This window comes from Streptomyces sp. 7R007, assembly GCF_054850255.1.
Genome location: NZ_JBTWMV010000020.1, coordinates 1 through 54,992 on the forward strand (window position 1 = coordinate 1; position 54,992 = coordinate 54,992).

The 54,992-nt window shown below is 72.6% G+C and carries 53 protein-coding genes and 6 tRNA genes (1 of these 59 running past the window's edge); 21 read left to right on the forward strand and 38 right to left on the reverse strand.

Features of this window, described 5'->3' with window-relative positions:
• Positions 1-45: 45 nt before the first annotated feature.
• Positions 46-117: transfer RNA gene (locus ACYF6T_RS25025), tRNA-Val, on the reverse strand.
• 58 nt (positions 118-175) lie between these two features.
• Complete coding sequence (locus tag ACYF6T_RS25030) at positions 176-628, reverse strand: TIGR02611 family protein (RefSeq protein WP_461699117.1); 453 nt, start codon at positions 626-628, stop codon at positions 176-178.
• A 191-nt stretch (positions 629-819) separates the two neighbouring features.
• On the opposite strand from ACYF6T_RS25030, the gene ACYF6T_RS25035 reads away from it, so the two are divergent.
• Together ACYF6T_RS25035 and ACYF6T_RS25040 are read left to right on the forward strand one after the other, a co-directional pair.
• Entirely contained in the window at positions 820-1,233 is a 414-nt protein-coding gene (locus ACYF6T_RS25035) for an SsgA family sporulation/cell division regulator (RefSeq protein WP_004002642.1), read from the forward strand.
• A 228-nt stretch (positions 1,234-1,461) separates the two neighbouring features.
• Complete coding sequence (locus tag ACYF6T_RS25040) at positions 1,462-2,022, forward strand: CGNR zinc finger domain-containing protein (protein ID WP_461699123.1); 561 nt, start codon at positions 1,462-1,464, stop codon at positions 2,020-2,022.
• Between the two features lie 71 nt (positions 2,023-2,093).
• Here ACYF6T_RS25040 and ACYF6T_RS25045 read toward each other — a convergent pair whose 3' ends face one another.
• Positions 2,094-2,246, reverse strand: coding sequence for a hypothetical protein (locus tag ACYF6T_RS25045; protein WP_461699124.1), 153 nt, complete (start codon positions 2,244-2,246; stop codon positions 2,094-2,096).
• Positions 2,247-2,449: 203 nt separating this feature from the next.
• Positions 2,450-2,893, reverse strand: coding sequence for a hypothetical protein (locus ACYF6T_RS25050; RefSeq protein WP_461699125.1), 444 nt, complete (start codon positions 2,891-2,893; stop codon positions 2,450-2,452).
• 1,080 nt (positions 2,894-3,973) lie between these two features.
• Here ACYF6T_RS25050 and ACYF6T_RS25055 point away from each other — a divergent pair.
• Entirely contained in the window at positions 3,974-4,501 is a 528-nt protein-coding gene (locus ACYF6T_RS25055) for a DsbA family protein (RefSeq protein WP_461699126.1), read from the forward strand.
• Here ACYF6T_RS25055 and ACYF6T_RS25060 read toward each other — a convergent pair.
• From ACYF6T_RS25060 to ACYF6T_RS25070, 3 genes are all read right to left on the reverse strand, one after another.
• Positions 4,498-5,322 (reverse strand): GNAT family N-acetyltransferase, encoded by an 825-nt coding sequence (locus ACYF6T_RS25060; RefSeq protein ID WP_461699127.1) that lies wholly within the window; start codon positions 5,320-5,322, stop codon positions 4,498-4,500. The genes ACYF6T_RS25055 and ACYF6T_RS25060 overlap by 4 nt on opposite strands.
• A 73-nt stretch (positions 5,323-5,395) precedes the next feature.
• Positions 5,396-6,217 (reverse strand): aminotransferase class IV, encoded by an 822-nt coding sequence (locus ACYF6T_RS25065; RefSeq protein WP_461699128.1) that lies wholly within the window; start codon positions 6,215-6,217, stop codon positions 5,396-5,398.
• The gene (locus ACYF6T_RS25070; protein WP_461699130.1) at positions 6,214-7,263 is read right to left on the reverse strand and encodes a chorismate-binding protein; all 1,050 of its coding nucleotides are present in this window, start codon (positions 7,261-7,263) and stop codon (positions 6,214-6,216) included. Before ACYF6T_RS25070 ends, ACYF6T_RS25065 begins: the two co-directional genes overlap by 4 nt.
• A gap of 178 nt (positions 7,264-7,441) precedes the next feature.
• Between ACYF6T_RS25070 and ACYF6T_RS25075 the strand changes: the two genes are divergently transcribed.
• The 5 genes from ACYF6T_RS25075 to ACYF6T_RS25095 all read left to right on the forward strand — a co-directional run bounded on the left by ACYF6T_RS25075 (position 7,442) and on the right by ACYF6T_RS25095 (position 7,903).
• Positions 7,442-7,514 (forward strand) — tRNA-Gly (locus ACYF6T_RS25075).
• 39 nt (positions 7,515-7,553) lie between these two features.
• Positions 7,554-7,627: transfer RNA gene (locus ACYF6T_RS25080), tRNA-Cys, on the forward strand.
• Position 7,628: 1 nt separating this feature from the next.
• Positions 7,629-7,700, forward strand: a tRNA-Val gene (locus ACYF6T_RS25085).
• A 38-nt stretch (positions 7,701-7,738) separates the two neighbouring features.
• A tRNA-Val gene (locus tag ACYF6T_RS25090) sits at positions 7,739-7,810 on the forward strand.
• A gap of 21 nt (positions 7,811-7,831) precedes the next feature.
• Positions 7,832-7,903: transfer RNA gene (locus ACYF6T_RS25095), tRNA-Val, on the forward strand.
• 49 nt (positions 7,904-7,952) lie between these two features.
• On the opposite strand, the gene ACYF6T_RS25100 is transcribed toward ACYF6T_RS25095, so the two are convergent.
• From ACYF6T_RS25100 to ACYF6T_RS25115, 4 genes are all read right to left on the reverse strand, one after another.
• Positions 7,953-8,258 (reverse strand): TFIIB-type zinc ribbon-containing protein, encoded by a 306-nt coding sequence (locus ACYF6T_RS25100; protein ID WP_461699131.1) that lies wholly within the window; start codon positions 8,256-8,258, stop codon positions 7,953-7,955.
• Positions 8,259-8,338: 80 nt separating this feature from the next.
• Entirely contained in the window at positions 8,339-9,328 is a 990-nt protein-coding gene (locus ACYF6T_RS25105; protein WP_461699290.1) for a phosphotransferase, read from the reverse strand.
• Between the two features lie 1,117 nt (positions 9,329-10,445).
• On the reverse strand, positions 10,446-10,640 hold the full coding sequence (locus tag ACYF6T_RS25110) for a hypothetical protein (RefSeq protein ID WP_461699133.1): 195 nt from the start codon (positions 10,638-10,640) through the stop codon (positions 10,446-10,448).
• A 198-nt stretch (positions 10,641-10,838) separates the two neighbouring features.
• On the reverse strand, positions 10,839-11,114 hold the full coding sequence (locus tag ACYF6T_RS25115; protein ID WP_461699134.1) for a hypothetical protein: 276 nt from the start codon (positions 11,112-11,114) through the stop codon (positions 10,839-10,841).
• 196 nt (positions 11,115-11,310) lie between these two features.
• Between ACYF6T_RS25115 and ACYF6T_RS25120 the strand changes: the two genes are divergently transcribed.
• On the forward strand, positions 11,311-12,858 hold the full coding sequence (locus ACYF6T_RS25120) for a serine/threonine-protein kinase (protein ID WP_461699291.1): 1,548 nt from the start codon (positions 11,311-11,313) through the stop codon (positions 12,856-12,858).
• Here the strand turns inward: ACYF6T_RS25120 and ACYF6T_RS25125 are convergent.
• The 9 genes from ACYF6T_RS25125 to ACYF6T_RS25165 all read right to left on the reverse strand — a co-directional run bounded on the left by ACYF6T_RS25125 (position 12,855) and on the right by ACYF6T_RS25165 (position 24,684).
• Complete coding sequence (locus tag ACYF6T_RS25125) at positions 12,855-13,262, reverse strand: NUDIX domain-containing protein (RefSeq protein ID WP_461699135.1); 408 nt, start codon at positions 13,260-13,262, stop codon at positions 12,855-12,857. The genes ACYF6T_RS25120 and ACYF6T_RS25125 overlap by 4 nt on opposite strands.
• Positions 13,259-14,077, reverse strand: a complete 819-nt coding sequence (locus ACYF6T_RS25130; protein ID WP_461699137.1) for a TrmH family RNA methyltransferase — start codon at positions 14,075-14,077, stop codon at positions 13,259-13,261. The genes ACYF6T_RS25125 and ACYF6T_RS25130 overlap by 4 nt, the downstream gene beginning before the upstream one ends.
• Before the next feature lie 64 nt (positions 14,078-14,141).
• Positions 14,142-15,374 (reverse strand): uroporphyrinogen-III C-methyltransferase, encoded by a 1,233-nt coding sequence (cobA, locus tag ACYF6T_RS25135; protein WP_461699138.1) that lies wholly within the window; start codon positions 15,372-15,374, stop codon positions 14,142-14,144.
• A gap of 140 nt (positions 15,375-15,514) precedes the next feature.
• Positions 15,515-19,534 (reverse strand): nicotinate-nucleotide--dimethylbenzimidazole phosphoribosyltransferase, encoded by a 4,020-nt coding sequence (gene cobT / locus ACYF6T_RS25140; RefSeq protein WP_461699139.1) that lies wholly within the window; start codon positions 19,532-19,534, stop codon positions 15,515-15,517.
• 389 nt (positions 19,535-19,923) lie between these two features.
• Positions 19,924-21,135 carry a precorrin-6y C5,15-methyltransferase (decarboxylating) subunit CbiE gene (cbiE, locus tag ACYF6T_RS25145; protein ID WP_461699140.1) on the reverse strand — a complete coding sequence of 404 codons (1,212 nt, stop codon included), beginning with the start codon at positions 21,133-21,135 and terminating at the stop codon, positions 19,924-19,926.
• A gap of 94 nt (positions 21,136-21,229) precedes the next feature.
• Complete coding sequence (locus tag ACYF6T_RS25150) at positions 21,230-21,868, reverse strand: GNAT family N-acetyltransferase (RefSeq protein ID WP_461699141.1); 639 nt, start codon at positions 21,866-21,868, stop codon at positions 21,230-21,232.
• 153 nt (positions 21,869-22,021) lie between these two features.
• Entirely contained in the window at positions 22,022-22,855 is an 834-nt protein-coding gene (locus ACYF6T_RS25155) for a MetQ/NlpA family ABC transporter substrate-binding protein (protein ID WP_461699142.1), read from the reverse strand.
• 66 nt (positions 22,856-22,921) lie between these two features.
• Entirely contained in the window at positions 22,922-23,647 is a 726-nt protein-coding gene (locus tag ACYF6T_RS25160; protein WP_461699144.1) for a methionine ABC transporter permease, read from the reverse strand.
• Positions 23,644-24,684, reverse strand: a complete 1,041-nt coding sequence (locus tag ACYF6T_RS25165) for a methionine ABC transporter ATP-binding protein (RefSeq protein ID WP_461699146.1) — start codon at positions 24,682-24,684, stop codon at positions 23,644-23,646. Before ACYF6T_RS25165 ends, ACYF6T_RS25160 begins: the two co-directional genes overlap by 4 nt.
• A 387-nt stretch (positions 24,685-25,071) precedes the next feature.
• On the opposite strand from ACYF6T_RS25165, the gene ACYF6T_RS25170 reads away from it, so the two are divergent.
• Entirely contained in the window at positions 25,072-25,431 is a 360-nt protein-coding gene (locus ACYF6T_RS25170) for a hypothetical protein (protein WP_461699147.1), read from the forward strand.
• Complete coding sequence (locus ACYF6T_RS25175) at positions 25,412-25,861, forward strand: hypothetical protein (protein WP_461699148.1); 450 nt, start codon at positions 25,412-25,414, stop codon at positions 25,859-25,861. Before ACYF6T_RS25170 ends, ACYF6T_RS25175 begins: the two co-directional genes overlap by 20 nt.
• On the opposite strand, the gene ACYF6T_RS25180 is transcribed toward ACYF6T_RS25175, so the two are convergent.
• The 3 genes from ACYF6T_RS25180 to ACYF6T_RS25190 all read right to left on the reverse strand — a co-directional run bounded on the left by ACYF6T_RS25180 (position 25,851) and on the right by ACYF6T_RS25190 (position 28,138).
• Positions 25,851-26,348, reverse strand: a complete 498-nt coding sequence (locus ACYF6T_RS25180) for a GNAT family N-acetyltransferase (protein WP_461699150.1) — start codon at positions 26,346-26,348, stop codon at positions 25,851-25,853. The two genes, ACYF6T_RS25175 and ACYF6T_RS25180, sit on opposite strands and share 11 nt — an antisense overlap.
• A 45-nt stretch (positions 26,349-26,393) precedes the next feature.
• Positions 26,394-26,894 carry an RNA polymerase sigma factor gene (locus tag ACYF6T_RS25185; protein ID WP_461699151.1) on the reverse strand — a complete coding sequence of 167 codons (501 nt, stop codon included), beginning with the start codon at positions 26,892-26,894 and terminating at the stop codon, positions 26,394-26,396.
• A 74-nt stretch (positions 26,895-26,968) separates the two neighbouring features.
• The gene (locus tag ACYF6T_RS25190; protein ID WP_461699152.1) at positions 26,969-28,138 is read right to left on the reverse strand and encodes a glycerophosphodiester phosphodiesterase; all 1,170 of its coding nucleotides are present in this window, start codon (positions 28,136-28,138) and stop codon (positions 26,969-26,971) included.
• A gap of 315 nt (positions 28,139-28,453) precedes the next feature.
• Between ACYF6T_RS25190 and ACYF6T_RS25195 the strand changes: the two genes are divergently transcribed.
• On the forward strand, positions 28,454-29,125 hold the full coding sequence (locus ACYF6T_RS25195) for a lysophospholipid acyltransferase family protein (protein WP_461699153.1): 672 nt from the start codon (positions 28,454-28,456) through the stop codon (positions 29,123-29,125).
• Between the two features lie 28 nt (positions 29,126-29,153).
• On the opposite strand, the gene ACYF6T_RS25200 is transcribed toward ACYF6T_RS25195, so the two are convergent.
• The 4 genes from ACYF6T_RS25200 to argH form a co-directional block, all read right to left on the reverse strand.
• Entirely contained in the window at positions 29,154-30,677 is a 1,524-nt protein-coding gene (locus ACYF6T_RS25200; protein WP_461699155.1) for an MFS transporter, read from the reverse strand.
• On the reverse strand, positions 30,674-31,225 hold the full coding sequence (locus tag ACYF6T_RS25205) for a TetR/AcrR family transcriptional regulator (RefSeq protein ID WP_461699156.1): 552 nt from the start codon (positions 31,223-31,225) through the stop codon (positions 30,674-30,676). The genes ACYF6T_RS25200 and ACYF6T_RS25205 overlap by 4 nt, the downstream gene beginning before the upstream one ends.
• Before the next feature lie 81 nt (positions 31,226-31,306).
• Positions 31,307-32,278 carry an aldo/keto reductase gene (locus ACYF6T_RS25210; RefSeq protein ID WP_461699157.1) on the reverse strand — a complete coding sequence of 324 codons (972 nt, stop codon included), beginning with the start codon at positions 32,276-32,278 and terminating at the stop codon, positions 31,307-31,309.
• Positions 32,279-32,407: 129 nt separating this feature from the next.
• Entirely contained in the window at positions 32,408-33,832 is a 1,425-nt protein-coding gene (argH, locus tag ACYF6T_RS25215) for an argininosuccinate lyase (RefSeq protein ID WP_461699158.1), read from the reverse strand.
• A gap of 219 nt (positions 33,833-34,051) precedes the next feature.
• Between argH and ACYF6T_RS25220 the strand changes: the two genes are divergently transcribed.
• The 3 genes from ACYF6T_RS25220 (at position 34,052) to ACYF6T_RS25230 (ending at position 36,342) form a co-directional block, all read left to right on the forward strand.
• Positions 34,052-34,924 (forward strand): hypothetical protein, encoded by an 873-nt coding sequence (locus ACYF6T_RS25220; protein ID WP_461699160.1) that lies wholly within the window; start codon positions 34,052-34,054, stop codon positions 34,922-34,924.
• 125 nt (positions 34,925-35,049) lie between these two features.
• The gene (locus ACYF6T_RS25225) at positions 35,050-35,637 is read left to right on the forward strand and encodes a pyridoxamine 5'-phosphate oxidase family protein (protein ID WP_461699161.1); all 588 of its coding nucleotides are present in this window, start codon (positions 35,050-35,052) and stop codon (positions 35,635-35,637) included.
• A gap of 3 nt (positions 35,638-35,640) precedes the next feature.
• The gene (locus tag ACYF6T_RS25230; RefSeq protein WP_461699163.1) at positions 35,641-36,342 is read left to right on the forward strand and encodes a L,D-transpeptidase family protein; all 702 of its coding nucleotides are present in this window, start codon (positions 35,641-35,643) and stop codon (positions 36,340-36,342) included.
• On the opposite strand, the gene ACYF6T_RS25235 is transcribed toward ACYF6T_RS25230, so the two are convergent.
• Together ACYF6T_RS25235 and ACYF6T_RS25240 are read right to left on the reverse strand one after the other, a co-directional pair.
• Entirely contained in the window at positions 36,329-37,804 is a 1,476-nt protein-coding gene (locus tag ACYF6T_RS25235; RefSeq protein ID WP_461699164.1) for a sensor histidine kinase, read from the reverse strand. The two genes, ACYF6T_RS25230 and ACYF6T_RS25235, sit on opposite strands and share 14 nt — an antisense overlap.
• The gene (locus ACYF6T_RS25240; protein ID WP_461699165.1) at positions 37,801-38,541 is read right to left on the reverse strand and encodes a response regulator transcription factor; all 741 of its coding nucleotides are present in this window, start codon (positions 38,539-38,541) and stop codon (positions 37,801-37,803) included. The genes ACYF6T_RS25235 and ACYF6T_RS25240 overlap by 4 nt, the downstream gene beginning before the upstream one ends.
• Positions 38,542-38,692: 151 nt before the next feature.
• Here ACYF6T_RS25240 and ACYF6T_RS25245 point away from each other — a divergent pair, with 151 nt between their 5' ends.
• The 5 genes from ACYF6T_RS25245 (at position 38,693) to ACYF6T_RS25265 (ending at position 43,638) form a co-directional block, all read left to right on the forward strand.
• Positions 38,693-40,045: a ferredoxin reductase family protein gene (locus ACYF6T_RS25245; RefSeq protein WP_461699166.1), complete on the forward strand. Its 1,353-nt coding sequence runs from the start codon at positions 38,693-38,695 to the stop codon at positions 40,043-40,045.
• A 10-nt stretch (positions 40,046-40,055) separates the two neighbouring features.
• On the forward strand, positions 40,056-40,559 hold the full coding sequence (locus tag ACYF6T_RS25250; RefSeq protein ID WP_461699168.1) for an FMN-binding protein: 504 nt from the start codon (positions 40,056-40,058) through the stop codon (positions 40,557-40,559).
• Between the two features lie 74 nt (positions 40,560-40,633).
• Positions 40,634-42,016, forward strand: a complete 1,383-nt coding sequence (locus tag ACYF6T_RS25255) for a ferredoxin reductase family protein (protein WP_461699169.1) — start codon at positions 40,634-40,636, stop codon at positions 42,014-42,016.
• Positions 42,017-42,044: 28 nt separating this feature from the next.
• A complete protein-coding gene (locus tag ACYF6T_RS25260) occupies positions 42,045-42,842 on the forward strand; it encodes an FMN-binding protein (protein ID WP_461699170.1) in 798 nt (265 codons plus the stop codon).
• A 55-nt stretch (positions 42,843-42,897) separates the two neighbouring features.
• Positions 42,898-43,638, forward strand: coding sequence for an FAD:protein FMN transferase (locus ACYF6T_RS25265; RefSeq protein WP_461699172.1), 741 nt, complete (start codon positions 42,898-42,900; stop codon positions 43,636-43,638).
• A 7-nt stretch (positions 43,639-43,645) separates the two neighbouring features.
• Here ACYF6T_RS25265 and ACYF6T_RS25270 read toward each other — a convergent pair whose 3' ends face one another.
• The 8 genes from ACYF6T_RS25270 to ACYF6T_RS25305 form a co-directional block, all read right to left on the reverse strand.
• On the reverse strand, positions 43,646-44,182 hold the full coding sequence (locus ACYF6T_RS25270) for an arginine repressor (RefSeq protein WP_461699174.1): 537 nt from the start codon (positions 44,180-44,182) through the stop codon (positions 43,646-43,648).
• A gap of 7 nt (positions 44,183-44,189) precedes the next feature.
• Complete coding sequence (locus ACYF6T_RS25275; RefSeq protein WP_461699175.1) at positions 44,190-45,389, reverse strand: acetylornithine transaminase; 1,200 nt, start codon at positions 45,387-45,389, stop codon at positions 44,190-44,192.
• On the reverse strand, positions 45,386-46,294 hold the full coding sequence (gene argB / locus ACYF6T_RS25280) for an acetylglutamate kinase (protein WP_461699177.1): 909 nt from the start codon (positions 46,292-46,294) through the stop codon (positions 45,386-45,388). Before argB ends, ACYF6T_RS25275 begins: the two co-directional genes overlap by 4 nt.
• On the reverse strand, positions 46,291-47,442 hold the full coding sequence (argJ, locus tag ACYF6T_RS25285) for a bifunctional glutamate N-acetyltransferase/amino-acid acetyltransferase ArgJ (protein WP_461699178.1): 1,152 nt from the start codon (positions 47,440-47,442) through the stop codon (positions 46,291-46,293). The genes argB and argJ overlap by 4 nt, the downstream gene beginning before the upstream one ends.
• Positions 47,439-48,467: an N-acetyl-gamma-glutamyl-phosphate reductase gene (gene argC / locus ACYF6T_RS25290; RefSeq protein WP_461699179.1), complete on the reverse strand. Its 1,029-nt coding sequence runs from the start codon at positions 48,465-48,467 to the stop codon at positions 47,439-47,441. Before argC ends, argJ begins: the two co-directional genes overlap by 4 nt.
• 45 nt (positions 48,468-48,512) lie before the next feature.
• The gene (locus tag ACYF6T_RS25295; RefSeq protein WP_461699181.1) at positions 48,513-51,113 is read right to left on the reverse strand and encodes a YfhO family protein; all 2,601 of its coding nucleotides are present in this window, start codon (positions 51,111-51,113) and stop codon (positions 48,513-48,515) included.
• Between the two features lie 188 nt (positions 51,114-51,301).
• Positions 51,302-51,751 carry a hypothetical protein gene (locus ACYF6T_RS25300; RefSeq protein WP_461699182.1) on the reverse strand — a complete coding sequence of 150 codons (450 nt, stop codon included), beginning with the start codon at positions 51,749-51,751 and terminating at the stop codon, positions 51,302-51,304.
• A gap of 53 nt (positions 51,752-51,804) precedes the next feature.
• On the reverse strand, positions 51,805-53,004 hold the full coding sequence (locus ACYF6T_RS25305) for a DUF6745 domain-containing protein (protein ID WP_461699184.1): 1,200 nt from the start codon (positions 53,002-53,004) through the stop codon (positions 51,805-51,807).
• Between the two features lie 169 nt (positions 53,005-53,173).
• On the opposite strand from ACYF6T_RS25305, the gene ACYF6T_RS25310 reads away from it, so the two are divergent.
• Positions 53,174-53,626 carry a carboxymuconolactone decarboxylase family protein gene (locus tag ACYF6T_RS25310; protein ID WP_461699185.1) on the forward strand — a complete coding sequence of 151 codons (453 nt, stop codon included), beginning with the start codon at positions 53,174-53,176 and terminating at the stop codon, positions 53,624-53,626.
• Here ACYF6T_RS25310 and ACYF6T_RS25315 read toward each other — a convergent pair.
• Positions 53,613-54,992: the 3' portion of an alpha-L-arabinofuranosidase C-terminal domain-containing protein gene (locus ACYF6T_RS25315; RefSeq protein WP_461699186.1), read on the reverse strand. 1,107 nt of this gene lie beyond the right edge of the window; 1,380 of the gene's 2,487 nt are visible here — the last part of the coding sequence; its start codon lies off the right edge, out of view; the stop codon is at positions 53,613-53,615. The two genes, ACYF6T_RS25310 and ACYF6T_RS25315, sit on opposite strands and share 14 nt — an antisense overlap.

Below are 54,992 nucleotides of genomic sequence, written 5' to 3' on the forward strand. Positions count from 1 at the left end.
CTCCACGACGACGGTGCTGTGATGCAGGTGGGCCGCCGTTCCGGGTGGGCGATACTGGGTTCGAACCAGTGACCTCTTCGGTGTGAACGAAGCGCTCTCCCACTGAGCTAATCGCCCGGGCGCTAGAAGAACATTACCCCATGTCAGCGGGTGCCCCCGCACCCGTGGCGGCGGATCACTGGTCCTTGATCTTCCAGGGCATCACGACGCCGAACTTCCACAGATAGACGCCGACCAGGACGCCGACGACCACCAGGCCGATCACCGTCAGCGTGATGTTGCGCCGCCGCACCTTGGGGTCGAGGGCCTTCTGGGCCGCCTCGGTGACCTTGCGCTTGGTCCAGCGCAGCACCAGCTGGGCCCAGACGAACTCGGTCGCCCAGATGGCCATGCCGGCGAAGATGACCACCCAGCCGGGCCCGGGCAGCGGCAGCATGATCACGCCCAGGGCCACCACCCCGAGGCCGATCACGAAGACCCCGACCTGCCAGCTCAGATGCAGCATGCGGCGCGCCTTGACGAATTCGGGCGCCCGGGAACCGAGCCCCTGCTCGTCCTGCTCCCCGTCCGTTCTCGCTCCGTCCGGCGCCACCGCGACCTCGCCCGGTTCGTCACTCCCCGTATTCATACGACCAAACCCTACCGGAGAGAAACCGGTCACCGTAATGGCCGTACCGCCCGAAGAGGTTCTCGGCCGGAAGAGTTACGTAAAGGCACGCAAAACACTCAGAGGGGTTTACAACGGCACCGTAGGTGGCATGTCGATTTCGCCGACGTGCGAATCCCCGAGCGCACACTGAGCGAAAGGCCCTGGCGCTTATGAACACCACGGTCAGCTGCGAGCTGCACCTGCGCCTCGTTGTGTCGAGCGAGTCCTCCCTGCCTGTCCCCGCAGGCCTGCGGTACGACACGGCCGACCCCTACGCCGTGCACGCGACCTTCCACACCGGAGCCGAGGAGACCGTCGAGTGGGTGTTCGCCCGCGACCTCCTCGCGGAAGGCCTCCACCGGCCCACCGGCACCGGCGACGTCCGAGTCTGGCCGTCGCGCAGCCACGGTCAGGGCGTCGTCTGCATCGCCCTGAGCTCTCCGGAGGGCGAGGCCCTGCTGGAGGCCCCGGCGCGGGCTCTGGAGTCCTTCCTGAAGCGGACGGACGCCGCCGTGCCTCCCGGCACGGAACACCGCCACTTCGACCTCGATCAGGAGCTCTCGCACATCCTGGCGGAAAGCTAGGGGCGGGGCGCCCACCAAGCCGCCCGGCGCCGTCGACTCGGGGAGACGGCTCGGGCCGGAACAACCGCATAGGGCAGACTCCGGCGCCGCCGCCGCGACTCGTTCGCGGGGCGGCGCCGGAGCGCGTCCGGCCGGGCCGCACCGGGCCGGTCCCGCACCCGCCGGAGCGATTACCATCGGCCAGCATCAGGCGGGCGTGCGCCCGACCCCCAGGCCAGGGAGCGAAACGTGCTGATCACCCACGACACCCGGTGCGCCCTCGACGCCGTGGTCGATCTGGTGAACACCGCACCGGAGGACGACGAGACACCGGACGGGCTGCCCGACGTCCCGGCTCTCACGGATTTCGTACGAAAGCACGAGATCAGCGACGTGGGGACGCTCTCGGAGTTCGACCTCTCGGCGGTGCGCAAGATCCGCGGCCGCTTCGCCTCGGTCTTCGCGGCGCCCGATCCCAGGACGGCCGCCGGACTGATCAACGAGCTGATCGCCGCCGCGGGCACCACGCCCCGGCTCACGGACCACGACGGCTACGACTGGCATGTGCACTACTTCGCCCCCGGCGCCTCCGTCGCCGATCACCTGGCGGCCGACTGCGGGATGGCGCTGGCGTTCTTCGTGGTGGCCGGCGAGCAGGAGCGGCTGCGGCGCTGCGAGGCTCCCGACTGCCGGCACGCGTTCGTGGATCTGTCCCGCAACCGCTCACGCCGGTACTGCGACAGCCGGACCTGCGGGAACCGTCTGCACGTGGCCGCGTACCGGGCCCGGCGCAAGGAGGCGGCCGGCTGACGGGCGTCCGGCCGGACGGCGGTGTGTCGACGTGGGCCCCGGCGGGTGGCGCCGGGGACCACGGGTACGGCTCAGAGCAGCAGCAGATCGTGCAGCGCAGCCATGAGCAGCAGACACCCGATCACCGCAAGGAAGATCATCAGCGGTGGCTGGGAAAGGGCGAAGAGGCATCCGCGCGGCTCGTCCTGCGGCGGCGCGGCATCGCTTGGTTCCGTGTCCAGCATCTCGCGGCGATGATGACGTACGGGACACACTCCGCGCGATCAACACGCCCGGAATGAGCGGTAGTTCGCCGAATTCCGCGATGTCCTTTTCGGGTTGTGATCGTTTTAGGGCACGGTGCTGATCCACTGTGTCGTTTCAGTCATCCTCATGCATGGGTCACACGACCTGCCGCTTCATCGGGCTGCCGCCGTGAGCCGCCGCTTCATATGCCGTGCTTCTTGAGGATGGCCTCGATGTCGCTGAAGTCGTCCGCGGAGTCGGTGCGCGCCGGGCTCGCCTGGCGCGTGGGGGCTCGCGTCCCCTGTCCCAGGGAGGGCGCCGAGGCCTGCGGGGCGACGGCCTCGCGCCGCTGCGCCGCCTTGGCCGCCCTGCGCTCCTTGCGGGTGCCGCCGCGGCGCCGCTCCACGGCGCGGGTGGAGGCGAACAGCAGCCAGGAGACGCCGAGTACGACGAAACCGGCCCAGGCGGTCATGCTGAAGGCGGTGTCGGCCACCCACTGCACGACACCGGTCATCACCAGGCCGATGGGCACGAGGGAGTAGGCGGCGATGCGGGCCGCGGCGAGGAAACGCTTGCGGTACGCCGTCACCACCGCGATGCCCAGGCCGGCCGCGGAGACGGCGGAACACACGGTCTCGGCAATCATCCGGTCCTCCAGGCGGGCTCGGTCGGGCAGGGCTGCTGCACTCGGCGCGCGGACTGCCGCGTCCCCTCCATCCTGCACCGCCCGAACCCCGGCGGGCCATGCCTTGAGCGGACATCAGGGGCATCTCCGGGTCGTCTCCTCCGCAAGTGCCGGTTCGCTCCCCGCCACCGCCCCCTCCGGCGCCACGCCACTGGCCGCTCCGGCACCGCGTCACGGACCGACCGGCCACCACGCCACAGGCCGGCCGGACACCCGTCGGCTGACCAGGCCCCGTCCCGCCACGGACCGGTCTGGCACTTCCCCCGCTGCCCGGTCCAGCGCCCCGCTGGCCGCTCGGGCGCCTCACTGGCCGGTCCGGCGCCCCACTGGCCGGTCCGGCGCCCCACTGGCCGGTCCGGCGCGCAGCCAGCCAGGTCCCCTTCCCCGCCAGCCACCTCCGGTGCTGCCCGCCAGCCGGGCCCGGCCCCTCCAGCGACCGATCCGACACTCACCCGCGGACGGGTCCGACATTCCCCTCAGCGACCGACCCGGAGCCCGTCGGCCAGTCCGGCACGCCGCCAGCCGCCTGCAGTGCCTGCCCGCCGACCGGGCCCCGTCCTCCCACGGGCGCCGATCCGGCACTCCCCCGCCAGTCAGGCCCAGTCCCCGGCAGCCGGGCCCGTCCCGCCACGGGTACCGATCCGGCACCCCCCGCCCGCCGATCCGGCACTCCCCGCCGGCCGGTCCGGCCAGCCGCCACCGGCCGGTCGGGACCTCGCCACCGATCGGTCGCGGACCCCGCCACCTGCCGATCGGAGACCTCGCCGCCCGCCGGTCCATGCCCCGCCGCCCGCCGGTCCAGTACCCCGTCCCCCGCCCGTACGAGATCCCGTCCCCCGCCGGTCCGGGAGCCCGCCCCGATCCAGTACCCCACCCCCGCCGGTCCGGGAGCCCGCCCCGATCCAGTACCCCACCCCCGCCCGTACGGAAGCCCACCCCCGCCCGGTCGGGAGCCCACCCCCGCCCGGTCGGCATCATGACCGCCGGGTCGGTGTTTCCGCTGGTTGGGTCGTGGTGCCGTGGGCTGGGAGACTGGGGTCTATGAACGACTCCTCCCCTGCACGTCCCGCCGCGCCCGTTCTCGACGTCTGGTGCGAACTCCAGTGCCCCGACTGCCGTAGCGCCCTGGACGACCTGCGCGCCCTGCGGGAACGCTACGGCGACCGGCTGGAGCTGCGGCTGCGGCACTTCCCGCTGGAGAAGCACAAGCACGCCTTCGCCGCCGCGCAGGCCGCCGAGGAGGCCCTGGAGCAGGGGCGCGGATGGGAGTACGTGGAGGCCGTGCTCGGCCGGGTGGAGGAACTGGACCGTAAGGGAGAACCCTTCCTGGTCGAGGTCGCCCGGGAACTCGGGCTGGACGCCGAGGAGTTCGACACCGCGCTGATCGACGGCCGGCACATCCTGATCGTCGACGCCGACCAGGCCGAGGGCAAGGCGATCGGCGTGACCGGCACGCCGACGTACGTCATCGACGGGGAGCGACTGGACGGCGGCAAGAGCCAGGAGGGGCTGCGGGAGCGGATCGAGGAGATCGCGGACCGGCTGCTGGCCGGGCAGCGGCCGGCCTAGAGCAGCGGCTTGTACAGGACGTACCGCGTCGTCTCGTAGCCGAGCGACTCGTAGAGCCGTTCGGCCGGGGTGTTGCCGGCGAACACGTTGAGGCCGAGGACGTGTTTGCCGGCGGCGATCGCCTGGGCCTCCGCGTGCAGCATGAGCGTCCGGCCGTGGCCGCGCCCGCGGTGCGCCTCGTCGGTCTCGACCTTGTACACGAAGGCACTGTCCTCCCGGAGGGCCACCCACAGCGTGCCCACCCGCGTTCCTTCGTGCTCGACCACGCTGAACAGCATGTTCCCGGTGTCCATGGCATGCGGCAGCAGGGTGTCGAGGTCCCTGCGGGACTTCGCGTGCGCCAGCTCCTCGGGCATGCCCCGCTCGATCCAGACGAGGGGGTACGTCCGCGACTCCTGCGCGTACCACTCCTCGTACTCCGCCTGGGTCATGGCCCGGCCCCGGCTGCCCGCCGGCAGCGCGGGCGGGGTGTCGCCCAGCCGTTTCTCCATGCCGCGGTTGCGCAGGACGTAGCCGAGCGCCCGGACGAGCCGCAGCGCCGCCTCCGCCCCGCCGGGAACGCCCACCTCGATCTGCCGGCACCCCCAGCCGCGCGCCACCTCCTCGGCGGCGAGCGCGGCCACCGTGCCGCGCCCCCTGCGGCGGTCCGGCTCGTCGATGCGCAGGTCGTGGATGCAGGCCACCGTCTCGCCGAACTGGGGCGAGGTGCCGAGGTGGACGGTGCCGACGGGCCGGCTGTTCACGCACACCCGGTAGTGACGCGACAGCGTCCCGTCGGCGGCGCGCTGGAGCGGCTCGGTCGGCCGCAGGGTCGTGGTCATCAGGGGTGTTCTACCCGCCGGAAGAGCCCGCGTCAGCAGGATTTTCCCGGCCCCACGGAGCCAGGTCGTTCCCTCACGGGTCCAGGTCGTTCTCGGCCCGCTCCTCGAAGACGCGCATCGCCTTCGCGGTCACCGGGCCCGGCGTCGCCGCCAGTTCGCGGTCGTCGACGCGGTGCACGGCCTGGATGTCGCGCAGGGTGGAGGTGAGGAAGACCTCGTCCGCCCGCTCCAGCACGTCCAGCGGCAGGTCGGTCTCCTTGGCGCCGGTCCACTCGATCGTCAACGCGCGCGTGATGCCCGCGAGGCAGCCGGAGGCGAGCGGCGGGGTGTGGATCTCGCCGTCGAGGACGACGAAGACGTTGGAGCCGGTGCCCTCGCAGAGTTGTCCGACCGTGTTGGCGAACAGGGCCTCGGAGGCGCCGTGTTGGTGGGCGCGGGCGAGCGCGACCACGTTCTCGGCGTACGAGGTCGTCTTCAGGCCGGTCAGTGCGCCCCGCTCGTTGCGCGTCCAGGGCACGGTGATCACGGCCGTGGTGTCGGGGCGGCGGGTGGTCTCGCCGAGGGCGACGACGAGGGTGGGGCCGTGCTCGCCGCGGTCCGAGCCCAGGGGGCCGTGGCCGCCGGTGTAGGTGATGCGCAGCCGGCCGAGCGGCATCGGGTTGGCCGCGAGGACGGCGGCGCAGGCGCGGCGGACCTCGTCGTGGTCGGGGTCGGGCAGGCCGAGGCCGCGCGCGGAGCGGGTCAGCCGGTCGAGGTGCCGGGTGAGCGCGAACGCGCGGCCGTCCGTCGCCTTGACCGTCTCGAAGATGCCGTCGCCGACCGTCAGCCCGTGGTCGAAGACGGAGACACGGGCGGACTCCATGTCCTGCAGCCCGCCGTCGAGCCAGATCTTCACGTGAGTACCTCTCCAGCCGCGTTGTCCTCGTACGTCCCCGACGCTACCGCGAGCAGCCGGGCCGCCTTCAGCTCGGTCTCCCGCCACTCCCCCTCGGGGTCCGAGCCCCAGGTGACGCCGGCACCGGTGCCGAAGCGCAGCACGCCGTCCGCGCGGTCGATCCAGAACGTACGGATGCCGACGGCCAGCTCGCCCACGCCCCGGTCGGCGTCGACCCATCCGATGCCCCCGCAGTACGGCCCGCGGGGCGCGGTCTCCAGGGCGTCGATGATCCGCAGGGCGCTCGACTTGGGGGCGCCGGTGACCGAGCCGGGCGGGAAGGCGGCGCCGAGCAGCGCGGGCCAGCCGGCGTCGGCGCGCAGCTCGCCCCGGACCGTCGACACGAGGTGGACGAGGCCCGGGTGCTTCTCCACGGCGCACAGGTCGGGGACGGTGACGGTGCCCGTGGCGCAGACCCGGCCGATGTCGTTGCGCACCAGGTCGACGATCATCACGTTCTCGGCGTGGTCCTTCTCCAGGAGGTCCGCCTCGGTGCGCCCGGTGCCCTTGATCGGCCCCGACTCGACGACCCGCCCGTCCCGGCGCAGGAACAGCTCCGGGGAGGCGGTGGCGATCTCCACGCCGTGCGCGGGCAGCCGGATCGTTCCTGCATACGGCGCCGGGTTGCCGCGGGCCAGCAGGGCGGTCAGGGCGTCCACGTCGGCGTCGGGCGCGACGGGCGCCGACAGGACACGGCAGAGGTTGGCCTGGTAGACCTCGCCGGCCGCGATGTGCTCCCGGATCCGGCGTACGCCCGCGGTGTACGCGGCGTGGTCGAGGGACGACGTCCAGTCCCCGGCCGCGGGCCCCCGCCACGCCCCCGGCACCGGAGCGGGCACCGGCTCCTGGCGTACGTCGGCGAAGCGCGCGCAGGTCAGGCGGCCCTCGAAGTCGGCGCACACGGCCCAGAAACCGGCCGAGTCCAGGGCCGCGGGATCGCTGGTGACGTCGAGGAGCCCGGTGGCGGCGCGGTCGCCGAAGCGGGCGAGAGGAGGGAGGTCGAGCACGTCGTCGAGTCTATGGCGGGTGTCGTCCGGGTGGCCCGGCCGTGTCCCCGCGGAGGCCCTGGCCACGCGCGTGCGCGGGTGCAACGCAGCACGCTGCACAAACGCGTTTTTGTACTGGCCCCGGAATCCGCTAGAGTTCAACACGTCGCCGGGACGCGTGAGCGGACCGAAACGACAGGCGGACGTAGCTCAGTTGGTAGAGCGCAACCTTGCCAAGGTTGAGGTCGCGAGTTCGAGCCTCGTCGTCCGCTCGAAGGAACAAGGGGATCATCCCGACCCCCTGCGCTCCTGGTGGAGTGGCCGAGAGGCGAGGCAACGGCCTGCAAAGCCGTCTACACGGGTTCAAATCCCGTCTCCACCTCCAAGGACGATTAGCTCAGCGGGAGAGCGCTTCCCTGACACGGAAGAGGTCACTGGTTCAATCCCAGTATCGTCCACTGGATCTTCGGATCCGTTCTGGATCTTCGGATCCCTCGCGCGATTAGCTCAGCGGGAGAGCGCTTCCCTGACACGGAAGAGGTCACTGGTTCAATCCCAGTATCGCGCACGCGTCACCTGTGGTACCCGAGGACGATTAGCTCAGCGGGAGAGCGCTTCCCTGACACGGAAGAGGTCACTGGTTCAATCCCAGTATCGTCCACACACCGAAGCCCCCGGCCCTGCGGCCGGGGGCTTCTCCGTGGTTCCGGTCAGCTGGAGAAGAGCATGTGACCGAAGCTCTTGTGGCGGTGGTGACCGCCGTGGTGGCCGCCGCCGTAGTGACCGCCGTGGCCGCCGCCGTGCGGGGCGCCCCAGGCGGGGGCGGGCGGGGCCGGATACGCCTGCGGGGCGGGCGGGGGCGGCGGTCCGGGCTGGGACCACTGGGCCTCCAGGCGGGTCAGGGCCTCGAGCTCACCGTAGTCGAGAAAGATCCCGCGGCAGCCGCTGCACTGCTCGATCTGGACGCCGTTGCGGTTGTACGTGTGCATCGGCGCGTGGCACTTCGGACACTGCATGGTCGGCTCAACTCCTCGCCGGTCGGTCCTGCTTCGTGTTTCGCCAGGACAGACTCCGTCTGGCTGCGGTCGGTTGCACCCTACTGGTCGTGGGGCGGGGTCAACTCCGGCGGGACGGAAACCATTCGGGCACATGCGTCGATCAGGGACACCTCGACCTCGTCCAGGGGACGGTCCTCGGTGACGGCCTTGGTGATCGCGCGGGCGGCGGTCTGCACGGTGAGGGCGCGGGCCGGGACATCCAGGGCGGGCCAGGGGTCGCCGTCGGCGGGCACGGCGGGGCCGCCGGCCGCGCGGTAGGCGGCGAGGAAACGGGACCACTCGTCGGGCGGGAGCAGACCGCAGGCGTACCAGGCCGCCGGGCGTGCGAGGTCCCAGGCGGGGACGCCGACGCCGAGGTCGTCAACGTCGATGAGCAGCCAGGGCCCGCCGACGGCGGGGTACCGGACGAGCTGCCCGAGGTGGAAGTCGCCGTGGCAGAGGGTGGCCACCCCCGTCATGGGCGCCTCACCACGGGCCCAGGCAGGGAGGGTGGCCCAGGCACCGAGGACGGGGACGGTGGCGGGGTGGGAGCGAGCGGTCTCGGTGGCGGTGAGCCGGGCGACGGCAGCGGCGGCCTTGGCGGGCCCGCGCATGGGGGGTGGGGCTACGGGTGCAGACCGGTTGGGTCCTTCACCGAGGGTGCGCCGGGCGGGCTCGGCGGGGTTGGGGAGGGCAGACGCGGGGGCCGGGGCGGACGAGGGCGGCTGGGCTGGGGTGCGTGGTGCTGAGGCTGAGGTGGGTGCTGAGGCCTCGGTGAGTGCTGAGGCTTGCGTGAGTGCTGAGGCTTGCGTGAGTGCGGCTGGGGAGCGTTCTGAGGCTGGGGAGGGTGCTGGGGCCGGGGCGGGTGCTGGGGCCGGGGCGGGCGCTGGGGCAGGCGCCTGAGCCGGAGCCGACCTGGGAACCGGGGCCGACCTGGGAACCGGGGCCGACCCGGGAGCCGAAGCGGGCGTCGGGGTCGGGGCGGGCGCTGGAGCCGAGGCCGAGCCGGGAGCCGAAGCGGGCGTCGGGGCCGGGGGGCGGGTGGGCAGAGAGGTGTCGGGGCTTCGCAGGTGGGGCGGGGACGGCGGGGCGAGAGGCGGCAGCGGCGCGGTCGGGACGGGCGTGCTGTGGAGTCGGGCCAGCAGGGTGGCGGCGGCTTCCCACGGGGCCGCGTCCGGGTTCTGCGGGTCCACGGGGGTGCCGTAGGGCCAGAAGGTGACGAGGCGGTCGTGCAGGGCTGCGGGGGTGGGGGTGAGTGGGGGCAGGCAGATGCCGGGGAGGTGGGTCGCGAGGGTGAGGCGGGGGGCGAGGTCGGTGAGGGGGGTGTGCGGGGCGTGGGCCTTGGCGACCGTGTCGGCGTGGCGGACAACCGTGGCGTCCGGGCGGTCGGCGAGGGTGGTCGCTCCGCAGGGGCAGGTTGCGGTGCGGGCGTGTGCCGTGGCCCTGGCCCGGGCGGTGAGCTCGGTGAGCAGCGGGGTCGGGGTCACGGGGCTCCCTGGAGGCGGACAGGTCTGGGGGCGAGGGTACGGGGAGGTGGGCCGCCGGGTCACCAGCCGGCCGACGTGCGCGCGGGCACGGCGCGTCCCACTCCGGCCGCCGCAGCCGCCGCAGTCGGCACCGCTCGGATTCCCGCGCCCCAGCTGACAGCATCCCGACTCCCACGCCCCAGCTAGCACCGTCCCAGCCGGTAGCGTTCTGGCTCCCGCCATCCCACCGGCACCGCCCTGCCGATACCGCCCAGAGTCCCACTGCCTCAGCCGACACCGCCCCGGCCAATGGTCGCGTCCTGCGACGTGGTGTAGGGGTGCGGAGTTCGCGACTCCGCAGCTCAGTGGGGCGGTGTAGCCGGCGCTTAGGCCACGGCGCTGAACGGAGCCGCACGGTCCGGATGGCTACACCACTCGGCAGGGCACAACTCGGCCGCCGCTAAGAGCCGCCCCGGCCCTGCCGCCCGCCGCCATGAACCGCCCCAGCCCGACACCGCCCAGCCCATGCCGTCCCGCCGCGATGCCGTCTCCGGCGCCTGGCCCCCCGCAGGCACGGCAATGCCGGCGCAGCTCCCCAGCTGCGCCGGCATTTTGTGCCGTCCGCCGCACCCCCGTCCCCACGGGGTTTCATGGGTGGATGTCCCCGCCCGGACCGCTCTTCCGGGCCTGGGGTCGCCGCTCAGCGCCCCAGCATCACGCCCACGGACGACGCCTGTGTGGCCACTGTCTCCCAGCCGTCGAAGACGAGCAGGAGCAGTGCCGCCAGGGGAAGGGCCATCAGCGTCGCCACCAGGGGGTGGCGACGGCCCGTCCGGCGCGGTGGCGCGAAGCGCTCTCGCGTGCGGACCAGCGTCCGCGGTGCCGTGTGGGCCATGGTCCCTCTCCCGACCGTTCTCCGTTGTCGTTGGCAGCGGCGGGTGTCTGACCTCGGGGGACGAGTGCTGCACCCGCCGCTTGACCTCAAATCTAGGCTTCCGGCGCATCCCGCACGTCATGCCCTCGTACCGATTGCCGGGCCTCCCCGAGGATGAGCCGCACGGTGAGGAGTACTCCCCTGGGTGGAGACGGGGACCTAGGTCTCAGGGTCTTCCCGGAGGGGGCGCCCGGTCTGTCCGGGCTTTTCCGAGCTGTCCTCCCGTGGCACCGGCTGCTCGACCAGCGCCAGGACCCGGTTGGCCATGAAGCGGGCCGTGCGGACCACCGAGCCGTTACGGGTGACTTCGCTCACTTCCACGACACCTCGGCGTACCGCCGTCTCCACCCGCCGGCCCGCCCTGCTCGCCACCACCTCGTAGGTGCGGGTCGTGTCCCCCGCGTCCACCACTATCTCCACTCGATCACCCTTCACGGGTTCAATCCCCCTTCTGTGATGGGTGGTTGGCAGCACGGAGCCGACAACAGCCGCCCGCCCGCACGCTCCCTGACCACCTCTCAAGTCTCCCACCCGGCACTGACAATCGATCTGGGCGTAAGGGCGCGGCCTCTGCGCGCGGGCGGCCGTGGAAACGTAAGCTGTGCCACGTCACACGGACCGGGCAGCGGGGATGAACATGGCGATGATGCGCCTGAGGCGCGAGGACCCGCGCGTCGTCGGCTCGTTCCGGCTGCACAGACGGCTCGGCGCGGGCGGGATGGGCGTGGTGTACCTGGGCTCCGACAAGAAGGGGCAGCGGGTCGCACTGAAGGTCATCAGGCCGGACCTGGCGGAGGATCAGGAGTTCCGGTCGCGGTTCGCGCGCGAGGTGTCCGCCGCGCGACGGATCCGGGGCGGGTGCACGGCACGGCTCGTCGCCGCCGATCTCGACGCCGACCGGCCGTGGTTCGCCACCCAGTACGTGCCCGGCCCCTCCCTGCACGACAAGGTCGCCGACGAGGGTCCGCTCGGCGCCGCCGAGGCCGCCTCCATCGGGGCCGCCCTGTCGGAGGGGCTCGTCGCCGTGCACGAGGCCGGTGTCGTGCACCGGGATCTCAAGCCGTCCAACATCCTGCTGTCTCCCAAGGGACCGCGGATCATCGACTTCGGCATCGCCTGGGCGACGGGGGCGTCCACGCTGACGCACGTCGGCACGGCCGTCGGCTCGCCGGGTTTCCTCGCGCCCGAGCAGGTGCGCGGGGCCGCGGTGACGCCCGCCACGGACGTGTTCTCCCTCGGCGCGACCCTCGCGTACGCCTCCATGGGCGACTCGCCCTTCGGGCACGGCAGTTCCGAGGTCATGCTGTACCGGGTGGTGCACGAGGAACCGCAGCTGCACGGCGTACCGGACGCCTTGGCTCCGCTGGTGCGGGCCTGTCTGGCCAAGGACCCGGAGGAGCGGCCCAGCACGCTCCAGCTCTCGCTGCGGCTGAAGGAGATCGCCGCCCGTGAGGCGCAGGGGCTCGCGGATGTGCGGCCGCCGGCCCCGCGCGCCGGCGAGGCGGACCGGCCCACGGGACGGCTCGCCGACACCTATCCGGAACGCACGCGCGAGCAGCGGCGCCCGCAGGGGACCCCTCCCCCGCGCGGTACGGCACGGGGCGGCGGCACCCCGCGCGTCGGCAACCCGTCGTCGTATCCGCAAAGCGGCGGCGCTTCGCGGGGCGGCGGCTCCGGCTCGTACCCGCAAAGCGGCAGCGCTTCACGCGGTGGCGGCTCGGGCTCGTATCCACAGGGCGGCGGCGCTTCGCGGGGCGGCGGCAACCCGTCGTCGTACCCGCAAAGCGGCAGCGCCTCACGCGGTGGCGGCTCCGGCTCGTATCCGCAGAACGGCAGCGGTTCGCGGGGCGGTACGGCGGCCTCGGCGCGGGCCGGTGGGTCGCCTGCGCGCGCTCAGCGCAACGCTCCCCGCAACGGCGGCGGGAGCCGGCCCGCGTCGCGTGGGGGCAGCGGGCGGCCGGGGCCGCGGACCACGGGGGCGGGGCGGCGGCCGGCGAATCCGCGGCTGCTGCGGCAGCGGCTGTTCGTGTTCGTCGTCGTGACGCTGCTCGTGGCGCTCGGCATCGCCGCGGCGCAGGGCTGCCAGGGGCCGCCGCGCGGGCTGGGGGGCGGCCGTGGCGTCGTGCAGAAGCAGCCGCAGCACGCCTCCGCCTCCGTGGTGCCGGGGCCGCTGAGCTAGCCGAGGCCGGGCAGGACGCGTTCGAAGAACTCGCGGTCGCCGTCGAAGACGGGGGTCAGGGCCAGGAACTCCGCCGGTGTCACCCAGCGGGCCTCGGCGACCTCGGCGGGGTCGGGGATCACCTCGCCGGTGGGCGCGTCCGCCGTCCACCAGTGGAGGCGGAAGCGGGCGTCGTCGGTCTGCGACTCCCAGACCTTGGCGCCGGGGGTGACGGTGAGGCCGACCTCCTCGTGGACCTCCCGGACCAGGGCCTCCTCCTGCGTCTCGCCGGGTTCGATCTTGCCGCTGAGGGGCTGCCAGTAGCCGGGGCGGGCGACGCCGGGGCCGCGCCGGATGGCGAGGACGCGGTCGCCGCGGCGCAGGACCGCGACGATCGCCTCACGCTGCCCGGCCGGGGTCGTCATCCCTGCGGGCGGCCGGTGGCCACCGCGTAGAAGGCGACCGCGGCCGCCGCGCCGACGTTGAGGGAGTCGACGCCGTGGGACATGGGGATGCGGACCCATTCGTCGGCGGCGACCAGGGCCTGGGTGGACAGTCCGTCGCCCTCGGCGCCGAGCATCAGGGCCACGCGGTCCATCGTGTGCGGGGCGGCCTCGTCGAGGGGTCTGGCCTTCTCGTCCGGGGTGAGGGCGAGGAGCGTGAAGCCCGCCTCGCGGACGGACTCCAGCCCCTTGGGCCAGGTGTCGAGGCGGGCGTACGGGACGGAGAAGACCGCGCCCATCGAGACCTTGACGCTGCGGCGGTAGAGCGGGTCGGCGCAGTCCGGGGAGAGCAGGACCGCGTCCATGCCGAGGGCGGCGGCGGAGCGGAAGATCGCGCCGATGTTGGTGTGGTCGTTGACCGACTCCATGACGACGACCCGGCGGGCAGTCTGCAGCAGGTCGGCCGCCGTCGGCAGCGGTTTGCGCTGCATGGAGGCGAGCGCGCCGCGGTGCACGTGGTAGCCGGTGACCTGTTCGGCGAGCTCCGGGCTGACGGCGTAGACCGGCGCGGGGAGCTCGTCGATGACGTCGCGCATGACGTCGACCCACTTGGCGGACAGCAGCATCGAGCGCATCTCGTACCCGGCGTCCTTGGCCCGCCGGATGACCTTCTCGCCCTCCGCGATGAACAGGCCCTCGGCCGGTTCGCGTTTGCGGCGCAGCTCGACGTCGGTCAGGCCTGTGTAGTCGCGCAGGCGCGGGTCGTCGGGATCCTCGACGGTGATGAGATCGGCCACAGGGTGATACTGCCTTGTCCGGGGAGCGGTGCCAACGGCTGGGAGCGGGTTGGGTTACCCGGGGTTACGCCGGTGTCTCCGGGCCGACGTTCACGACCTCGCCGACGACGATCACCGCCGGCGCCCTGACCTCCCGCGCGACGACCGTCTCGGCGACCGTGGCGAGGGTCGCGTCGACCCGGCGCTGGGCGGCCGTGGTGCCCTCCTGGACCAGCGCGACCGGGGTGTCGGGCGACTTGCCGTGCGCGACGAGCGTCTCGGCGATCTTCCCGATCTTGTCGACGCCCATGAGGATCACCAGGGTGCCGGTCAGCTTGGCCAGCGAGGCCCAGTCGACCAGGGAGCGCTCGTCGTCGGGGGCGACATGGCCGCTGACCACCGTGAACTCGTGGGCGACGCCCCGGTGGGTGACCGGGATGCCGGCTGCGCCCGGCACGGAGATCGAGCTGGAGATGCCCGGGACGACGGTGCAGGGGATGCCGGCCTCGGCGAGCGCGTGCAGTTCCTCCATGCCCCGGCCGAAGACGTAGGGGTCGCCGCCCTTGAGCCGTACGACCGACTTGCCCTGCTTGGCGTGCTCGATCAGGGCGTTGTTGATGGCCTCCTGGGCCATGAAACGGCCGTAGGGGATCTTCGCCGCGTCGATCACCTCGACGTGCGGCGGCAGTTCGGCGAGCAGGTCGCGCGGGCCGAGGCGGTCGGCGATGACGACGTCGGCCTCGGCGAGCAGGCGGCGGCCGCGCACGGTGATCAGGTCCGGGTCGCCGGGGCCGCCGCCGACGAGGGCGACGCCGGGGGCGCGGGTGCGGTGGTGCGGGGCGACGAGGGTGCCGTCGCGCAGGCCCTCGACCACCGCGTCCCGGATGGCGGCGGTGTGCCGGGGGTCGCGGCCGCGCGCGTCCGTGGTGAGGACGGCGACGGTCACGCCCTCGCTGTGGCCGGTGGCCGGGGTCCAGGCGGTGGCCGCGTCGGCGTCGTCGGAGCGCACGCACCACACCCGGTGGCGCTCCGCCTCGGCGGAGGCGGCGGCGTTGGCCTCGGGGTCGCTGGTGGCGATCAGGGCGTACCAGGCGTCGGCCAGGTCGCCGTCGGCGTACGGCCGCCGCTGCCAGGCGATCTCGCCCGCGTCGGCCATGGCCTCCACGGAGGGGGTGGCCTCGGGCGAGACGAGCAGGACGTCCGCGCCCGCCGCGATCAGGGCCGGCAGCCGGCGCTGGGCGACCTGGCCGCCGCCGAGGACGACCACTTTGCGTCCGGTGAGGCGGAGGCCTACGGGGTAGGCGGGGTGTTCGGCCATGAGGTGCGGCTCCTCGTCCTGGCAAGGCGATGGGTGCTACGGCGCTGGAGCAGCCCTGACGTGCGGATTCTAGGGATCGGGTTCAGCGTACGGCCGGGGCGGGGCGGACGCAGGAGTGCCTGCCCCGCCCCGGTCGCGGATCACTTCTCGGTGACGCCCGCCGAGTCGAAGGTCGCCACCTCGTGCATCGCCCGTGCGGTGCTCTGCACCAGCGGCAGGGCCAGCAGGGCGCCCGTGCCCTCGCCGAGGCGGAGGTCGAGGTCGACCAGGGGGCGCAGGCCCAGCTTGTTGAGGGCCGCCACATGGCCGGGCTCGGCGCTGCGGTGGCCCGCGATGCAGGCCGCGAGGACCTCCGGGGCGATGGCGCGGGCGACCAGGGCGGCCGCGCCGGCGCTGACGCCGTCCAGGATGACCGGGGTGCGCAGGGAGGCGCCGCCCAGCAGCAGGCCGACCATCGCCGCGTGCTCGAAACCGCCGATCGCGGCGAGCACGCCGATGGGGTCGGCCGGGTCCGGCTGGTGCAGTTCGATGGCGCGCCGCACGACCTCGGTCTTGCGGGCCAGCGTCTCGTCGTTGATGCCGGTGCCGCGGCCGGTGACCTCGGCGGGGTCGGTGCCCGTGAAGACGGAGATGAGCGCGGCGGACGCCGTGGTGTTGGCGATGCCCATCTCGCCCGTCAGCAGGGCCTTGTTGCCGGCCGCGACCAGGTCGCGGGCGGTCTCGATGCCGACCTCGATGGCCTGCTTGGCCTCCTCCCGGGACATGGCGGGGCCGGTGGTCATGTCGGACGTGCCGGCCCGGACCTTGCGGGGCAGCAGGCCGGGGGTGGCCGGGAGGTCGGCGGCCACGCCGACGTCCACCACGCACACCTCGGCGCCCACCTGTCCGGCGAAGGCGTTGCAGACCGCGCCGCCGCCGAGGAAGTTGGCCACCATCTGGGCGGTGACCTCCTGCGGCCACGGGGTGACCCCTTGCGCGTGCACCCCGTGGTCACCGGCGAAGATCGCGACGGCCGCGGGCTCCGGGATGGGCGGCGGGCACTGCCGCGACAGCCCGGACAGCTGCGCGGAGATGATCTCCAGCATGCCGAGCGCGCCGGCCGGCTTGGTCATGCGCTTCTGCCGCTCCCAGGCCTCGCCGAGCGCCTTCGCGTCCAGCGGGCGGATCTGGGCGACGGTCTCGGCGAGCAGGTCGTGCGGCTCCTCGCCGGGCAGGGCGCGGCGGCCGTACGTCTCCTCGTGCACGACCCACGACAGCGGGCGGCGCTTGGACCAGCCGGCCTGCATCAGCTCGGGCTCGTCCGGGAACTCGTCGACGTACCCGACGCACAGGTAGGCGATGACCTCCAGGTGCTCGGGCAGGCCGAGGGTGCGGACCATCTCGCGCTCGTCGAAGAAGCTGACCCAGCCGACGCCGAGTCCTTCGGCGCGGGCGGCGAGCCAGAGGTTCTCCACGGCGAGGGCGGCGGAGTACGGCGCCATCTGGGGCTGGGTGTGCCGGCCCAGGGTGTGCCGGCCGCCGCGGGTGGGGTCGGCGGTGACGACGATGTTCACCGGGGTGTCGAGGATGGCCTCGATCTTCAGTTCCTTGAACTGCTTCGCCCGGCCCTTGGGCAGCGACTTGGCGTAGGCCTCGCGCTGGCGCATGGCCAGTTCGTGCATCGCGCCGCGGGTCTCGGCGGAGCGGATGACGACGAAGTCCCAGGGCTGCGAGTGGCCCACGGAGGGCGCGGTGTGGGCGGCCTCCAGGACGCGGAGCAGCACCTCGTGCGGGATGGGGTCGCTGCGGAAGCCGTTGCGGATGTCGCGGCGCTCGCGCATCACCTTCAGCACGGCCTCGCGCTCGGCGTCCTCATAAGGGGGTGCGGCCGGCCCGGTGGGCTGTCCTACTTCTGCCACTGCGGCCGTGCTCTCTTCTTCCTGGTCGGCGGCCCTGGTGTCCAGGTCCTCCGCGCTCTGTACGGGATCGTGGTCGGCCTCCCGCGGGGCGGGAACCGGCGCGACGGCCTCGGGCGCGTGCTCCGGGGGGACGGTCAGCGCGTGCGGCGGGGTCGGCGCGAGGTGGGGGGTGGTGGGCACGGAGCCCTCCACCGGGACGAACTGACCGAGCGGCTGGCCGGGTTGCGGCTCCAGCGGGACGGCGGAGGGGAGGGGGGTGCCGGCCGGGGGCTCGGCGGGGGCGCCTTGGGCCGCCGGCGCGTCGGCCGACTGGATCTGGGGGCCGGCCGGGCCGAGGGTGGCGGGGTGGGGGGCGTCGGGCTGCTGTTCGGCGGACGGACCCGTGGGCGCTGCCGGGGCGTGCTCGGCCGCGGGCGGGGTGACGTTCTGCGCCGGGTCGGCCGCTGCGGTCGCGTGCGCGGCGGCGGTCGGCTGGGGAACGTCGGCGGGCTGCGGCCCGGCAGGCGTGGGGTGCGTCGGGTCCGGAACGGCGGCTGCGGCCACCTGCGATGCGTCCGGTACGGCGATGGCGTCGGCGGCGATCGGCTGCGCGGCCGGGGCCGACGGCTCGACGTGGGCGTCCGTGGGCCGGCCGGTCGGGTCCACGGGGTGCGGGAGCTGCTCGCCGGGCTCGGCCGACGGTACGGCTTCGGTGCCCTGGAGGGACTCGGGGGCGGCCTCGGCGACGGGGTCAGCCGCCTCAGCGACCGGCACGGCGGGCTCGGCAGCAGGGGCGGCTTCTGCCACGGCCGGGTCGGGGGTGGCGTCACCGGCAGGGGTGGCCTCGGCGGGGGCGACGCCCTGGGCCGCGTCGGCTGCTTCCGCGGCAGGGGCAGCGCTCTCGGAAAGGAGCGCGCCCTCCGCGGGGGCAGCACCTGCAGCCGGAACGGCTCCCGCAGCGGGGACGCTTCCCTCGCCCGTGACAGAGGCTTCCGCGGGGACAACGCCCGCGGCCGGAACGGCTCCGGCAGCAGGGGTCGCGGCGCTCTCGGCCGAGGGCGCCCCGTCCGCGGGGACAGCGCCCGCAGCCGGAACGGCTCCGGCAAGGGGGGCAGTTCCCTCCACCGGAACAGAGCCCTCAGTCAATGCCGTGCCCTCGGCCGGAACCGTTGCCCCGGCATGCGCAGTGTCTTCGGCCGGGACAGCTGACCCCGCAGGGACGGCGCCGTCGGCCGGAATCGCTCCCTCGGCACCAACGGCACCGTCAGCCGATACCAGGCCCTCCTCAGGCGCGGTGCCCTCGGTCGGAACCGTGCCCTCGGCAGGAGCGGCACCATGAGCCGGGGTCTCCGCGCCCCCCGCCTGTGCAGGAGCCGCCGCAGGAGCCGCGTCCTCGGCGCCGGACTCGGTTTCGGGTGCCTGTCCGGCATCCGGAAGGACACCGGCACCGGCGGTCTCAGGCATCTCACCGCCCGTACCCCCGGCGCCCGGAGTTGCGGCGGACACGGCGTCACCCGCACCCGCGCTCACGGCACCGTGGCCGCCGTCAGAGGCGTCACCGCCCCCCGCGTGGACGCCCGCCTCGTGTCCGCCCTCCGCAACGGGCACGTGCGCCGGGGTCTGCGCGCTGTGGGGGTCGTAGGCGGACTCGCCGTCCGGCCCGGTCTGGGCCGTCGCCTCCGTGGTGATGCGGGCCATGACGGCCTGGGCCGCGCCCATCGGCTCCAGGCCCGGCCCCGCCGCCGGAACAACCGTTTCGGCAGTCGGCACCCCGGCGCTCACCGGCGGCGCGCCCCACGGCGTCGCAGTCTGCGGCGACGGCTGCTGGGCGTCGAGGTACTCGGGCCCGGCGGACGTCGGCAGGCCCGGCTGGCGGACCGGCGCGCCCGCGGGGCCGCGGTCGGCGAGGGAGCGGACCGGGCTCGCGGAGGCGTCGGGGATCGGCGGCCCGAGGTGCAGCGGGCGGCGCGGGGTGACCGGCGGGATGGGCGCGGACGGCGGCTCCGGCAGCCGGACTCCGCCGAGGTCGACGGAGCCGCTGTCGCGGCCGTCCGTCTCGTGCGGGCCCGGCTCGTGCACGGTCTCGACGACCGGCTCGGGCGCGGGCGGGGCGACCTCGTTGCCCCACGGGCTCTGCGCGCCCGGCAGCAGCAACAGGTCTTCGTCCTCGGCGGTGGTCTCGGAGAGGTAGGTGTACGCGCCGTGCGCGGGGGCGCCCGGCTGCTCCACCATGCCTGCGTTCTCCGGCAGTCCCTCGCCCGGGACCTGGCCGGTGTCGGTCATGCGTACCCCTCGCCCATCGGTAAGTGCTTCTTGGACCAGCTCACCGGGGACGGCGCACCGACCGCCCCGCAGTGAAGAACGAGCGTGCGTGCCCAGCGGCACGAACGGCCCGTCCGTAAAAGGCGACAAAGCCATTGAGTGGCATTGTCGCGGCCGTTGCCCCGTCGCGACAGCTTGATCCGCGACGGTCCGCTGTGGACTGCGCCACGTTGCGCGTCCTCCGGTTCTGCCGTACCACACCCACCCCAAAACGGGCGCGTTTTCCGGACATTGACGAACGAAACGCCGGACCACCCGGTGCGGTACAACGGTCGGCCAGCCTACCGCGCGCGGTACGACTACAGGATCACCGGTACGGCTACAACAGGATCACTGGGGCGTGGGGAGAGTCACGGCGCGCGCTCCGGGAGCACGGCGCTGAGCAGGAACGCCACACTCCGCTCCTTCTCCGTCCAGGCCCGCGTGTCGAGTTCGACGGACTGCAGCAGGGCGCACTCGACGTCGTAGCCGTGTTCGGTCAGGTCGCGGCCGAGGAGTTCGGCCGCGTCGCGGGTGGCCGCGTGGGTGACGATGCGCTGCGGGCGCCGGTCGGCGACCGCGGAGACCACGGCCGCTCCCCCGCCGCCGACGCGTACGACGTCCGGTTCGGGGAGGTTCTCCAGGACGTGCGGGGCGGTGCCGTGGACGACCTGGAGCTGGACGCCGAAGCTCCGCGCGTTGGACTCGGTGCGGGCGCAGGCCCGCGGGTCGAGGTCGACGGCGATGACGGCGGCGCCGGCCCGGGCGGCCTCGGTGGCGAAGGCGCCGCTGCCGCAGCCGATGTCCCACACCAGGTCGCCGACGCGTGGGCCGAGGCGGGTGAGTTGGGCCGCGCGCAGCGGTTCCAGCTCGCCCTCGCCCATGAGACCGCCGTAGGACTCGGCGGGCAGGGTCCAGCCGCGGGGCGTGGCGGCCGGGTCGCGTCCGGCGAGCCAGCCGCCGCCCTCCACGGCGCCCGCCGGGCCGCCGATGACGATGACGACGTTGGGGTCGCGCCAGGTGTGGTCGGCGGCCTTGTCGGAGGTGACGACGGTGACCTGTTCGCGATCGGTGCCGAGTTCCTCGCAGATGACGAAGGTGCGGTGGACGCCTTCGAGGAGCAGGCCGAGTTCGGCGGGGCCGGCGCCGGGTGAGGTGAGGACGGCGACTTTGGTGTGGGCTCGGCACACATTCACCGCGCGTCGCAGGGTGCGACGGTGTGCAACGACCACTTGTGCGTCGTCCCAGGGCATGCCGGCACGGGCGAAGGCGGCGGCCACCGAGGAGACGGCGGGAACGACTTCGACCTCCAGGCCGAACTCGGGTGCGCGCAGGGTCCGTACGACGCCGAAGAAGCCCGGGTCGCCGTCCGCGAGGACGACCGCGGTGCCGCGGTGGCCCGCGATGCGGCGGGCGGCGAGGGCGACGCTGCCGAGGCGGATACGCTCGGCGCCGGCGGGCACCTCGGCCAGCGCCAGGTGGTGTGCGGCACCGGCCACCAGGGTGGCGGCGCCCAGGGCGGAGCGCGCCGCGGCGGTCAGCGGCGAGCCGTCCCAGCCGATCACCGTGACGCGGTCGGCCATAGTCGTCGGTCTCCTGGGGGTTCACGCAGGTCGGGCTCCGTGAGCGTACCTGGTGGCGCTCACGGGGGCGGTGGCGGCGTCCCCGCCCATGAGTTCAGTTCCAGTCGGTGTACGAGGTGAAACCGCCGGTGTCGGCCAGCTGTTCGCCGACTCCGGCGAGGTCCTCCGGCAGCAGGCTCCAGACGATGATGTCGGTGCGGACGTCGGTCCACTCCCCGTCGGCGCCCCGGGTGCGGGCTATCCAGGCGTTGCGCAGCACGCCCTCGCTGATGCAGCCGATCTTCTGGGCGACCTGCTGGGAGGCGGTGTTGTCGGCGGCGGTGCGCAGTTCGAGGCGTTCGAACTTCCGGTCCTGGAACAGCCACTGGGCGGTGGCGAGGGCCGCCTCGGTGGCGTAGCCCTCCCCGCGCGCCCAGGGGGCGATGACGTAGGCGATCTCGCTGGAGCGCACCCGCCAGTCGGTGTTGCGCAGGTGGACGATGCCGACGAGGCGCTGGGTGAGGAACTCGGTGACGGCGAAGACGATGCCGCGGCCCTCGGCGCGTTCGGCCGGGGCGAGTTCGGTGATCCACTCCCGGGCGTGGGCCTCGGTGTAGGGGTGGGGCACGGAGCTCCAGGCGACGACGAGTTCGTCGTTCATCATCTCGGTGAACGCCTCGACGTCGGGCTCTTCGAAGGGGCGCAGCACCAACCGCTCCGTGCTGATGGAGATGTCGGGGAAGGTGCCACTCATGCGCCGCTCCGTAACCTTCGGAAAACCTTCAGGGCCTGCGAACTGCCCAGCATGCAGCATGTGAGCACAGGATCGCACCACGGGGTCCACCCGCGGTGAGCGAGTGGACCCCGTGCGTGGCGATACGCCGTATACGTGCCGGCGGAAAGACCGTCAGAAGGACGGGACGACCGACCCCTGGTACTTGTCCTCGATGAACTTCCTGACCTCGGCGGAGGTGAGGAGCTTGGCGAGCTTCTTCACGCGCGGGTCGCTCTCGTTGCCCTTCTTCACGGCGAGGAAGTTGCCGTAGGGGTTGTTCTTCGCGGACTCCAGGACGAGGGCGTCCTGGGCCGGCTTGAGGCCGGTCTCGATGGCGTAGTTGCCGTTGACGACGGCGGCGTCCACGTCGTCCAGGGAGCGCGGGGTCTGGGCCGCCTCCAGCTCCTTGAACTTGAGGTTCTTGGGGTTGCCGGTGATGTCGGAGGGGGTCGCTTCGTTGCCCACGCCGGCCTTGAGGGTGATGAGCCCGTTCGCGGCGAGCAGCTTCAGGGCGCGTGCCTCGTTGACGGTGTCGTTCGGGACGGCGACGGTCGCGCCGCTCTTGAGGGCGTCGGCGCTCTTGACCTTGTGGGAGTAGAGGCCGAGCGGTTCCAGGTGCACCGTGACGACCGGCACGATGTGGGTGCCGTTCTTCTTGTTGAAGTCGTCGAGGTAGGGCTGGTTCTGGAAGTAGTTGGCGTCCACCGAGCCGTCCTCGGTCGCCGTGTTCGGCGTGACGTAGTCGGTGAACTCCTTGACATCCAGGTCGAGGCCCGCCTTCTTCGCCAGGTGGTCCTTGACGTAGTTCAGGATCTCGGCGTGCGGGGTGGGGCTCGCGGCGACGACGAGCGGTCCGCTGGTGTCGGAGGAGCCGGCGTCCGAGTCGGACGAACCGCAGGCGGTGAGCCCGAAGGTGAGGGCTCCGGCGGCGAGGACGGCGGTGGTGAGCTTGGCGGTGTTACGCACGAAAAGTGCCTTTCCTTCTGGGTGCAGCGACCCCGCGTTGGGTGTGCGGGGAGAACAGGGGGTGGGTCAGGCGGTCTTGCCGGTGGCCGCCCGGGCCTTCAGCAGCCGCAGCCTGGGCGCGGGACCGCTGTGGCCGCCGCGCCGGTGCAGGGAGCGGGCGGCGAAGTCGCCGGCGAACTGGATGAGCGAGATGACCACCGCGAGGATGGCCACGGTGATCCACATCAGCTCGGTCTCGAAGCGCTGGTAGCCGTAGCGGATGGCGATGTCGCCGAGTCCGCCGGCGCCGACCGTGCCGGCCATGGCGGAGTAGCCGATGAGGGCGACGACCGTGGTGGTGGTGCTGGAGATGAGCGAGGGCAGCGACTCCGGTACGAGGACCTTGCGGACGACGGTCCAGGTGTTGCCGCCCATCGCCTGCACGGCCTCCACGAGCCCGCCGTCCACCTCGCGGACGGCCGTCTCGACCAGCCGCGCGAAGAAGGGGATGGCGCCGATGGCGAGCGGCACGATGGCGGCCTCGCGGCCGATGGTCGTCCCGGTGACGGTCCGGGTGAAGCCCATCAGCGCGACCATCAGGATGATGAACGGCATGGAGCGGGCGACGTTCACGACCTGGCCGATGACCTTGTTGGCGACGACGTTCTGCAGCAGGCCGCCGCGGTCGGTCAGCACCAGCAGCACGCCGAGCGGGAGGCCGCCGACGACGGCGATGAGCGTGGACCAGCCGACCATGTAGAGGGTGTCCCAACACGCCTGGGACAGCAGGGGCTGCATCTCGGACCAGGTCACAGGGCACCTTCCTTCACCGGCTCGGCTTCTCCGACGACGTCGATCTGCAGGCCCTGCTCGCGCAGGAAACCGATCGGCACGACGTTGTCCTCGTAGCGGCCGGGCAGTTCGATGCGCATCCGGCCGACCTGGAGGCCGCCGACGGTGTCGATGGCGGCGCCGAGTATCGATATGTCGATGTTGTAGGTGCGGGAGAGCTGGGAGATGACCGGCTGGGTCGCGGCCTCGCCGTGGAAGGTGACGTCGACGACCGTGCGGTCCTCGCCGGTGGCCTCGCCGCCCAGTGGGAAGAGGGCGGCGGCGAGCTGGGAGCCGGGGGTGGCGAGCAGCTCGCTGACGGTCCCGGACTCGACGATGCGGCCCCTCTCCATGAGGGCGGCGGAGTCGCAGATCGACTTCACCACATCCATCTCGTGGGTGATGAGCAGGACGGTCAGGCCCAGCTGCCGGTTCAGGTCGCGCAGCAGCTGGAGGATCGAGCGGGTGGTCTCCGGGTCGAGGGCGCTGGTCGCCTCGTCGGAGAGCAGCACCTTGGGGTCGCCGGCCAGGGCGCGGGCGATGCCGACGCGCTGCTTCTGGCCGCCGGAGAGCTGGGCGGGGTAGGCGCCCGCCTTGTCGGCGAGCCCGACGAGGTCGAGCAGTTCGAGGGCCTTGCGCGAGCGTTCCCGGCCCGACGTGCCCAGGATCTCCAGCGGCAGCTCGACGTTGTCCTGGACGGTGCGGGAGGAGAGCAGGTTGAAGTGCTGGAAGACCATGCCGATGCGGCTGCGTGCCCGGCGCAGCTCGCGGCCGGCGCGGGGTCCGCGGCCGGCGAGCGCGGTGAGGTCCTGGCCGGCCACGGTCACCGTGCCGGCGGTGGGCCTCTCCAGCAGGTTGATGCAGCGGATCAGGGAGGACTTGCCGGCGCCGGACTGGCCGATGACGCCGTACACCTCGCCTTCGCGGACGTGCAGGTCGACGCCGTCGAGGGCGGTGACCGTGCGGCCGTGTGAGCGGCCGGCCCGATAGACCTTGGTCAGGCCCGATGTGGTGATCACTGGGGTTTCCGTCACTGTCGAGTACGTAGGGCGTGGGTGTGCCCGGGTACGGGAGAGGATGTGCGCGGGACTTCTCGGTCACGTACGGCGATCAGCGCGTACGGACATGCCGCGGCGGCTCGCTTCGGGGCGCGAGACTCGAAGGGTGGTGCGGGGGCCCTCTAGAAGGCGCACATTCGACACAGACAACGAGCACCGGGCGTCATGGTCGCCTCGGTCGCAAGGGTGCGGCAGCTCGTCGTGGTCATGGGATCAGTAAAACAGACGGACAGACGTGACCCTGCGCCGCTGTCCGCATACTGGACAGATGTGGTCAAGGCCACGGACCGCGCGGTGTGCGGCGGGGCCGACGGCGCCGGGGCTTTTGGGTCGTAATAGGGTCGCCGCATGCTTGATGCCCTGACGCTGGTGACCGGGGTCGCCGCGCTGCTGCTGGCCGCCTGGTGCGGGTGGGCGGCCTACCGTGACCAGCCGACGAAGGACTGGCACTTCATCGGCATGGCCGTGGTGTCGGTGCTGGCCGTGGTGCAGCTGATCGTCGGGATCGTGCTGCTGGCGCGGGGCGAGAAGCCGGAGCAGGGGACGACGATCTTCGTGGCGTATCTGCTGGGCGCGTTCGCCTGCGTCCCCGCGGCGGGGCTGATGTCGCTCGCGGAGCGGACGCGCTGGGGTTCGGTGACGGTCGCCGCCGGCGGTGTGGTGCTGGCCGTGCTGGAGGTGCGGCTCTATGACATCTGGGGAGGCTGAGGTGGCCGTGGCGGAGGACCGGGAGAAGCCTGCGAGGACACGGCTGATCAGCGGGCCCGGGATGCTGCTCGTGTGGTTCTACGGCGTGATGGTGGTCGGCGCGGTGTCGCGCTCCGTCTACCAGATCGCGACCGAGTTCGACCGGGCGCCGCTCGCCTACTCGCTGTCGGCCGTCGCGGGTGTCGTGTACGGCTTCATCACGTACTCGCTGGTGCGCGGCGGCGAGACGGCCCGCAGGGCGGCGCAGGTGTGCTGCGCCGCCGAACTCGCGGGCGTGTTGATCGTCGGCACGTGGACCGTGGTCGACCCCTCGGCCTTCCCGGACGCGACGGTGTGGTCGGACTACGGGATGGGGTACGTCTTCATCCCCGTCCTGCTGCCGCTGTCCGCGCTGTACTGGCTGCGCCGCAACCGCGCCGTCACGCCGTAGTGGCGTACGCCTCCGCCGGCTTCTCCAGGATGATCATCGGTACGCCGTCGTCGCCCTGGGAGGTGCCCACCGTCTGGTAGCCCACGCGGCGGTACAGGCGGAGGTTGCCCTCGCTGCGGTGGCCGGTGAACAGGCGGAACCTCTTGGCGCCGCGCTCCTCCGCGAGGGCCGACTCGGCCGCGCGCAGGAGCCGCGCGCCGATGCCGTGGCCCTGCAGGCGGGGGTGGACGCAGAGCTTGCCGATGGAGGCCGAGCCGTCCTCGGCGACGCGCCCGCGCACCGAGCCGACCACCTCCTCGCCGAGCCGCGCCACGAAGACGCAGTCGTCGGCGACCTCCTGGCGGACCGAGTCCAGGGACTGGACGAGCGGGTCGATGCGGTAGTTGCCGTACAGCGCCGCCTCACTCTGGAAGCACAGGTACTGGAGCCTGAAGATCTGCTCTGCATCCTGCTCGGTCGCCACCGAGATGGTCACGCTCATGCCCATGTGCGCACGCCTCCCGCTCACCTGATCGCCTGTCGTCCCCCACTCCTATCCCCGCACTTCGCGGGCCGCAACCTCCGGTGTGAGCAAACGACGCAGACATCCCAGGCATCTGGAACGTTCCGGACCCAGACTTCCCTGTGAGATACCCAACTCCCCCGCGATTTCCCGGTATGTCGGGTCTTCCGGGGAGAGCAGGGCCTCCAGCAGACGGGGGCAGCGCCCCGGCAGCCGGCCGATCGCCTCGCGCAGGTCCCGGCGGCGGGCGGCGGCGAGGGCCAGCCGGGCGGGGTCGGTGTCGTCGACGGGCTCGGCGGCGTACGGCCGTTCGAGCCGGGTCGTACGGCGGCTGCGGCGCGCCTCGGAGCGGACGGCCCGGCGCAGCCAGCCCGGCGGGTCCGCCGGGGGACCGTCGGTGTCGAGGCGTTCCAGCAGGCGCAGCCAGACCGCCTGTTCGAGGTCGGCGGGCTCGCTGCCGCAGGCCGGTGCCTCGGCCAGGGCCTCGGCGGTGAGCAGGGGGCGCAGGGCGGCGAGCAGGTGGTGCGTCATATGCGGCACGACGCGGGCCGCCCGGGCCGTGGTTGCCCGGGCGGCCGACTGTCACCCCAACCGGGGTGGGAGGCTCAGCCGTTGACGAAGTCGGCGCGGGCCAGCAGGCCGGTGTCCGCGTTGTCGGTGAAGACGCCGTCGATGCCGGTCGCGAAGTACCGCTTGAAGGCGCCGAAGGCGTCGCCGTAGGCGTCCGCGTCCGTGCCCTTGCGGTACTCCGCCGGGAGGAAGGGGTTCTCGTTGCGCATGGTGTACGGGTGCAGGATCAGGCCGACCTTGTGCGCGTCGGAGACCAGGGTGGTCTCCCGGTCGAGGCTGCCGTCCGCCTTCTTCGTGATGACCAGGTCGAGGGTGGGTCCGATGCCCTGGGCGTAGCCCGCGATCTCCCTCAGGCCCTTGGGGGTGACGAGGTCGGCGACGGTGCGCGGGTCGCCCGCCTCGACGAAGTCCCAGGGGCGGCTGCTCGCGCCGGAGAGCAGCACGACGAGGGGGTTGTCGACGAGCGTGTTGAGCTTCTGGATGCTGCTGGGCTCGAAGGACTGCAGGATGACCGGCGAGTTCCGCTTGTCCTTGCCGTACTTGTGCAGCAGCTTGGCCACCCGCTCCTCAAGGCCGAGGCCCAGCTTGCGGAAGTAGGTGGGGTGCTTGGTCTCGGGGTAGATCCAGACCTGCTTGCCCCGCTTGCGGGTCTGCTCGTCCTGCCACTTGAGGACCTCCTCGAACGTGGGGATCTCCCAGCGGCCGTTGTAGAGCGTGTTGTGCGGGCGGTTGGCCGGGATGCGCTCGATCGCGCGCAGCGTCTTGAGCTCGGCGAGCGTGAAGTCCTCGGTGAACCAACCGGTGGTGGAGACGCCGTCGAGGACCTTGGTGGTCCTGCGGTCGGCGAACTCGGGGTGGTCGGCGACATCGGTGGTGCCGCCGATCTCCGGCTCGTGCCGGCAGACCAGGTGGCCGTCCTTGGTGGGCACCAGGTCGCCCGCCTCGACGATGTCGGCGCCCATGTCGAGGGCCAGGTCGTAAGAGCCGAAGGTGTGCTCCGGCCGGTACCCGGAGGTGCCGCGGTGGCCGATGATCGTCGGCTTGGGCAGGCTCTTCAGCCCGCCGCCGCTGCCCCGGCCGCCTGCCTCGGCCGCTCTCGCCGTGCCCGACAGGCCGAAGACGGCTCCGCCCGCGCCGAGCACCGCCGCACCGAGGAGCGCCCGCCGCCCGGTCCCACCCGTCCTGTCGTTCTCCTGCGTTCCCATGAGCGCCTCCCGTCGACTCCTTCGATGCGGGCCGATCGTAGGTGCGTGGACATGACGTGAGGGAGGCGTGAACCGGAACGCGTGGGTGACTCGACATGTCATGAGGGGACGCGCGCCCGTCCGGGCGCGACGTGCGTCACATGGTTCCGGCCCGGTTACGGGCCGGAAACGCGGTGTCACCCCAGGTGAATCCGCGTCAACACCACGTAAGACCTCGGTGAACCCGGCCTCCCCGATGTGCGCGACGCCGGGAACCCCGAGTATCGTCCTCACCTGCACAGACTCATACAGATCTCCTTGACACCGGAGGGCCCGTTGTCCCGCTTCGCGCTCATCAAGGCAGTGCTCGGACCGATCATGCGCCTGATGTTCCGCCCACAGGTGGAGGGCGCGCAGCACATCCCGGGGGACGGGCCGGTGATCCTCGCCGGCAACCACCTCACGTTCATCGACTCGATGATCCTGCCGCTCGTGTGCGACCGGCAGGTGTTCTTCATCGGCAAGGACGAGTACGTCACCGGTAAGGGCCTCAAGGGCCGGCTCATGGCCTGGTTCTTCACCGGGGTCGGCATGATCCCGGTCGACCGCGACGGCGGCAAGGGCGGGGTCGCGGCGCTGATGACCGGGCGGCGGATCCTGGAGGAGGGCAAGGTCTTCGGCATCTACCCCGAGGGCACGCGCTCGCCCGACGGGCGGCTGTACCGGGGGCGTACGGGGATCGCGCGGCTGACGCTGATGACCGGGGCGCCGGTGGTGCCGTTCGCGATGATCGGCACCGACCGGATCCAGCCGGGCGGGGCGGGGATGCCCCGGCCCGCGAAGGTGACGGTCCGCTTCGGCGAGGCGATGGAGTTCTCCCGGTACGAGGGGATGGACCGGGACCGCTACGTGCTGCGGGCCGTGACGGACTCCGTGATGGCGGAGGTCATGCGGCTGTCCGGGCAGGAGTACGTGGACATGTACGCCACCAAGGCGAAGGCGGCGTAGCACCTCGCGGCACGGTTGTCCGCGCCCCTCAGGGCCGGCTGTCGAGCCGTTGGCCTCGGAGCATGAACCAGGCCGCGGCCGCCGTCGCCAGCAGGACGCCCGCTCCCACGCCCGACGCGATCGCCAGGCCGTCGACGAAGGCTTCGCGGGCTGAGGAGAGCAGTTGCCGGCCCGTCGCCGTCGGCATGCCGGCCGCCGTCTCCACCGCCGCGCCCAGTGACTCGTGCGCGCCCCGCGGTGTACCGGCCGGAGCGGCAAAGCCCCGGTAGACGCCCGTGACGATGGTGCCGAGCAGGGCGATGCCCAGGGCCGCGCCGAGTTCGTACGCCGTCTCCGACACCGCGGATGCCGCGCCCGCCTGCTCCTTCGGTACCGAGGAGAGGATGACGTCCGCGGTGACCGTGAAGGAGAAGCCCGCGCCCACGCCCACCACGAGCAGGGCCGCGCCGAGCAGGCCGTAGCCCGTCGACCGGTCGAGGGCCGTCAGCGCGGCCAGGGCCAGGCCCACCGCCGCGAGGCCGCCCGCGACCACCGCCCGCACCGAGAAGCGGCGGGCCACGCGCCCGGCGACGAGACCGGCGGCCACCGCGCCCACCGCCGCGGGGAGTTCGAAGAGTCCCGCCTCCAACGGGCCCCTGCCCTGGACCAGTTGCAGGTACTGGGAGAGGAAGAACACCAGACCGGACAGGCCCAGGATGGTCAGCAGGTCGGCCAGGACCGCGGCGCTGAAACCGCGGTTGCGGAACAGGCGCATGTCCAGCAGCGGTGCGGGAAGCGTGAGTTGGCGGCGGACGAACCAGGTCAGGACCGCCGCACCCAGCACGCCGACGGCGAGCGGGAACCAGGCCAGGGCGTGCGTGACGGCCTCCTTCACGGCGTAGACGACAGCGATGACGCCCACCAGGGACAGGGCGACGCTGGTCATGTCCCAGGGGCCGGGGTCCGGGTTGCGGGACTCCGGCAGGGTGCGGACGCCGACCAGGACCAGGACCGCCATCACCGGCAGGTTGATCAGGAAGACCGAGCCCCACCAGAAGTGTTCGAGCAGGAACCCGCCGGCGATCGGGCCGATCGCCGTGCCGGCGGAGGCGGTCGCGCCCCAGACGCCGACGGCGAGGCTGCGTTCGCGCGGGTCGTGGAAGAGGTTGCGGATCAGGGCGAGCGTGGCGGGCATCAGGGTCGCGCCCGCGACGCCCAGCAGGGCGCGGGCCGCGATCATCATCCCGGGGCTCGTGGCGTAGGCGTTCAGGACGGATATCGCGCCGAACGCCGTCGCGCCGCCGAGCAGGACGCGCTTGCGGCCGACGCGGTCGCCGAGGCTGCCCATGGAGACCAGCAGGCCGGCGATGACGAAGGAGTAGACGTCGCCGATCCACAGCAGCTGGGTGCCGGAGGGCTTCAGGTCCTCACTGATGTAGGGGGTGGCGAGACCGAGAACGGTCGCGTCCACGGCCACCAGCAGCACGGCGAGCACGAGGACGGACAGCGCGAGCCAGCGGCCGGGGCGCTTCACCGCCTCGGTCGTGGTGGCCGGCTGCAGGGTGCTGGTCATGATTCCTCTCTTCGCAGTGCGCCGCCGAGCAGGAGCTCGGTGATCATGTGGGTGAAGTCCTTGGCCGCGACCCGGCCCTCCGCGACCGCCCAGGCGCCGGAGGCCAGCAGCCCGAACAGCGCCTCGGTGAGCCAGGCGGGGGTGAGGTCGATGCGGAACTCGCCGGCCTGCTGGCCGCGCCGGAACAGGGCCCCGACCCGGGCGTCGATCCTGGCCCAGCCGGCGTTCTGCTCCTCGCCCTCGAAGAGCTGGTTCTCGGTGTAGAGGAAGGCGAGCAGACCGGCGGCCGGTTCGACGGCGCGCACCAGACGCCGTACGGCGTCGGCGGCGGGCCCGTCGGCCAGGCGTGCCGCGTCCAGCGCCGCCTCGCACTCGGCGATGCCCAGTGCCTCCAGGGCGCGCACCAGCGCGTCGCGGCCGGCGAAGTGCCGGTGCAGGGTCGCGCGGCTGATGCCGGCCGCCCGGGCGACCTCGTCCATCGTCGCGGTGGACTTGCGGGTCAGCAGGGCTGCGGCGGTGCGCAGGACGTGGTCACGGTCGACGGCCATGCGACAACGATAAACCATATGAGACATTGATGTCTCATTATGGGCGCGTGTGTACCAAAGGGAGGGGTGCGAGCCGGTGCCTCAGTGCCAGGGCAGGGCGGCGCGCTTCTCCCAGTACGTCCGCGGGTCCTCCGCCAGCGCGGCCAGGCGGGCGAGCTGGTCGTCGTCCAGGTCGACCACGGCCGCGTGGAGGTTGGAGGCGAGCTGGGTGAGGGTCGCCGCGCCGGAGAGGACCACCCCGGCCCAGGACTGACGCAGGATCAGGGCGAGGGCCACGGCGTCACAGCCGAGGGAGGTCTCCTCGGCCACGGCCTTCAGGGCGTCCGGTGCGTGCGGGCCGGCCAGGCGGCCGTTCGCCATGCCCTCCTTCACGATCACCGTGAGGCCGGCGTCGTGGGCCTCGGCGAGGGCGGGGGCGGCCGAGGTCTCCAGGGCGTTGTACGTCGACTGGACGGTACGGAAGAGGGGCTCGCCGTCGACCGTGACCGCGAGGGCGGCGCGGATCGCGTCCGCCTGGGCCGGGCCGCTGGTGGAGAAGCCGACCGTGAGACCCTGGGTGGCCGCTTCGGCGAGCCTGCCGTGGAGTTCCTTGTCGGTGAGGGCGGGGCTGTCCGGAGTCACCGAGTGGATCTGGTAGAGGTCGAGGCGGTCGCCGAGCAGGGCCGCGGTTTCGGCGCGCTGACGGTCGTACGTCTGGACGCTGTGGTCCTTGACCTCGTGCTTGTCGGCGTCGGTGGTCCAGTCGGCGGTGTAGGTGTAGCCCCATTTGCTGCCGATGACCACGTCGTCGACGTGGGGGTTGCGGGTGAGCCAGTCGGCGAGGAACTCCTCCGAGCGGCCGTAGGAGCGGGCCGCGTCGAAGTAGCGGACGCCCTGGGCGTAGGCGGCGTCGAGGAGTTCGTGCGTGCGGGCGCGGAGGGTTTCGACGCTCCGGTCGTCTCCGAGGTCCTCGTCGCGGCCGAGGTTGATGTAGCCGGGGCGGCCCACTGCGGCGAGGCCGAGGCCGATGTGGCAGGTGGGGGTGGTCGCGGTGGCGAGTCGGGCGAAGGGCATACCGACAACGTAACGCGGGATGCCCGTTCGCCCCACGGGGTGAGTGGTGCGGTGCGCCGGGGGTGCGGCGACGGCGTGGCGTGTCTCGCCCACGGCGGTGGCCACACACGCACCACGGCCCCGCGCTCCCTAACGGCGTTCCGCCCACCGGTGCTGAGCCGCCACGTCCGCCTTCACCTCGGCCAGCTGGACCGCCACCGCGCTCGGGGCCGTGCCGCCCCTGCCGTCGCGGGAGGCCAGGGCACCCGGGACGTTGAGGACGGACCGGACCTCCGGTGTCAGGTGGGCGGAGATCTTCGCGAACTGGTCGTCCGTGAGCTCGTCCAGTTCCTTGCCCTCCGCCTCGGCGGCCTTGACGCACTCGCCCGCCACCTCGTGCGCCACCCGGAAGGGCACGCCCTGCTTGACCAGCCACTCGGCGATGTCGGTCGCCAGGGAGAAGCCGGCCGGGGCCAGTTCCTCCATGCGCTCGCGGTGGACGGTGAGGGTGGCCATCATGCCGGTGAACGCGGGCAGCAGGACCTCCAGTTGGTCGATGGAGTCGAAGACCGGCTCCTTGTCCTCCTGAAGGTCGCGGTTGTAGGCGAGCGGCAGCGCCTTGAGGGTGGCCATCAGGCCGGTGAGGTTGCCGATCAGGCGGCCCGACTTGCCGCGCGCCAGCTCCGCGATGTCCGGGTTCTTCTTCTGGGGCATGATCGAGGAGCCCGTGGAGAACGCGTCGTGCAGGGTCACGAAGGAGAACTCCTTCGTGTTCCAGATGATGACCTCCTCGGCGATCCGGGAGAGGTTGACCCCGATCATCGCCGTGATGAAGGCGAATTCCGCGACGAAGTCACGCGAGGCCGTGCCGTCGATGGAGTTGCCGACGCTGCCGTGCTCGAAGCCGAGGTCCTTCGCGACCGCCTCCGGGTCCAGCCCGAGGGAGGAGCCGGCCAGGGCGCCTGACCCGTACGGCGACACCGCCGTGCGCTCGTCCCACTGGCGCAGGCGTTCGGCGTCCCGGGACAGGGACTGGACGTGGGCCAGGACGTGGTGGGCGAAGAGGACGGGCTGGGCGTGCTGGAGGTGGGTGCGGCCCGGCATCGCCACGTCCGGGTGGGCCTCCGCGAGGCCGATGAGCGCGTCCTGGAGGTCGGCGATCAGGCCGCCGATGGTGCGGGCGTGGTCGCGCAGGTACATGCGGAAGAGGGTGGCGACCTGGTCGTTGCGGGAGCGGCCCGCGCGCAGCTTGCCGCCGAGGTCGGGGCCGAGGCGCTCCAGCAGGCCGCGCTCCAGGGCGGTGTGCACGTCCTCGTCGGCGATCGTGCCGGTGAAGGAGCCGTCGGCGACGTCGGCCTCCAGCCGGTCGAGCCCGGCGATCATGCGCTGGAGCTCGTCCTCGGTGAGGAGACCGGCCTTGTGCAGCACGCGCGCGTGGGCACGCGAACCGGCGATGTCGTAGGGCGCCAGCCGCCAGTCGAAGTGGACGGACGCGGACAGCTTCGCCAGGGCCTCGGCGGGTCCGTCGGCGAAACGGCCGCCCCAGAGCCGGACGTCACCGCTGTTGCTGCTCACTCGGTTCTCCTCATCCTGCGTTCGGTCATGCATGAGTATGCAGACCTATGCATGATTCGTCAATCCGGGCGGGGGCGCGCGAGGGACGTCCCCGCCTGGTCCGGAGGAGGAATTTTGCGGGCCCTTTGAACGCGAGAAATCGCTTACCCGTACCTCTCGCCGAACGCAGGCGCCGCGTTCGTCACCGAAGAACACCCCCGACCCTAGTGAGGCATCCGCATGTCCAGGGCTCTTCCGAAGTACAACAAGCGCCGTGTCGCGCTCATCGGCGGCGCCGCCGCGGTGGTGCTGTCCGGCGCCGTGATCGCCGGCTCGGCCCTCGCCGGGGAGACGTCCAAGAGCAGCGGCACGGACAACGCCCGCACGCTGGCCAGTCCCGGCACCATCACGTGCCCCGACGTGGCCTCCCAGCTCCCGGACATCCCGGCCTCCGCGCAGGCCGAGGTCGACCGCAACCTCACGCTGCTGCAGACGCAGATCGACGAGGCCAACAAGCGGCTCGTCGACACGGTCGGCCAGGGCGGCCCCAACTTCGTCCAGAACGCCATCCTCGGCCCGCTGGAGGACAAGCGGATCGCCACCATCAACCGCATCGCGACCGCCATCGGCCGCACCGCCGCGAAGCCGACCGGCCTCGACTCCCTCGCGCCGTGCGCCCTCAACGCCGACGGGGCGGCCGGCTCCGGCGCGCAGACCTCGGCCACGCCGAGCGAGACGGCGTCCTCCGGGGCGTCGGACACCGGTTCGGACGCGAGCGGCACCGGCGCGGCGAGCGGCTCGGACAGCAGCGCCTCCGCCGCCGGCACGATCAGCTGTCCGGACGTCGCCTCCCAGCTGCCGGCGATCCCCGCCTCCGCGCAGGCCGAGGTCGACCGCAACCTCACGCTGCTGCAGACGCAGATCGACGAGGCCAACAAGCGGCTCGTCGACACGGTCGGCCAGGGCGGACCGAACTTCGTCCAGAACGCCATCCTCGGCCCGCTCGCGGACAAGCGGAAGTCGACCATCGACCGCATCGCCATCGCGATCGGCCGCACCGCCGCGAAGCCGACCGGCCTGGACTCCCTGGCGGCCTGCACGCTCACCAAGTGACGTGACAGGCGCTGTGGCCGCCCCGAGTGATGCGCCGGCCGGGGCGGCCACGGACGGGGCCCGCGACGAACCGGACGCGCCAATTCCTTAGACAGGCGAAGGAACCGCGTTCATAATCATTCATCGTGGGAAAGACTTATGAACGCATAGACGGCCGACTCCGCACGTTCATCGAGACACAGCCCCTCTTCTTCACGGCGACCGCCCCGCTGTCCGGCGACGGCACGGTCAACCTCTCCCCCAAAGGGCTCAAGGGCTCCTTCGCGGTGCTGGACGAGCACACCGTGGCCTATCTGGACTTCGCCGGATCCAACGCCGAGACGATCGCCCATCTGCGCGAAAACGGCCGGATCACCCTGATGTGGTGCGCCTTCCAGGGCCCGCCGAACATCGTCCGGGTGCACGGCCGCGGGGAGCCGGTCTTCCGGGACGACCCGCGCTTCGAGGACCTGCTCACCCACTTCCCCGACATCGACCCCACCCCGCACGGGCTGCGCGCGGTCATCGTCGTGCACGCCGAACTCGTCCGGGACACCTGCGGTTACGCGGTGCCCTTCATGACGTACGACGAGGACCGCGATCTGCACGGCAAGCGGTTCGCGCGTGAGGACGACGCGTCGCTGAGCGAGTACTTCACCCGGAAGGAGCACGTCGCCACCAGCCTGGACGGACTGCCCGGGCTGCCGTTGCCGCTGCCGCCGTCTACGGTCTGAGCCATGCGAACCGCTCTCGTCGCCGGTGCCCTGGCCGCCGCCTCCCTCCTCGTGCCCGGTGCCGCGCCGGCGTCGACCGCGCCGCTGCCCGCCCGGATGGCCGACACCGGGGGCGGTGCGCAGCTCATCACCGCCGTGGCCGGGAGGACGAGTGCGACCTCGGGCACGGTCACGTGGTGGGACCGGCGCGGCGGCCGGTGGGTCAAGGCCGGGTCGGCGTCCGCCCGGTTCGGCGCGAAGGGGCTGGTGGAGGGGACCGCGCGGAAGCAGGGGACGTACACCACGCCGACGGGGCTGTACGACCTGCCGTTCGCGTTCGGGGTCCAGGCGGCGCCCGCCGGGACGCACTACCCGTACCGGGCCGTGCACCGGAGTTCGTGGTGGTGCGAGGACGTCGCCTCGGCGTCCTACAACCGGTGGACCGAGCCCTTGCCCGCCGACTGCCGTGCGTCCGAGTCCGAGCGGCTGGTCTCGTATCCGACGCAGTACGCGCACGCGCTCGTCGTCGGGTTCAACTACCACCAGCGGGTGCGGGGGCGCGGGGCCGGGATCTTCCTGCACGTCAACGGGCGGGGCGCGACGGCGGGTTGTGTGTCGGTGCCGGCGGACGCGATGCGGCGGATCCTGCGGTGGGCCGACCAGGACCGCGCCCCGCACATCGCGATCGGCACCACCGGAGGGAGTACGGCGATCACGCGGTACTGAGCCGTACGGTGAACGTGGTCGAGCCCGGCTTGCTCTCCAGGTCCACCCGCCCGCCGTGGGCCTCCGCCACGGCCGCGACGATGGACAGCCCCAGGCCCGCGCCGCCGCCGGGGGCGTCCGTGCGGCGGCGGTCGGCCCGGGTGAAGCGTTCGAAGACGCCGGGCTGGATGTCCTCCGGGACGCCGGGGCCGTCGTCGTGGACCTTCAGCAGGGCCGTGGAGCCCTCCGTTTCCAGGGACACCGTGACCTTGGTGCCCACAGGCGTGTGCACACGCGCGTTGGTCAACAGGTTGGCCAACACCTGTTGCAGCCGGTGCGCGTCGCCCTCGACCGTGACCGGCTCCTCCGCCAGCTCCAGCTCCCAGCGGTGCTCGGGGCCGGCGGCGCGGGCGTCGGCGACCGCGTCCAGCACCAGCATGGTGAGGTCGACCGGACGGCGTTCCAGCGGCCGGCCGGCGTCCAGCCGGGCCAGCAGCAGCATCTCGTCGACCATTTCGCCCATGCGGGCGGACTCGGCGGAGATGCGTTCCAGGGCGCGCGCCACCTCGGGCGGCACCGGCCCGGGATGCAGCAGCGCCAGTTCCGCGTGGCCGCGCACGGAGGCGACCGGGGTGCGCAGTTCGTGGCTGGCGTCGGCGGCGAAGCTGCGCAGCCGCTCCTCGCTGGCGTGCCGTTTGGTGAGCGCGTCCTCGACGTGGCCGAGCATGCGGTTGAAGGCGCCGGCGACCTGACCCACCTCGCTGCGCGGGTCGGACTCGGGGGCGCGCGAGGGCAGGGCCACCTCGCCGCTGGCGAGCGGGAGTTCGCTGACCCGGGTGGCGGTGGCCGCGACCCGGCTGAGCGGACGCAGCGACCAGCGCACCCAGAAGGCGCCGGCGACGCCGGTCGCGGTCAGGGCGAGGCCGAAGACGATCCCGGCGACCAGTACGAGGCGGTGGACGGCGGCCTCCACCGGCTCCAGGGGCAGCCCGGTGATCAGCACGTCGCCGTCGAGACCCTGGGAGGACACGACCCGGTAGTGGTCCAGCGCGGACAGCTCGACGGTGTGGCCCCGGCCGTCGGCCGGCACCCTGGCGAGCTGTCGGCGGTCGCCCTCGGTCAGGGGCACGTTGTGGGTGCCGCTGGAGCGGACGACCGCCGCGTTGGTGACCGTGCCGCCGACCAGCCGGGCGCCGAAGGTGCCCGTGGCCTGCCGACGGGTGTCGCCGCGCTCGTCGCCGTCGTGGTCGTCGGGCAGCGTCCCCTTGTGCTCCAGGCTCACCGCGAACCGGTTGCCGGCCTGGGCCAGCTGTTCGTCGAGGCGGCTGGTGAGGAAGCCCTGCAACTCGATGACGGCGGCCACGCCGACCGCGGCGCAGCTGACCGCCAGCAGCACCACCAGGCCGACGGTGAGCCGGGCGCGCAGGGTGCGCAGCCGGGGCAGGCGCAGGCGGCGGGGCAGGCGAGGGCGTGGCAGCCTCATCGCGTCACCGGCTTGAGCACATACCCCGCGCCGCGCACGGTGTGGATCATGGGCTCGCGGCCGGCGTCCACCTTCTTGCGCAGGTAGGAGATGTACAGCTCCACGACGTGGGCGCGGCCGCCGAAGTCGTAGGACCACACCCGGTCGAGGATCTGCGCCTTGCTCAGCACCCGGCGCGGGTTGCGCATGAGGAAGCGCAGCAGCTCGAACTCGGTCGGGGACAGCTCGATCAGCTCCCCGCCCCGGGTCACCTCGCGGGCCTCCTCGTCCATCACCAGGTCGCCCACGGTCAGCCGCGGCCCCTCCTCCAGCTGGCGGGCCATGCCCGCGCGGCGCAGCAGTCCGCGCAGCCGGGCGACGACCTCCTCCAGGCTGAACGGCTTGGTGACGTAGTCGTCGCCGCCCGCGGTGATGCCGGCGATCCGGTCCTCGACCGCGTCCCGCGCGGTGAGGAACAGCACGCACACGTCGGGCTTGACGGTGTGCAGCGAGCGCAGCACGGCGAAGCCGTCGGTGTCCGGGAGCATCACGTCCAGGACGACGGCGTCGGGCATCAGCTCCCGCGCGGCGGCGACGGCCGACGCTCCGTCGCCGGCCGAGCGGACCTCCCAGCCCTCGTACCGCAGGGCGCCGGAGAGGACTTCGGCCAGGTCGGGGTCGTCGTCGACGACGAGGACCCTGAGCGGGGTGCCGTCGGGGCGGGTGAGCGCGGGCCGGCCGGATCTGGTGGTGTTCATCGCCCTACCAGGATCGCCCCTCGCGGGGACCGCGGGCCGCTCAGAACGCTCTGAGTTTCCTCTGAGTGGGCTGGGCGGGGTGCCCGTTCAGAGGGTGCTGAGAGGTTACGGCGGCACAGTTGCGTCTCGTACAGGCGAAAGGACGCAATCCATGACCACCGTGTACGAGCGGCAGACGGCACCCCCCGTGCCGGTGCCCGCCCGGCGCTCCCCCGCGGGCCCCGTGCTGACCCTGCTGTGGGCGGGCGCGGCGGCCGTCATCGCCCTGTGGTGGACGGACACCGGTTCCGTCGTCGGCGCGGCGGGCTGGCTGACCGGGGCCGGGCGGATCGCCGGGCTGCTGTGCGGATACTCCTGCGCGGTGCTGGTCGGGCTGATGGCCCGGGTGCCGCTGCTGGAGCGGCGGATCGGCTCGGACCGGGTGGCGCGCTGGCACGCGATGGCCGGCCGGTACACGGTCTGTCTGCTGGTCGCGCACATCGTGCTGATCCTGCTCGGGTACGCCGCCCAGGACCGTGCCTCGGTCTGGCACGAGACCATGACGGTGCTCTTCGACTACCCGGACATGCTGAAGGCGACCGCCGGCACGGTCATCCTCTTCGCTGTGGGCATCACCTCCGCCCGCGCGGTGCGCCGCAGGACCAGCTACGAGTTCTGGTACTACGTGCACCTGCTCACCTACGCGGCCGTCTTCCTGGCGTTCTTCCACCAGCTGACGCTGGGCAACGACTTCAACGGCCACCCCGTGGCCACGGCCGCCTGGTACGCGCTGTACCTGGGCGTCGCGGCACTGGTGCTGTGGTTCCGGATCCTGGCCCCGGTGCGGCTGAACCTGCGCCACCGGCTGCGGGTGGAGTCCGTGCACCGGGAGGCGCCGGGCGTGTACTCGGTCGTCGTGCGCGGCCGGCGGCTGGACGAGATGGGCGCGCGGGCGGGGCAGTTCTTCCGCTGGCGGTTCCTCGGCGAGGGCATGGGCTGGACGTCCACGCCGTACTCGCTGTCGGCGCCGCCGCGCCGGGACCTGATGCGGATCACGGTCAAGGCGCTCGGCGACCACAGCGCGGCCGTGTCCCTGCTGCGGCCGGGCACCCGGGTGTGGGCGGAGGGGCCGTACGGCTCGCTCACCGAGGACCGGCAGACCTCGCACAAGTCGCTGCTGATCGGCGCCGGCGTCGGCATCACCCCGCTGCGGGCGCTGTTCGAGACGCTGCCGGGCCAGGTCACCCTGCTGTACCGGGCGCGCAGCGCCGAGGACCTCGCGCTCGGCGCCGAGCTGGAGGCGGTGGCGCGCTGGCGCGGGGCGAAGGTGCTGTACGCGCTCAACGGAGCGGACGGACGGCGTCCGAGCCTGAGCGCGCGGTCGCTGCGGGCGACCTTCCCGGACCTCGCCGAGCACGACGTGTACATATGCGGCCCGCACGGCTTCGCCCAGGACCTGTACGAGGCGCTGACGGCCGCCGGGGTGCCGGACCGCCGTATCCACCACGAGTCGTTCGAGCTGTAGGGGCACCGACGTGCACGCATTGAAGAAGAACCGTCCGCTGCGCCGTGTCGTGCTGGCGAGCGCCGCCACCGTCTCCGGCATGGTGATGCTGCTGTCACTGAAGCCGCACTCGACGCCGGTGACCGCCGTGGCCGCGCCCGCGCCCTCCAGCAGTTCGAGCTCCGCCGGCAGCTCGGGCAGTTCCGGTGGCTCCAGCGGTTCCGGTGGCTCCAGCGGCTCGGGCAGCTCCTCCTCCGGCACCAAGACCGTCACCGGGGACACGGTGCAGACCCGTTGGGGTCCCGTCCAGGTGAAGATCACGGTGAAGAACGGCAAGCTCACCGACGTGGAGGCGGTCACCTACCCGACCGAGAACCCCCGCGACCAGCAGATCAACAGCTACGCCATCCCGCAGCTGCGCAGCGAGGCCCTCACCGCGCAGAGCGCGAACATCGACACCGTCTCCGGGGCCACGTACACCAGTGACGGTTACCGCCAGTCACTCCAGTCCGCACTGGACTCGGCGGGTCTCTGAACACACGGGCGTCGTGGCACGTATCTCAGGGCCAAGGGACCACGCCACCCCCCTTGCCCCGCCCCGGAGGAACCGTGACCACCACGCTCGCAGGCGGCCGCGCCGCCCGCCGCCAGACGATGCGCCGCATCCGCCCGCGCCGCTCCCCGGCGACCGTCCTGCTGCTCGCGGTGTTCGCGGGCGCGGTCGGTGTGCTGTGGCTGTGGTGGCACAACACGCCGTCCATCGCCGACCAGAACGGCAGGATCCTCAACGCGGGCCGGATCACCGGCCTGCTCGCCGGGTACCTGATGGCCCTGGTCGTGCTGCAGATGGCGCGGGTGCCCGCGCTGGAGCGCCGGGTCGGCTCCGACCGGGTGGCGCGCTGGCACGCGATGAGCGGCCGCTACACGCTCTGCCTGGTCGCCGCGCACGTCTTCCTCACCATGTGGGGGTACGCGCTGCAGGCGGGCAAGTCGCTCGGCGACATCGTCCAGCAGACGATCGACTCCATCAACCAGCTGCCCGACATGGGCAAGGCGGCCGTCGGCACCGGACTGTTCGTGCTCATCGGGCTGACGTCGATCGGCCCGGTGCGCCGCCGGATGGGGTACGACACCTGGTACCACATCCACCTGCTGACGTACGCGGCGGTGTTCCTGACCTTCTGGCACCAGATCACCACCGGCAACGACTTCGCCGTCGAGCCCACCGCGAAGACCTTCTGGTACGGCCTGTACGGCGCCGTGACCGCGCTGGTGATCTGGTACCGCATCCTCACCCCGATCCGCCTCAACCTGCGTCACCGCATGCGGGTCGAGGCCGTCATCGAGGAGACCCCCGGCATCGTCTCCGTCCTCATCGGCGGGCGGAAGCTGCACCGGATGGGCGCGGAGGCGGGGCAGTTCTTCCGCTGGCGGTTCCTCGCGCCGGGCATGCGGTTCAGCTCCCACCCGTACTCCCTGTCGGCGGCGCCCCGCCCGGACATGCTGCGCATCACCGTGAAGGCGATCGGCGACCACAGCGCCCGGCTGCGCGAGCTGACGCCCGGGACGCGGGTGTGGGCCGAGGGCCCCTACGGCGCGATGACCGCCCAGCGGCGCAGCCGCGGCAAGGTGCTGCTGGTGGCGGGCGGGGTCGGCATCACGCCGATGCGGGCGCTGTTCGAGACGCTGCCCGGCGCGGCCGGCGACATCACCCTGCTGTACCGGGCCAACACCACCCAGGACCTGGCCCTGTGGGACGAGCTGGCCGCCATCGCCGAGGACCGCGGGGCCCGGCTGATGTACGCGGTCAACAGCCCGGACGGGGAGCGTCCCGACATCTCGGCGGAGCGGCTGAGGCAGAAGCTGCCCGACATCGACAAGCACGACGTCTTCATGTGCGGCCCGGCCGGGTTCGCGCAGTCCGTCTACGAAGCGCTGCGCGGAGCGGGAGTGCCCGCCCGCCGCATCCATCACGAGTCGTTCGAGATGTGAGCGACGGGATTCAGGAGCTGTAGGAGCGATGAGGAAGAGTCACCCCATCCGGCGTGTCGTGCTGGCCACCGCCGCCACCGTGTCCGGAGTCGTGCTGCTGCTGTCGCTGAAGCCGGCGTCCGACCCGAACGCCCAGGCGGCCGGCGCGGCCCCGCAGCAGAGCTCGGCGGCCCAGGAGTCGCCGCAGGGCGGCGCCGCGGCGACCGGCACGGCGTCCGGCACGATCGACGGCAGCGTGGCCCAGACGCAGTACGGCAACGTCCAGGTACGGCTGACCGTCGCGAACGGCAAGATCACCAAGGCCGAGGCGATCCAGGCGCCCAAGGGCGGCACCAGCGACCAGAAGACGGCCCTGTCCATCCCCAAGCTCACCCAGGAGACGGTCGCGGCGCAGAGCGCGCAGATCGACTCGGTGTCCGGGGCGACCTACACCAGCAACGGGTACAAGCAGTCGCTGCAGTCGGCGATCGACAAGATGAAGGCGAGCGCGGGCTCGTCGAGCGGTTCGTCCAGCGGTTCTTCGAGCGGTGGCTCCTCGTCCGGTGCCGCGCAGGCCAAGACGGTGACCGGCGCGGTGGCCCAGACGCAGTACGGCGCCGTGCAGGTCCGTATCACCGTCAGCAACGGCAAGATCACCAAGGCCGAGGCGGTGCAGGCGCCCAAGGGGGGCCTGAGCGACCAGAAGACCGCGATGGCCGTGCCCAAGCTGAACCAGGAGGCGGTGGCGGCGGGCAGCGCGGACATCGACTCCGTCTCCGGGGCGACGTACACCAGCAGCGGCTACAAACAGTCGCTCCAGTCGGCACTGGACCAGGCCGGTGGCTGAGTCCGTGGCCGAATCCGCAGAAGCTCCCGCCGCGGTACGTCATGCGGAGGAGGTGATGGGGACCGTCTTCTCCATCGACGTCCGCGGCGGGGAACCGGCGGCGGTGCAGGCGGCGTTGACCGAGGTGGTCGCCCAACTGCACCACGCCGACCGGGTGTTCACCACATACCGCGACGACAGCCAGCTCTCCCGGCTGGCCCGCGGTGAACTCACCGTCGGGGAGTGCGGCCCGGAGGTCGCCGAGGTGCTCGAACTGGGCGCCGAGGCGGAGCGGGTGAGCGACGGCTGGTTCAGCATGCGCTACCAGGGCCGCCTCGACCCGACCGGAATCGTCAAGGGCTGGGCGGCCGAACGCGCGGCCCGCCGCCTGGCGGCCGTCCCAGGTGTCCTCGGCGTGAGCCTCAACGGCGGCGGTGACGTCCAGCTCCTGGGCACCCCCGGTCCCCAGCGCCCTTGGCGCGTCGGCGTCTCGGACCCGCTGCGCCCCGGCGGCCTGGCGGCGGTCGTCTCGGCGGCCGGCACCGACGAGCTGGCGGTGGCCACGTCCGGCACGGCGGAGCGCGGCGCGCACATCGTCGACCCGCGCACGGGTCACTCGGCGGTGACGGACCTGGTGGCGGTGACGGTGGTGGCCCCCAAGCTCACCTGGGCGGACTGCTGGGCGACGGCGGCCTTCGCGATGGGGTCCCGGGAGGGCCTGCGGTGGCTGGAGTCGCTGCCCGGTGTGGAGGCGCTGCTGATCACGGCGGGCGACGAGGTGAGATGCACGGGGGGCCTGGCATCCCGGCTCGGGTGACGCCCCCTCAGTGCCCGTTCTGAGCCAGCCTCAGCAAGTGATCGGCGAGCGCCTGTCCGCCCGTGGGGTTGCGGCTGATGAGCAGCAACGTGTCGTCACCCGCGATGGTGCCCAGGATGTCCTGCAACTCCGCCTGGTCGATGGCCGAGGCCAGGAACTGCGCCGCACCCGGCGGCGTGCGCAGGACGACCAGGTTCGCCGACGCCTCCGCGGAGATGAGCAGCTCCTGCGACAGCCGCCGCATCCGCTCCTCCTTCGCCGACTCCCCCAGCGGCGCCCGGGGCGTCCGGAAACCCCCCTCGCTCGGCACCGCGTAGATCAGGTCCCCGTCGGTGTTGCGGATCTTCACCGCGTTCAGCTCGTCGAGGTCCCGGGACAGCGTCGCCTGTGTGACGGTCAGCCCGTCGTCCGCGAGCAGCTTCGCCAACTGGCTCTGCGAGCGCACCGGTTGCCGGTTGAGGATATCCACGATCCGCCGGTGGCGTGCCGTGCGCGTCTGCGGCACGGCGGGCCCGCCCTGTACGTCGTCCTGCGCCTGGCTCATCGTCGTCTCATTCTCCGGATCGTCCGTCCCCGCGGGCCACGTCCAGGATGCCGGGCAGTGCCCGGAGCAGCGCCGCCACCTCGTCGTCGCCGAGATTCAGCGCCGGCATGAGCCGGACGACGTCGGGGGCGGGCGCGTTCACCAGGAAACCGGCCTCCTGAGCCGCCTGGCGCACCTGGGGCGCGAGCGGCTCGGTGAGCACGATACCCAGGAGCAGGCCCGCACCCCGGACATGACCGATCAACGGGTGGCCGAGCGACTCGATCCCGTCGCGCAACGCCCCGCTCTGCCGCTTGACGTTCTCCAGCAACCCCTCGTTGGCGATGGTGTCGAGCACGGCGAGCCCGGCGGCGCACGCGACGGGGTTGCCGCCGAAGGTCGTCCCGTGGTGCCCCGGCTGCAGCAGCTCGGCGGCCCGCCCGAACGCGACGGCCGCGCCCAGCGGCAGCCCGCCGCCCAGGCCCTTCGCCAGCGTGACGACGTCCGGCAGGACACCGTCGTGGGCCTGGTACTCGAACCAGTGCCCGGTGCGTCCGACGCCGGTCTGCACCTCGTCCAGGACGAGCAGCGCACCGTGCGCGGCGGTGATCGCGCGGGCGGCCTTGAGATAGCCGGGCGGCGGGGTGACCACGCCGATCTCGCCCTGGATCGGCTCCAGAACGACCAGCGCCGTCTCGTCCGTGACCGCCGCGGCCAGCGCCTGCGCGTCGCCGTAGGGCACGTGCGTGACCTCGCCGGGCAGCGGCAGGAACGGCGTGCGCTTGCCCTCCTGGCCGGTCATCGCCAGGGCGCCCATGGTGCGGCCGTGAAAGCCGCCCTCGGTGGCGACGACATGACCGCGCCCGGTCAGCCGGCCGATCTTGAAGGCGGCCTCGTTGGCCTCGGCGCCGGAGTTGCAGAAGAAGACCCGTCCTTCGCGGCCGAACAGCCGCAGGAGCCGTTCGGCGAGGGTGACGGTGGGGTCGGCCATGAAGAAGTTGGAGATGTGGCCGAGGGCGCCGATCTGCCGGCTGACGGCCTCGACGATCGCCGGGTGGGCGTGGCCGAGCGCGTTGACCGCGATGCCGCCGACGAAGTCGAGGTACTCCTTGCCGTCGGCGTCCCACACCGAGGAGCCGGCGCCGCGTACGAGGGGCAGCAGCGGAGTGCCGTAGTTGTTCATGAGCGAGCCCTGCCAGCGCTGGGCGTACTCCTGGTTGCCGGTCATCCGGCGTCCCCCTCTTGTCCGTCGGGCACGACCATCGTGCCGATGCCCTCGTCGGTGAAGATCTCCAGCAGGATGGAGTGCTGGACCCGGCCGTCGATGACGCGGGCGGTGGTGACGCCGTTGCGCACGGCGTGCAGGCAGCCCTCCATCTTCGGCACCATGCCGGCGCTCAACTCCGGCAGCAGCTTCTCCAGTTGGGAAGCGGTGAGGCGGCTGATCACCTCGTCGCTGTGCGGCCAGTCCTCGTAAAGGCCCTCGACGTCCGTGAGGACCATGAGCGTCTCGGCGCCCAGCGCAGCAGCGAGTGCCGCAGCCGCCGTATCAGCATTGACGTTGTAGACATGTCCGTCGTCCTGGCTCCGGGCGATCGAGGAGACGACCGGGATCCGGCCGTCGGCGAGCAGGGCCTCGATCGCGCCCGTGTCGATCTCGGTGATCTCGCCCACCCGCCCGATGTCGACCAGCTCGCCGTCGATCTCGGGCTGGTGCTTGGTGGCGGTGATGGTGTGCGCGTCCTCGCCCGTCAACCCGACGGCCAGCGGCCCGTGCTGGTTGAGGAGGTTGACCAGCTCGCGCTGCACCTGCCCGGCCAGCACCATGCGGACGACGTCCATGGCGTCCTCGGTGGTGACGCGCAGGCCGGCCTTGAACTCGCTGACGATGCCGTGTCTGTCGAGCGCGGCGCTGATCTGCGGGCCGCCGCCGTGCACGACGACCGGCTTGAGGCCGGCGTGGTGCAGGAAGACGACGTCCTGGGCGAACGCGGCCTTGAGGTCCTCGTCGATCATGGCGTTGCCGCCGAACTTGATGACGACGGTCTTGCCGTTGTGCCGGACGAGCCAGGGCAGCGCCTCGATGAGGATCTGGGCCTTGGGCAGGGCCGTGTGCTTTCGCGTGGTGCTCATGAGGAATAGGCGCTGTTCTCGTGGACGTAGTCGGCGGTGAGGTCGTTGGTCCAGATGGTGGCGGTCTCGGAGCCGGCGGCGAGGTCGGCGACGATGTGCACCTCGCGGTAGCGCATGTCGACCTTCTCGCGGTCCTCGCCGACGCCGCCGTTCTTGCACACCCAGACGCCGTTGATGGCGACGTTGAGGCGGTCCGGTTCGAAGGCGGCCTTCGTCGTGCCGATCGCGGAGAGCACGCGGCCCCAGTTGGGGTCCTCGCCGTGGATGGCGCACTTGAGGAGGTTGTTGCGGGCGATGGAGCGGCCCACCTCGACGGCGTCGTCCTCGCTCGCCGCGTTGATCACCTCGACCTTGATGTCCTTGCTGGCACCCTCGGCGTCCCGGATCAGCTGCTGGCCGAGGTCGTCGCAGACCTGCCGTACCGCCTCCGCGAACTCCTCGTGGTCCGGGGTGATCTCGGACGAGCCCGAGGCCAGCAGCAGGACGGTGTCGTTGGTGGACATGCAGCCGTCGGAGTCGACCCGGTCGAAGGTGACCCGGGTGGCGGCCCGAAGCGCCTTGTCCAGTACGTCGTCGTCGAGGGCCGCGTCCGTGGTGAGGACGACCAGCATGGTGGCGAGGCCCGGGGCGAGCATGCCCGCGCCCTTCGCCATGCCGCCGACGGTCCAGCCGTCCTTGGTGACGACGGACGTCTTGTGCACCGTGTCCGTCGTCTTGATGGCGATGGCGGCCTTCTCGCCGCCGTGCTCGGAGAGCTGGGCGGCGGCCGTCTCGATGCCGGGCAGCAGCTTGTCCATCGGGAGCAGCACGCCGATCAGGCCGGTCGAGCAGACCGCCACCTCGATCGCGCCCCGCCCGAGGACGTCGGCGGCCTTCTCGGCGGTCGCGTGGGTGTCCTGGAAGCCCTTGGGTCCCGTACAGGCGTTGGCGCCACCGGAGTTGAGGACGACGGCCGACACCTGGCCGCTCTTGAGGACCTGCTCGGACCACAGCACCGGCGCGGCCTTGACGCGGTTGGAGGTGAAGACGCCCGCGGCGGCACGGCGGGGACCGTTGTTGACCACGAGGGCCAGGTCCGGGTTGCCGTTCTCCTTGATCCCGGCGGCGATGCCCGCGGCCGTGAATCCCTTCGCTGCCGTCACGCTCACGGCGCAACTCCGATCGTGGTCAGCCCGGTGGTCTCGGCGAGCCCCAGGGCGAGGTTCATGCTCTGGACGGCACCGCCCGCGGTGCCCTTGGTCAGGTTGTCGATGGCGCTGATGGCGATGATGCGGCCGGCCGCCTCGTCGTACGCGACCTGCACCTGAACGGCGTTGGAACCGTGGACGGACGCCGTGGCGGGCCACTGGCCCTGGGGCAGCAGGCGGACGAAGGGCTCGTCGGCGTAGGCCTTGTCGTAGGCGGCCCGGACCGACTCGCCGGTCACCCCCGGGACCGCCTTCGCGCTGCACGTGGCCAGGATGCCGCGGGGCATCGGCGCCAGGGTCGGCGTGAAGGAGACGGAGATCCGCTCCCCCGCCACCGCGCTGAGGTTCTGGATCATCTCGGGGGTGTGCCGGTGGCCGCCGCCGACGCCGTACGGCGACATGGAGCCCATGACCTCGCTGCCCAGCAGGTGCGGCTTGGGCGCCTTGCCCGCGCCGGAGGTGCCGGAGGCGGCGACGATCACGGCCTCGGGCTCGGCGAGGGCGGCGGCGTAGGCCGGGAAGAGGGCGAGGGTGGCGGCGGTGGGGTAGCAACCGGGCACCGCGATGCGCTTGGACCCCTCCAGCGCAGCGCGGGCACCCGGCAGTTCGGGCAGGCCGTAGGGCCAGGTCCCCGCGTGCGCGGAGCCGTAGAACCGCTCCCAGTCGGCGGCGTCCTCAAGACGGAAGTCGGCGCCCATGTCGACGACCAGGACGTCCGGGCCGAGCTGTTCGGCGACGGCGGCGGACTGGCCGTGCGGCAGGGCGAGGAAGACGACGTCGTGGCCGGCGAGGGCGTCGGCCGTGGTCTCCTGGAGGACACGGTCGGCCAGGGGCAGCAGGTGCGGCTGGAGCGCGCCGAGCTTCTGGCCCGCGTTGGAGTTGCCGGTCAGGGCACCGATCTCGACCTCGGGGTGCGCCAGGAGCAGCCGCAGGAGCTCTCCGCCCGCGTAACCACTCGCACCGGCCACTGCCGCACGTACCGCCATGTCACCCTCCTCCTGGATGGCATGACTATACGTTTCAGTGCACGTTTATGCAACCAGACCTCCTGCGTCCCCGGCGCGCCGCCGGCGCACGGCGGTGAGGGTGCACCAGCCGGCGAGCACCGCCAGCGACACTCCCCCGGCCATCGTGCCGAGCCGCAGGCCGGGCGGGTGGAAAACGCAGGTCACGGTGGTGGAGGTGCCGTCGAGCGGTACGGCTGTGAGCCCGTAGTACCGTCCGGCGGGTACGGGCGTCCTGCCGCCCGTGGCGCAGCGCCAGCCGGCGATCCGCGGGGCCGCGACGAGGGCGATCCCCTTGCTGCCGGCCGGCAGCTCGGCCCGGATGGTGCCGTCGGAGACGGTCACCTTCGTGGCGCCGGTGGCCTTGAGCCTCGCGGTCACGGCGCGCAGCCGGGCGGTGTCCAGGCAGCCGACCGCGCCGTGGTCGGGGACGACGCCGGTGCGCTCGGGGTCCAGCTCGATCGTCAGATGCCCGGAGGCCGGGACCGTGCCCAGCCGCTGCATGGCGGCGATCTTGCTGACGGGGTAGTCGGCCCGGAACCGTCCGGTCGGGCCGGGCGCGGAGGCGCCGGTGAGCCGGGCGGTGCCCGCGAAGTGCGGCGCCCAGAGGTAGACCTCGCTGCCCGCCGGGCACTGGGCCGTGATCGTCGGCTTCCGTACGGTGTCTCCGCGAGCCGGGGTGATGCGCAGGCCCGGCCGCAGGTCGTGGCTGCGGTGCGGCGGATGCCCGGTGGCGGTGCGGATCGTCAGGCGCGGCACGGTGTAGACGCGGGCGCCGAGCAGGAGCTCCTGGTTGCGGTAGGGCGAGGGGCCGAAGGAGGAGGTCGCGGCGGACGGCCGTACGGTCACCAGGGGCGGCACGTCCTGCCGGGTCACGGTCACGCCGCTGCCGTCCTGGGGGAACCAGTTCTGGTGCGGGTCCGGCGGGGAGTGCACCCGGGCGCCGACGGAGAAGACGACGTCGGTGACGGCGTTGTCGAGGCTCTGCAGGCTGCGGCCGCCGGAGGTCCAGCCGCCGCCGAGGGCGGTGAGGGTGCTGCTGAGCACGGCGGAGGTGTGGCTGCTGTAGTACTGGGCGCCCTGGCCGCCCACCATCAGCGGGTCGTTGCCGACGGTCTGCTCGCGGCCGGGGTCGGTGCGGTAGCGGGGCCAGCCGTCGGCCTCGGCCACCGCCTCGGCCTGCCGGGCCTGGCGGGCGCCCCAGGGGGCGTAGTCGTCCATGTGCGCCAGGCGCGTCCGGTCGGCCACGGCGGAGGTGGCGGTCGCCTCGCCGCACTGCGCGCCGATGAGCAGCACCGCGGCGAGGGCGGCCGGTGCCAGGCGTCGGCCCCTGATCGTCAGGGGTGCGCGGCCGAGCAGGGCGAGTCCGGCCAGCGCGCCCACGGCGGCCGTCAGGAACACCGGCCAGGCGAAGGGCCGTACCAGCTGGCTGCGGCCCGCGACGAGCGTGATCAGGGCGAGCAGGCCGGCCGCCGCGCCCAGGGCCCGCCGGTCGAGGGGGCCGTAGGAGAGGGTGTGCCAGGCGGCGATGACCAGCAGGGCGCACACCACGAACGCCTGGCGGTAGGAGCTGCCCTGCGGGGCGGTGAGGGCGTGCCACAGGAGGTGGGTCGGCTTCCACTGCATCGACAGGACCACCGCGAGCACCAGCAGCGTCCACCCGGCGCGCACGCCGCGCGGAGCCGCGCGGTGGAAGGGCAGGGCGAGCGCGAGCAGCAGGGCCGTGGTGCCCACGAAGAGCGCCGGCGACCCGAAGCTGTACGTGGTGGGCAGCAGCCGGGCCAGCAGGTCCTCGGTGCCCACCGGCGCGAACCGCGTGAACCGGCCCGGGGAGGCGTGCGCGGAGCCGAAGTACACCACCGTCACCAGCGGCGCGGCCAGGCCGATGCCGAGGGCGAAGGTCAGGGCGCCCCGGCCCGCCGTGGCGAGGGCGCGCCGGCGCGGCAGCCCGGAGAGGCACAGCCGCAGCAGCAGGACGAGGACGGCGGCGAGGGTGGCCATGTACGCGGTGTAGAAGTTGGCGATCCAGGCGGCGGTCACGACCAGCACGCCGAGGACCGGGCGCCGCCCGGCCAGGATCCACTCGCCGGCCAGGCACAGCAGGGGGAGGGCGATGAGGCCGTCCAGCCACATCAGGTTGTACGAGGCGGTCGCCACGCTCCAGCCGCACAGGGCGTACGACGCGCCCAGCAGCCCCGCCGCCCACCAGCGGCCGGGGCGCAGCCGCAGCAGCAGCCAGGCCATGGCGGCGCCGGCGCACGCGACCTTCAGCACCGTGACGACGTACACCGCGAGGTCGATCCGGTCCCGCGGGAACACCGCCACGAGCAGGGCGAACGGGCTGGTGAGATAGGTGCCGAGGTCCGGCAGGAAGCTGGTGCCGTACCCCGACTGCCAGTTGACGAGCAGACCGCCGTCCGCGCGCCCGTGCAGCAGGTCCCACAGGTGCGCGTGGAACGGCAGGTACTGGTTGCCCAGGTCGTTGACGCTGCGCGTGCGGGGGCCGAAGGGGTAGCTGCGGGCGACGACGTCGGCGGCGCAGAACACCAGCGCGGAGATCGCCGCCGCGAGCAGCGCGGCCCGCCCCGGTCCGGGCTGCGTGGCGGCGGGCGCGCGCGGCGGCGCCACCCTCGGCCGCAGTATGTTCTTCTGGGCTGTCCCACTGGTCAATTCGGGCCCCCGTCCGGGGCGTTGACCCCGCGCGTAGTCGATGCGCCGTCTTAGACGGGGGGTGCGGGTGATCGGTTGTGCGACCGCCGTAAGTGGTGGGATGAATTCCAGCCGACCGGCGGGTTACGGGATGTCGCGCGCGGGCGTCAGTCGGCGATCAGGCGGTTGGCGGACCACGCCGTGCGGGTGGTGGCCCGCTCCCGCTGCCGGCGTATGACGTAGCGGCCGGGGGCGATGCCGGTGCCGCCGTGTTCGGGGTGGACGAGGTAGGCGACGGCCGAGGTGTCGAGCATGCCGAGGGCCAGGCCGGTGGTGTCGCGCAGGTCGGTGGTCCAGCGGCAGGTGCCGGGGTCGGCGACCAGGGTGTGCGGGTTGCCGCCGGCGGCGCTGCGCAGCAGTTCCAGGCCGCCGGCGGGCACGTCCCGCCAGCCGGACTCGCCCGGACGGACGGCGCGTGTGACGAGGGCGTACGGGACGACGATCAGGTCGCCCTGGGCCTGGAGGCCGTCGACGACGGGGATGGCGACCTGGCGTTCGAGGTGGTCGAGGACGTCGAGGCCGGAGCGCAGGGTGAGGTCTTCCAGGGTCATGGTCATGTTCATCACCTTGTGGGTCGGGAGACGGGCGGATGTCGCGGGAGACGGTCTGGTCAGGTGCGGCGGGCGAGCCGGGCGTAGTGCTCGTCCGAGAGGCCGTACGTCCAGCCGGCGGCCGCCACCGGGTCGTCGAAGTGGGCCGGGACGCTCAGGCCGTAGCGGCGGTGGGTGCCGTCGCGTTCGACGGAGCCGTTGACGCAGAGCAGGAGGCGGGCGGGACGGCTCCACAGCTGGGGCGGGACGTCGTAGAGGTGCAGGGACGAGCCGGGGTTGCCGGGGTCGGCGGCCTCGGCGACGTGCCGCAGGCCGGCCCGGTCGATGTAGGCGCCCCAGCCGATGCGCTCGATGGCGGTGCGGCGGACCTCGACGTTGCGTTCGGCGTGGATGCGCTCGACGGTCGGGTCCGTGATCACCCACGCCGGCACGTGGGTGCCGTGCAGGACGTGTGCCTGGGCGCCGTCGGCGAAGCGGACGGCGGGGCCGTCGTCGCGGTGCAGCCTGCGTTCGCCGTGCAGGGCGTTGGGGGTGGGTTCGGTGTGGATCTCGGCGGGCCGTTCGGCCATGACGCAGCGGGCCCTCCCCGGCCACCACCAGCCCGTGGACCGGGCCAGCCGGGCCAGCAGGGCGAGCAGTCGGCCGTCGTCGTGCCGGTAGCGGGCGAGGCCGGTGCGCGCGTACACGTCGTAGTGGGCGATCCAGTGGGCCTCGTGCTGCCCGTACCAGGTCATGCCGTCGAAGTCGCCGGTGGCGGGCATCAGTTCGGCGCGCAGCGGTGCGCGCACCGCGTCGTGCAGGGTGGCGCGGAGCGCGTCGTGGACGAGGGCGCCGAGGACGGCCGTCAGCGGTCTGCCGTCGGCCAGTGCCTCTTCGGCGGGGACGAGGAGGGGCAGGCGCCACGGGTGGGGCCGCCGGTCGCCCACGCGTGCGTCGAGGCGGCCGCGCAGCTCGTCGACGAGGCTGGCGAGCCGCGTGGCCACGGGCCAGTCGCCAGGGCGGGCGGGCAGGCGCGCACCGCGCAGGCGGAGGGGCGGGAAGGCGCGGGGATCGTCACGGAGGACGGCCAGCGCGGCGGTGGGCGAGGGGGTCCAGACGAACTCGGGAGCCGTCTCCCCCAGCAGCCGGTACACCTCACGCACGGCGAACTCGGCCTGGTCGCGGTCGGCCGGTTCGGTGGACAGCCCGTGCTCACGCCACCGAGTGGCGAGCGTGCGGGCGAGCGACACGTGTTCCGCTCCCGTCCGGGAGTCCGTCACGCGCTTCACCGGAGGACTTCGGGGTCCGCCTTTCGCATCATCATGCCCAGAGCGTGACAGCGACATCGCCCGGCCCGCAACCGAGTTGTCCGCCGCGGCACACGTCCGGGCGCTCGCGTCGGCGCGTTCGCTTGCCTTCGAGTGAGCTCGACCTTCTAACGTCGGCGGTATGAAGAGTGACGGACAGCAGAGCACCACCCGTGACGAGCGTTTCGCGCAGGGGCTGGAGGTGCTGCGGGCGGTCGACGGCGAGGCGGGACAGCGGGTGATCGACTCGCTGGCCGACGTCAGCCCCGAACTCGGGCACCAGATCGTCGCCTGGGGCTTCGGCGAGATCTACGCGCGGCCGGAACTTCAGCCCCGCGACCGCCAGTTGGTGACGCTGGGCATGCTCACCGCGCTCGGCGGCTGCGAGCCGCAGCTGGAGGTGCACGTCAACGCGGCCCTCAACGTGGGCCTGAGCGCGCAGCAGATCGTCGAGGCACTGCTGCAGGCGGCCGGGTACTGCGGCTTCCCCAGGGCCCTGAACGCCACGTTCGTGGCCAAGAAGGTGTTCGCCGAGCGCGGGCTGCTGCCGGTGGCGCAGCAGCCCGCGGACGACGGCCCGGCTACCTCTGCCTGATCCGCAGGAAGGTGACGGAGTTGGCCGGGAAGGTGTACGTGAACCTGTCGGCGACTCCTTCGAAGGTGGACGTCACCGGGGCGACCGCGGTGGTCGTCTCGGTGTTCACCGCGTCGGGCGCGGCGGCGAGGGTGGTGACCTTCGCCCGGGAGGCGACCTTGGCGCCGCCGAGGTCGATGGCCGTACGGGCCGCCGAGGACTGGGCGTTGACGACCTTGACGATCAGCTCGCCGGTCTTCGCGTCCCGGGTGACGACCTGGCGGAACGGCTCGGCCGGCCTGTCGTCGGTGAAGCTGCCCCACTCCTGGCCGTCGAGGTACAGGGTCACCCGGCGGCCCCGCACCTTGATGTCGACGTCGTAGGCACGGCCCGTCTCGACCGAGCCGGCCTTGGCGATCAGGGTCGACTTGCCGCCGTCCACGGCCTGTTCGACGGCGGTCTGGGTGTTGTTCCAGCCGCCGATGTTCCACCAGTAGTAGGTGCCGGTGTCCTTGACGCCGAAGGCGACCAGGAAGCCCTCCTTGCCGGACCTCTTGGTGGCCTTCACGTGCAGGTCGTAGTCGTGCCAGGACGGGTCGCCGGCCTGGACCATGGTGTTCTCGGCGGTGTCGGACGTCTCGACGTACTGCCCGTCCTGGACCGTCCAGCTCCCGCCGCCCGTGTGGGTCCACTGCGCGGCGTCGCCGGAGAAGTCGTCGCTGAGCAGCGTGTCGCCGTCCGCGCCGGTCACCTTCACGTCGTCGTACGCGGCGCTGGTGTTCCAGGTGGACAGGCCGACGGCGCCGGTGATGGGCCCGAGCAGGGACGGTGTTCCGGTGGCCGTGGACGGCACCACCCGGTCGCCGACGTTGTTCATGAACAGCTTCTGGACCTCGTAGTCGGCCGAGCCCCAGGAGGCGTGGTTGTTGAACCACACCATGTCCGGGCGCCACTGCACGTAGTCCTCGTTGGCGAACAGCGGCGCGTAGGAGGCGAGTTCGACGACGTCCGCGTTGCGTTCCAGGCCGGTCATGTAGGCGGCCTCGGCGAGGCCGTTCTTGAAGGTGTTGCCCCCGGAGGCGTATTCGCCGAGGAACACCTTGGGTCCGCTGCGGTCGTAGGAGTCGTAGCGGTCGTTGTTCTGCAGGAACCACTGCGGGCTGTTGTAGTAGTGCTCGTCGACCATGTCGACCCCGGCGTCCCGGTTCAGCTTCCACGCCGTGTCGAAGGTGGTTCCCGAGTCGTCCGGGCCGCTGTTGGAGATCACCGTCATGTACGGGTACTTGGCGTCGATGGCGGCGCGGAACTGCTGGAAGCGGGCGAAGAACGCGTCGGGGAGGTTCTCCTCGTTGCCGACCTCGATGTGGGTGAGGTGGAAGGGCTTGGG

Coding starts and splice junctions, on each gene's coding strand:
- ACYF6T_RS25170 (WP_461699147.1), top strand. CDS start 25,072: ATGCTTGATGCCCTGACGCTGGTGACCGGGGTCGCCGCGCTGCTGCTG.
- ACYF6T_RS25055 (WP_461699126.1), top strand. CDS start 3,974: ATGAACGACTCCTCCCCTGCACGTCCCGCCGCGCCCGTTCTCGACGTC.
- ACYF6T_RS25035 (WP_004002642.1), top strand. CDS start 820: ATGAACACCACGGTCAGCTGCGAGCTGCACCTGCGCCTCGTTGTGTCG.
- cobT (WP_461699139.1), bottom strand. CDS start 19,534: ATGACCGACACCGGCCAGGTCCCGGGCGAGGGACTGCCGGAGAACGCA.
- ACYF6T_RS25240 (WP_461699165.1), bottom strand. CDS start 38,541: ATGAACACCACCAGATCCGGCCGGCCCGCGCTCACCCGCCCCGACGGC.
- ACYF6T_RS25245 (WP_461699166.1), top strand. CDS start 38,693: ATGACCACCGTGTACGAGCGGCAGACGGCACCCCCCGTGCCGGTGCCC.
- ACYF6T_RS25180 (WP_461699150.1), bottom strand. CDS start 26,348: ATGGGCATGAGCGTGACCATCTCGGTGGCGACCGAGCAGGATGCAGAG.
- cbiE (WP_461699140.1), bottom strand. CDS start 21,135: ATGGCCGACCGCGTCACGGTGATCGGCTGGGACGGCTCGCCGCTGACC.
- ACYF6T_RS25185 (WP_461699151.1), bottom strand. CDS start 26,894: ATGACGCACCACCTGCTCGCCGCCCTGCGCCCCCTGCTCACCGCCGAG.
- ACYF6T_RS25265 (WP_461699172.1), top strand. CDS start 42,898: ATGGGGACCGTCTTCTCCATCGACGTCCGCGGCGGGGAACCGGCGGCG.
- ACYF6T_RS25220 (WP_461699160.1), top strand. CDS start 34,052: ATGTCCAGGGCTCTTCCGAAGTACAACAAGCGCCGTGTCGCGCTCATC.
- cobA (WP_461699138.1), bottom strand. CDS start 15,374: ATGGCCGAACACCCCGCCTACCCCGTAGGCCTCCGCCTCACCGGACGC.
- ACYF6T_RS25045 (WP_461699124.1), bottom strand. CDS start 2,246: ATGCTGGACACGGAACCAAGCGATGCCGCGCCGCCGCAGGACGAGCCG.
- ACYF6T_RS25300 (WP_461699182.1), bottom strand. CDS start 51,751: ATGACCATGACCCTGGAAGACCTCACCCTGCGCTCCGGCCTCGACGTC.
- ACYF6T_RS25270 (WP_461699174.1), bottom strand. CDS start 44,182: ATGAGCCAGGCGCAGGACGACGTACAGGGCGGGCCCGCCGTGCCGCAG.
- ACYF6T_RS25210 (WP_461699157.1), bottom strand. CDS start 32,278: ATGCCCTTCGCCCGACTCGCCACCGCGACCACCCCCACCTGCCACATC.
- ACYF6T_RS25110 (WP_461699133.1), bottom strand. CDS start 10,640: ATGGCCCACACGGCACCGCGGACGCTGGTCCGCACGCGAGAGCGCTTC.
- ACYF6T_RS25060 (WP_461699127.1), bottom strand. CDS start 5,322: ATGACCACGACCCTGCGGCCGACCGAGCCGCTCCAGCGCGCCGCCGAC.
- argC (WP_461699179.1), bottom strand. CDS start 48,467: ATGGCGGTACGTGCGGCAGTGGCCGGTGCGAGTGGTTACGCGGGCGGA.
- ACYF6T_RS25200 (WP_461699155.1), bottom strand. CDS start 30,677: ATGACCAGCACCCTGCAGCCGGCCACCACGACCGAGGCGGTGAAGCGC.
- ACYF6T_RS25030 (WP_461699117.1), bottom strand. CDS start 628: ATGAATACGGGGAGTGACGAACCGGGCGAGGTCGCGGTGGCGCCGGAC.
- ACYF6T_RS25100 (WP_461699131.1), bottom strand. CDS start 8,258: ATGCAGTGTCCGAAGTGCCACGCGCCGATGCACACGTACAACCGCAAC.
- ACYF6T_RS25175 (WP_461699148.1), top strand. CDS start 25,412: ATGACATCTGGGGAGGCTGAGGTGGCCGTGGCGGAGGACCGGGAGAAG.
- ACYF6T_RS25275 (WP_461699175.1), bottom strand. CDS start 45,389: ATGACCGGCAACCAGGAGTACGCCCAGCGCTGGCAGGGCTCGCTCATG.
- ACYF6T_RS25050 (WP_461699125.1), bottom strand. CDS start 2,893: ATGATTGCCGAGACCGTGTGTTCCGCCGTCTCCGCGGCCGGCCTGGGC.
- ACYF6T_RS25125 (WP_461699135.1), bottom strand. CDS start 13,262: ATGACGACCCCGGCCGGGCAGCGTGAGGCGATCGTCGCGGTCCTGCGC.
- ACYF6T_RS25190 (WP_461699152.1), bottom strand. CDS start 28,138: ATGGGAACGCAGGAGAACGACAGGACGGGTGGGACCGGGCGGCGGGCG.
- ACYF6T_RS25235 (WP_461699164.1), bottom strand. CDS start 37,804: ATGAGGCTGCCACGCCCTCGCCTGCCCCGCCGCCTGCGCCTGCCCCGG.
- ACYF6T_RS25150 (WP_461699141.1), bottom strand. CDS start 21,868: ATGAGTGGCACCTTCCCCGACATCTCCATCAGCACGGAGCGGTTGGTG.
- argB (WP_461699177.1), bottom strand. CDS start 46,294: ATGAGCACCACGCGAAAGCACACGGCCCTGCCCAAGGCCCAGATCCTC.
- ACYF6T_RS25120 (WP_461699291.1), top strand. CDS start 11,311: ATGAACATGGCGATGATGCGCCTGAGGCGCGAGGACCCGCGCGTCGTC.
- ACYF6T_RS25230 (WP_461699163.1), top strand. CDS start 35,641: ATGCGAACCGCTCTCGTCGCCGGTGCCCTGGCCGCCGCCTCCCTCCTC.
- ACYF6T_RS25260 (WP_461699170.1), top strand. CDS start 42,045: ATGAGGAAGAGTCACCCCATCCGGCGTGTCGTGCTGGCCACCGCCGCC.
- ACYF6T_RS25205 (WP_461699156.1), bottom strand. CDS start 31,225: ATGGCCGTCGACCGTGACCACGTCCTGCGCACCGCCGCAGCCCTGCTG.
- ACYF6T_RS25310 (WP_461699185.1), top strand. CDS start 53,174: ATGAAGAGTGACGGACAGCAGAGCACCACCCGTGACGAGCGTTTCGCG.